Source organism: Streptomyces sp. NPDC052016, from assembly GCF_044548445.1.
Lineage (GTDB): Bacteria > Actinomycetota > Actinomycetes > Streptomycetales > Streptomycetaceae > Streptomyces.
The window spans coordinates 57,128-100,571 of sequence record NZ_JBIUBX010000036.1; the positions used below are offsets into that span (position 1 = coordinate 57,128).

Below are 43,444 nucleotides of genomic sequence, written 5' to 3' on the forward strand. Positions count from 1 at the left end.
GATACCGAGTGCAGAACGAACGAACAGTGGCCGACGGCCTCCGCCTGGCCGTGCGCGCGCTCGTGTACGCCGTCCTCGGCGGCACCGCGCTGATCGCCGTCGCGACCGTCGTGTCCGTCCTGGGCCCGACGCTCGCCCTCGACCTGTACACCCCGCCCGTGGCCGCCTGGTGGACGGTTTTCACCGCCATCGCGGTCCAGGGCGTGCCCTTCCTCCTCCTCGGGACGGTCGTCTCCACGGCGATCGGCGCCTTCGTGCCGGAACGGGCGCTCAGACGGCTGCTGCCGCGCAGGCCGGCGCTAGCCGTGCCGGTCGCGGGCGTGGCCGGGGCCGTGCTGCCGGGCTGCGAGTGCGCGTCCGTGCCGGTGGCCGGCAGCCTGATGCGGCGCGGGGTGGCCCCGGCGGCGGCCCTCGCCTTCCTCCTGTCGGCGCCCGCGATCAACCCCGTCGTGCTGGTCGCGACCTCGATCGCCTTCCCGGGCCGGCCGGAGATGGTCCTCGCCCGCCTCGTCGCCTCGCTCGGCACCGCCGTGGTCATGGGCTGGCTGTGGGCGAGGTTCGGCCGGGAGAAGTGGCTGCGCCTGCCGCGCCGGCCGGCCGCGCACGCCACCGGCGTCCGCGCCTTCCTCACCGGCCTCCAGCACGACTTCCTGCACGCCGGCGGTTTCCTCGTCCTGGGCGCGGCGGCCGCGGCGACCTTCAACATCGTAGTCCCGCGCTCCGTGCTCGAGGTGTTCACCGGCTCCGCCTGGGTGGCGGTGCCGCTGCTGGCCCTGCTGGCGGTCGTGCTGTGCGTGTGCAGCGAGGCCGACGCCTTCGTCGCCGCCTCCCTGAGCGCGTTCCCGGCGAGCGCGCGGCTGGCGTTCATGGTGGTCGGGCCGATGGTCGACCTCAAGCTGATCGCCCTGCAGGCCGGCACCTTCGGCCGCTCCTTCGCGGTGAGGTTCGCGTCCGTCACCTGGGTGGTGGCCGTGACGGCCAGTGTGCTCGTGGGGTGGTGGCTGCTGTGACGCAGCGGTACGGACCGGCGGTACTGCTCCTCCTGACCGGAGGGGCGGTCCTGCGCATCACCCTCTTCAGCGAGCTGTACCTGCGCTACGTGCAGGCGGGACTGCGGCCGTACCTGGTCGTCTCGGGGGCGGCGCTGGTCCTGCTGGGCCTGCTGACGGCGGCCCTGCGGAGCCGCACGCCGGACGCCCGCGAGGACGGGCACGCGGCCGACGGTGATCGGGAGCCGCATGGGCGCGCGGGCGACGGCGATCGGGAGCCGCACGAGCAGACGGGGGCCGACGGCGATCGGGAGCCGCACGAGCAGACGGGGGCCGACGGCGATCGGGAGCCGCACGGGCACGCCCACCATCCCGCCGGTTCCCGCCTCGCCTGGCTCCTCGCCCTCCCCGCCCTCGCCCTCCTCCTCTTCCCGCCCCCCGCCCTCGGCTCCTACAGCGCCGACCGGGAGGCCGCGCAACGGGCCGCGCAGGGCGTGGGGACCTTCCCGGCGCTCCCGGCCGAGGACCCCGTGGAACTCACCCTCGCGGAGTTCAGCTCACGGGCGGTCTACGACAGCGGCCGCTCCCTGAAGGGCCGCACCGTCCGCATGACCGGTTTCGTCACCCACGGCGACGACGGCACCTGGTACCTCACCCGCCTCGCCGTCACCTGCTGTGCGGCCGACGCCACCACCAGCAAGGTCCAGGTCCGTGGGGCGGACGCGCTGCCCGCCGACACCTGGATCACCGTCACCGGCGCCTGGCACCCGAAGGGCACGCTCGGTTCCGAGGAGGCCTGGCCGCCGGTCCTCGACGCGGCGAAGGTCACCCGCGTGAAGCAGCCCGCGGACCCCTACGAGAAGGCGTAGAGGCCCGGGTTTTCGCGGCGGGCGGGGGGTACCCGGCCGGACGACGGGAAGGTGTGCGGCAGGCGTACGCGGAGGTGGTCGGCGTGCGCGATCGGGACCGGGAACGGATCACCGACGTGATCGCCCAGGAAGTGCAGGACGCCGAGCCCGGCGAGGTGCCGGAGCGGCTGTGCGCGGCGGCCGTGCGGCTCCTGCCCGTGAGCGGTGCGAGCGTGTCGCTGCGCGGCGAGGGGATGCCCGTACCGCTGAGCGCGAGCAGTGAGCGGGCCGCGCACCTGATGGAGATGCAGGCCACCCTGGGTGACGGTCCCTGTCTGCGAGCCGCGGAGACGGGCGCCCCCGTCTTCGCCTGCGACCTGACGGCCGGCCGGGACGCCTCCCGCTGGCCCGTGTTCGCGCAGCAGGCCGCGGCCGCGGGAGTGCGCGCCGTGTACGCGCTGCCGCTGGGTGACCGCTCGGTGTGCGTCGGCACGCTCGACCTCTACCGCGACGTCCCCGGCGAGCTGGCCGACGACGAGGTCAGCACGGCGCGGTTCGTGGCCGACGTCCTGACGGTCGCCCTGATGGCGCTGCCCCGCGGCGAGGAGGCGGGCCGCCTCGGCGACGGTCTCTGGCTGAGCCCCCTGGCCACCGACCACGACGAGGTGTACCAGGCGGTCGGCATGGTCATGGCCCAGCGGGGCGTCCCCTCCGACGAGGCACTGGCCCTGCTCCGCGCCCACGCCTTCGCAGAGGGCCGCACGGTCCTGGACATGGCCCACGAGGTGGTGGCCCACGCCACCCGCTTCGACCCGGACTGACGAACCGGGCCGGGGGCGCGGGCGCACGAGTGCCCCCGGTGGCGGCGGCGGGTCGGGCCGCCGAAGGCGTGCCCGCTTGGGGGCGCGGGGAACTGCGCGGCCAGCCCCGGCGTGCCCGCACCCGTAAGCGCACGGGCATGCCCGTGTCGTGGGGGCGTCGGTCCGCCGGAGGCGAGGGGCGCGGGAACTGTGCGCTCAGCCGCCGCGTGCGCGCGCTGGCGGGTGCAGGGGTGCCCCGGTGCGGCGGAGCGTCGGGCTGCCGAAGGCGTGCCTGTTTGGGGGCGCGGGGAACTGCGCGGCCAGCCCTCGCGTGCCCGCACACGCAAGTGCACGGACACCCCCACCCCCCGAGTGCGCCGGCTCACCGCAGGTGACGGACGGGGCGCCGGCCCCTCCGTCAAACCTGCACCCGCCCCTGCTTACGGACTTCCGTCAGCCGCTGCACCCCCAGCTGCACCGCCGCCTGCGTGGCCTCGTTCGGCACGTCGTTCAGGCTGCCGTTGGTGAGGGCGAAGGTGTCCTGGCCGGCGCGGACGGCGGCCACGTCGATCGCGAGGGCGAGCGGGTCGCCGTCGGTGTTCCAGTCGGTCAGCGTCACCCGCAGACCCTGGCGGACGTCGCCGACCTCCGGCAGGGGCAGTTCGCCGACCGTCACGTCGAGCACGGTGTCGTCCGGCGCCTTCGCCGTGAACCGCGCACAGTTCTCGGGAAGCGTCTTCAGCCAGTCCAGGGCGCGGTCCGCCTGAGCCGGGCGGAGGCCGGTGAGCTGGTAGCGAAGCTGGGCCCCGCTGTCGGGGTCGTCGAGGGCGACGACCGCGCGGGCGGGGCCACCGAGCAGTTCGTCGGCGTACAGCCGGTCGAGGAGCTTCTGGCATTCCGCGGTAGGGGTGGTCGCCTTGAGCAGGCCGTCCCGCCAGGTGGCGGCGCCGCGTGTCGGGGTCCAGGGCGCGCCCAGATCGGTGTCGGTGATCAGCGCGGAACGCGCCTGGGAGTCGGTGAGGACGGCGGCGCCGGCCGCGCTGGAGGACTTGCCCGACGACTCCTGCACGGTCGGCAGCGGCGGCCGTGCGGTCGGAGGGTGCTCCAGGCCGAGGGTGGCGCAGGCGCTGGTGGTGAGGAGGAGCCCTGTGAGGCAGAGCGCGGAGGCGAGGACGGGACGGCGGGTCATCGGGTGCCTCCTGGATGGGCGGTGGCGTTGGGCGGTGGCCGGTGGACTGCGCGGGGTGCCTCCTCTCACGGCACCATCGCGTGGAGGGGCCGACCAGCGAGGGGGGCCGTCCGGGTTACCGGTGTTGGTGCGGCCGGGTGGCCGCGGCGGCTCGACTCGGGCGGGTGACGGGCCGTCTGGCTGTTCGCGCAGTTCCCCGTGTCCCTGTCGGCGTCGGCCGGGCCGGTGCTTCGGCCGTGGCCGGTCCGTGCCAGGGGGCGTCCTCGGTCGTGGGGCGTGTGGCGGGCCGTCGTGGCTGGTCGCGCAGTTCCCCGTGCCCCTGTCGGCGTCGGCCGGGCCGGCGCTGGATCGGCCGTGGCCGGTCCGTGCCAGGGGGCGTCCTCGGTCGTGGGGCGTGTGGCGGGCCGTCGTGGCTGTTCGCGCAGTTCCCCGCGCCCCTGGGGGCGTCGGCCGGGCCGGTGCTTCGGCCGTGGCCGGTCTGTGCCAGGGGGCGTCCTCGGTCGTGGGGCGTGTGGCGGGCCGTCGTGGCTGGTCGCGCAGTTCCCCGCGCCCCTGGGGGCGTCCCCTCGCCGGAAAACCGATCGCCTCCCTCCCACGCCCTTGCTACGGTCCCCCCATGAAGCGCGCCCCTCTGTCCGCCACGACGACGCCGGAGAGTGTCCCGGCGCGCTGACCACTGGATGTCCGAAGCCCCGGGGCGAGTGCCCCGGGGCTTCGTCGTGGGTGCTCGTTCCTCTCGCCCGGGGCCGTCCCGGAGGAGCAGAAATGCACGACCACCGCCGACTCGGCCGCGAACTGGACCTGTTCGACACCGACCCGCTGATGGGCGCGGGCCTGCCGTACTGGCTGCCCGACGGGGCCGTCGTCCGCCACACCCTGGAGGAGTACGTCCGGGAGGCGGAGCGGGCCGCCGGCTACCGGCACGTGTACTCGCCGGTCCTCGGCAAACGCGACCTGTACGAGACCTCGGGCCACTGGGACCACTACCGCGACGACATGTTCCCGCCCATGGAGCTGGGCGCGGAGCAGGTCGTCCTGCGCCCCAGCCTCTGCCCCCACCACGCCCTGATCTACCGTTCCCGCTCGCACAGTTACCGCGAGCTGCCGCTGCGCATGGCCGAGGTGGGCGGCATGCACCGTGCGGAGCTGTCCGGTGTCCTCGGCGGCCTGACCCGTGTCCGGGCCATCACCCTCAACGACGCGCACATCTTCTGCACCCTGGAGCAGGCGGTGGAGGAGGCCCGCGCGGCGCTCGGCCTGATCGCCCGTGCTTACGCCGACCTCGGCATCCGCGCCTCCCGCCACCGTCTCTCCCTCCCCGGCGAGGGCGGCAAGTACGTGGCCGATCCGCAGCTGTGGCGCCGGGCGACCGCGCTGCTGCGGGAGGTGCTGGACGGTGCGGGCGTGGACTACGAGGCGGCCGAGGGCGAGGCCGCCTTCTACGGCCCCAAGATCGACGTGCAGATCACCGACCCCGCGGGCCGTGAGGCCACCCTCTCCACCGTCCAGATCGACTTCCACCAGCCGGAACGCTTCGACCTGCACTACATCGGCGCCGACGGCGCCAAGCACCGGCCGGTGATGGTCCACCGCAGCATCATCGGCAGCGTGGAGCGGGCCGTGGCCCACCTGCTCGAGGTGCACGGCGGCGCCTTCCCGGTGTGGCTGGCGCCCGTGCAGCTGGCGGTGCTGCCGGTGAGCGAGGCGCAGGAGGAGCGGGCGCACGGGGTGGTCCGGCAGGCGATCGCGCGGGGGCTGCGGGCGGAGGTGCGCGGCCCGGCCGAGGGCACCCTGGGCGCCCGCATCAGGGCGGCGCGTCTCGTGCCGTACCAGGCGGTGATCGGGGAGCGGGAGGCCGACGGCGGGCTGGTGGCCGTACGGCTGCGGGACGGGCGGCGGCCGGGGGCTGTGCCGGTGGAGGAGGTGCTGCACCGGATCGCGGCCCGGGTCGCGGATCGCCGGGCCGAACTGTGGTCGGCTGCGTAGGGTCACTTCCGTACGAGGAGTGATCCGTACGAGGAGTTATCCGTACGAGGAGTGAGAGGAGCGCGCCGTGACCACGGACCCCATCCCGGTGATCATCGACTGCGACACGGGTGTCGACGACGCCCTGGCCCTGCTGTTCGCCGTACGGCATCCCCGTCTGGACGTCCGCGCGGTGACCTGCGTGGCCGGGAACACCGACGTGGACGGGGTCGTGCGCAACACCCTGACCGTGCTGGAGCAGGCGGGCGCCGGTGACATCCCGGTCGCCCGCGGCGCCGAGCGCCCGCTGATCGAGCCCCTCCGTACGGCCCCGGTGCACGGGCGGGACGGGATGGGTGACCTCGGGCTGCCCGCGCCGACCCGTGTCCCGGTCGACGTGGACGCGGTGACGCTGCTGCGCCGCGAGATCCTCGCCTCGCCGCGGCCGGTCACGCTGGTCCCCACCGCGCCGCTCACCAACATCGCCCTGCTCCTGCGGACGCACCCGGAGGTGGTGCGGAACATCGAGCGGATCGTGTTCATGGGCGGCGCGGTGGCGACCGGGAACGCCACACCGGTCGCGGAGTTCAACGTGTGGCACGACCCGGAGGCGGCCGCGATCCTGCTCACGGCCGGGGTGCCGATCACGATGTACGGCCTGGACGTGTTCAGGCGGGTCCTCGTCCCGGCTGCGGACGTGCAGCGGCTGCGCGCGAGCTCCGAGCCCCGCCTGAGGCTGGCCGGCGAACTCCTCGCCCACCGCGACCCAGCCGGGTCGACCCAGCCCTCCCGCGACCCCGCTCCCATGGGCGGACTCGGTGACGCGGGCGCGCTCTGCGCGGTCGCCGACCCGGCGGGCCTGACCACCGAACTCCTCCCGGTCGAGGTGTCCCTGGCCCCCGGCCCCACCCGCGGCCAGACCATCGTCGACCGCCGCCCCCGCCCCGGCGAGTCCGAGATCCACGGCGGCGCCCGCGAACAGCCACTGGTGGAGGTGGCACTCGACGTGGACGTGGAACGCTACGTGAGCCTGTGGCTGACAACAGTGGAAAAGCCGTAACAACCCGCCCGACGACAGCGCCCCGACAGAGCCGCGGGTAACTGCGCGACCAGCCACGACGCCCGACGGCCGACACCACCCCTCGGCACGAAGCGTCCGCTCCCGTTCGAGTAACGGCCCGGCCGACCCCGACAGGGGGCGCGGGGAACTGCGCGGCCAGCCCCCGACGGCCCGTCAGTCGCCCGAGGACCGACCCCGCCCCCCGGCACGAAGCGTCCGCACCCGTTCGGGCAACGGCGCGTCCGACGCCGACAGGGGCGCGGGGAACTGCGCGACCAGTCCCCGACGGCCCGTCAGCCGCCCGAGGACCGACCCCGCCCCCCGGCACGAAGCGTCCGCTCCCGATCGGGCAACGGCCCGGCCGACCCCGCCAGGGGCGCGGGGAACTGCGCGGCCAGTCCCCGACGGCCCGTCAGCCGCCCGAGGACCGACCCCGCCCCCCGGCACGAAGCGTCCGCACCCGTTCGGGCAACGGCGCGTCCGACGCCGGCAGGGGCGCGGGGAACTGCGCGGCCAGTCCCCGACGGCCCGTCAGCCGCCCGAGGACCGACCCCGCCCCCCGGCACGAAGCGTCCGCTCCCGATCGGGCAACGGCGCGTCCGACGCCGGCAGGGGCGCGGGGAACTGCGCGGCCAGCCCCCGACGGCCCGTCAGCCGCCCGAGGACCGACCCCGCCCCCCGGCACGAAGCGTCCGCACCCGTTCGGGCAACGGCGCGTCCGACGCCGACAGGGCGCGGGGAACTGCGCGACCAGCCCCGACCCCCCGTCACCCACCCCCACCACCCGCGGAGCGCCCCGCCCCGACGTTCCCCACCCCCGCAAAGTGGACAAGCTTCTGTTCGTGACCGATTTCGTGACCGCCTCCGCGCCCGACCACGAGACCGATGCCGTGACCGCGCCCCCGCCCGACCTCTCCTCCCGCAACCCCGACTGGTGGCGCCAGGCCGTCGTCTACCAGGTGTACCCGCGCAGCTTCGCCGACTCCGACGGCGACGGGCTCGGCGACCTCAACGGCGTCACCGAGCGGCTGCAGCACCTCGCCACGCTGGGCGTCGACGCGCTGTGGCTCAGCCCCTTCTACCCCTCCGAGCTGGCCGACGGCGGCTACGACGTCATCGACCACCGGGACGTCGACCCGCGCCTGGGCAACCTGGACGACTTCGACGCTCTGGTCGCCGAGGCCCACCGCCTCGGACTGAAGGTGATCGTCGACCTCGTCCCCAACCACACCTCGCACCGCCACGTCTGGTTCGAGGAGGCCCTCGCCGCCGGCCCCGGCTCCCCGGCACGCGCCCGCTACGTCTTCCGGGACGGGCGCGGCGACCACGGTGAGCACCCGCCCACCGACTGGCAGTCCGTCTTCGGCGGCAGCGCCTGGCAGCGTGTCCCGGACGGCCAGTGGTACCTGCACCTGTTCGCCCGCGAGCAGCCCGACCTGAACTGGGACCACGAGGAGGTCCGCGAGGACTTCCGCACCACCCTGCGCTTCTGGTCCGACCGGGGCGTCGACGGCTTCCGTGTCGACGTGGCCCACGCCCTCGCCAAGGATCTGAGCGAACCGCTGCGGGACCTCGGCGCCGCGGAACTGAGCGCCGAGGACGCGCTGGTGTGGATGGAGCCGGGCACCCACCCCTTCTACGACCGCGACGAGGTCCACGCGATCTACCGTGACTGGCGTCGCCTCCTCGACGGCTACACGCCACCCCGTACGGCGATCGCCGAGGCGTGGGTCCCGGGCGTCCGCCGCGCCCTGTACGCCCGCCCCGACGAGCTGAACCAGGCCTTCAACTTCGAGTACCTCCAAGCGCCGTGGGACGCGGACGCGATCCGTGAGGTCATCACCGCCTCACTGGCCACCGCCCGGGCCGTCGGCGCCTCCGCGACCTGGGTGCTCTCCAACCACGACGTCGTCCGCCACCCCTCACGCCTGATGCTCCCGCCCGGCACCGACGAGAACGCCTGGCTGATGTCCGGCGGTCACGCCCCGCCCGTCGACGAGGAGGCGGGCCTGCGCCGTGCCCGCGCGGCCGCCCTGCTGATGCTGGCGCTGCCGGGATCGTCGTACGTCTACCAGGGCGAGGAACTCGGGCTGCCCGAGGTCGCCGACCTGCCGTTCGAGGTCCTCCAGGATCCCCTGTGGGAGCAGACCGGCCGGGTCCGCAAGGGCCGTGACGGCTCCCGGGTGCCGCTGCCGTGGACGAGGACGGGCCCGTCGTTCGGCTTCGGCGCGGGGGGCGCCTGGCTGCCGCAGCCGCCGTCCTTCGCGCGGTACGCGGTCGAGGCACAGGACGGGGTGGACGGCTCCACCCTGGAGCTGTACCGGACGGCCCTGCGCCTGCGCCGCAAGTTGCTGGAGGGCGAGGAACTGGTCTGGGTGGACGGCACCCCGCCCGGCGTGCTGGCCTTCTCCCGCTCCGACGGCTGGCGGTGCGTCGCCAACCTGTCGGAACGGCCGGTGCCGTTGCCGCCCGGGGAGGTGCTGCTGACCAGCGTGCCCCTGGACGGCGACGGTCGGCTCGGGCCGGACACGACGGTCTGGCTGGCGTAGGAGGGGGAGCCGGGCGGAGGCCTACCCCACCGTGGGGGTGGGGGCCGGGGCGACCCCGCCCACCACGGACGCGGAGTCGATGTCCACCGGGGTGGACGTGGCGGTGGGCGGCGGTGTGAGGACGACCAGCGGCTGGCCGACCGGCGGTGGCGGCGGGGTCAGGTCCGATTTGGGCAGCTTCGGCGGGGTGGTCTGCTGGAAGAGCGTCTGGTCGAAGTCGACCATGCCGGTCTTCTCCATCACCGTGATGTGGTCGAGGACGGTGTCGTTGGCCTGGTCGGCCAGCGCCCGCACCAGGGTGTTCTTGGTGGTGGAGCGGACCTTCGCCACGGTGTTGAAGATGGAGCCGTGCGTCTGGCGCAGGATGTTGGCGAACTCGTAGTCGAATTCCTTGCCCGTCTTCGCGTTGATCTGGTTGACGAAGCCCACCTGCTGCGGGCTGGCCACGTTGGGCAGCGTGATGTTGAGCATGGGCGCGATCTTGCGGCAGGTGGTGTCCAGGGCCGCGTGCCCGTCGATCAGGTGCTCGCTGGCGGTCTTCACCGCCTGGCTCTGCCCCTTCTGGAGCCCGATCACGCCGAGCGGGTACTCCCACAGTCCGGCCGCGCGCACCTTGACCACGAAGTCCCGGTCGCCTTCCGTCAGCGGCCCCCACTGGGTGTTGGCGATGATCCGCTCGTTCGAGGTGGAGACCGTCTCCAGCCCCAGCATCGACGGATAGGCGAGGGCCACGAGGGTCAAGCCCAGAGCGCCGCCCACGAAGGCAGTTCCCATCGCGTTCCGCGAAAAGCGCACCTTTCCTCCTGCCCGGTAGGGGATCACCGCCTGTGCGCGGCGGGGTCTGACGCACAGGAGTACGGACGCGGAGCCCCGGATATTCACCGGTCACCGCAGAAAGTTGGTCGACGGCCTCGGGGAGGGCGGATAAGTTCCCGGTGAGTTCCCGAAGAGAACTGACGGCCTGTCGGGCCGGCTGAGGGAGGGGATCCGGTGTCGCAGCACACCTGGACGGCCGTGGACGCCTACTTCAACTGCCTGCTGGTCGAGGAGGACGAGGCCCTGAGGGCGGCGGTGGTGGACCTGAGGGTGGGCCGGGCCCTGGACACGCTGCCGGAGCTGGTGGACGACTCGGCCGGGCCCTTCGACTTCGTCTTCATCGACGCCGACAAGCCCTCCAACCCCGAGTACCTGGACTGGACGCTGCGTCTCACCCGCCCCGGCAGCGTCATCGTCGGAGACAACGTCGTCCGCGACGGCGCGGTGACGGACACGGACAGCGACGACCCCCGCGTGCAGGGCGTCCGCCGCTTCACCGAACTCGTCGCCCGGCACCCGAGACTGACGGCGACGGCGGTGCAGACGGTGGGGAGAAGGGCTACGACGGTTTCTTACTGGCGCTGGTGACGGACTGAGGGGGCGTTGCGCATGCCGGCGAGGGTCGCGGACATCACGTACTACCCGGTGAAGGGCTGTGCGGGGATCACGGTCACGGAAGCGGAGGTGACACCGGCCGGGCTGCGGGGCGACCGCACGTACGCGGTCGTCGACGAGGCGGGCGAGCTGCGCTGGCAGTGGGGGGACCCGGCCCTGGCCCTGATCACCCCGGAACTGAAGGACGGCGAGCTGTGGCTGAGCGCCCCGGACCGGGAGACGCTGCACGTGCCGCCCGACGGGACCGGTGCGGACGCCTGGCTGACCGACGTCCTGGGCGCACCGAGCCGACTGGTCCGCCCGCAGGACGGCAACGGCGGCCGCCTGCACGTCGTCTCGCGCGCCAGCCTGGACCTGCTGAACGGCAGGCTGGTGGAGCGGGGCGCCCCGCCCCTCCCCATGAACCGCTTCCGCCCCAACGTGGTGATCGACGGCTGGCCGGCCCCGCACACGGAGGACGACGCCGGCCGCCTCGCCATCGCCGGCACCGAACTGGCCTTCGCCGAGCGCACGATCCGCTGCGCCATCACGATGGTCGACCAGGAGACGGGCCGCCGATCCGGTCCGGAGCCCCTGCGCACCCTCGCCGAGTACCGGAAGGAGGCGGCGGGCATTGCCTTCGGGGCCTACTTCACGGTGGTGCGGCCGGGAAGAGTGTCGGTGGGGGACGTGGTGTCGGTCGGTGACGCGGTGTCGGTGGGCCACTGATCGCGGTCTTCCGGCGTGAGGAAGAAGAACCAGCCGGGCGTGACGTGGTGGGCCTCTCGAAGGCGGCACGATCCGCACCGCCGTCGTTCACCGCCGCGCGGTAGGCGATACCGCTGCCGACGTGGTCCAGGGCGTCCGCGCCCACCACGAGCGCGAGCGCCGCGACCAGGTGCAGCACGGGGCACCGGGGGGCCGACCCGGAATGATCGGCTGCGCCCCCGCCCACCCGCGTCGACGCGCCCGCCCACCCGCGTCGACCGGTCGAGCTCGTGATCGTGGGCGGGGCCCGGCCTCACGGCTCCGGCGCCGCGCGGGAGGGGTCAGTACCGCACCGCTCGTGCCACGTCCGCCCGCACCTCGCCGGACAACCTGTGCGTGCTGCGGGCCGTGGCCGTGCCCGACTTGCCCGCCGGGACGTCGGGGACGGTGACGACGACCGTGTCCTTCCAGTTCCCGGAGGCGTCCTTGAAGTCGACCTGGACGGCGAAGGACTTGGCGGAGTCCTCCCGGTTGGTGGCGGTGACCGGCACCGTGGTGCGGCCGTCGCCGTCGGTGGCCGGGCTGCCGACCTTGACGTCGTCCGTGGCGTCGACGCCGCCCTTGATGCCGTCCAGCCTGCGGCCGGCCTCGGCCGTCGCCGACGCGAAGGCGTCCGCGGCCCGGCTGCCGGCCGACTCCGCGGCGGAGGCGGCGCGGCTGGCCACGGACGACGGGTCGGTGTCGTCCGTGCAGCCGGACAGCAGAACGCTGCACGCGGCCGCCGCCGGCGCGGCTCCTCTCGTCCAGCGCGTGCGGTGAGCTGCCATGGCGCCTCCAACGTCCGGTTCGTCCGTCCTGCGGGTCCTTTCCAGTGAAGGGCCGACCCCGCTCACCCGCATGCCGGGGTCACCCGGACGGCCCATCCCTCGTGGTGGCGGCCTCCGCCCGGACGGATCGTCGGGGGTGGACAAGCCACCCGGAAGCGCACAGAAGCGGGGTACGGCCATGAGCGAGCAGCCGTCGCAGTCACGCAATCCCCAGGAGTCGCCCGTCTGGGACCCGTCCCACCAGGGCACCGGCCGCTCCGGCCCCGGCCCGGCCGGCCGCCCCGCCGGGGCGGCAGCCGGCACCGGCTGGGCCGCCGGGGGCGTCGTCTTCGCGGGTGTGCTGATGCTGGTGCACGGCGTCCTCGCCATCTTCCAGGGCATCGCCGCGATCGCCGAGGACGACGTGTACGCCCGGATCGGCGACTACGTCTACGAGATCAACCTGACGGGCTGGGGCTGGATCCTGCTGATCCTCGGCGTCGTCCTGGCCGTCACCGGGTGGGGCATCCTCAAGGGGGCCGACTGGGCGCGCGTCACCGGCATCCTGCTGGCCTCGCTCAGCCTGATCCTGCAGTTCCTGTTCCTGCCGTACGCCCCGGTCTGGTCGATCGTCCTGATCGCGATCGACGTGTTCGTGATCTGGTCGCTGGCCGTGCACCAGCCGACGAGGACGACGGCCCGGCCCGTCTGAGCCGAACCGACGCCCACCGCACCCTTCGGCACGTCGACTTCTCTGAAGTCCGCGTCGAGCCCTCCCCGCAGAGCGGCCGCGGCGGGCACGGTCGCCCGGCACCGTGGGAGGTTCGGCCGCCCGGCCCCATGGGCGGGGCCGATTCGGTTGCGCGGCATCGCGGCGGGTTCGGTTGCCCGGCCCTATAGCCGATTCGGTCGCCCGCACCGCGGCGGGCTCAGCCACCCGACCCCATGGCCGACTCGGTTACCGGCTCCGCGGCGGACTCGGTCGCCCGGCACCATGGGGGCCCGGTCACCCGGCCCCATGGCCGACTCGGTTGCCCGGCGCGCGGCGGGCTCGGTCACCCGGCCCGATGGCGGGTTCGGTTGCCCGGCCCTACGGCCGATCCGTTCGCCCGGCGCCACGGCCGTCACCGGCCCCACGGCGGGCTCAGTGGCCCCGCACCACCTCGACGCCCTTCCTCCGCAGCCACGGCAGCGGTGGCACCGAGGACCCCAGGTAGGGCGTGATCCGTACCTCGAAGTGGAGGTGAGGGCCGGTGACGTTGCCGGTGGCGCCGGCCCGGCCCAGGCGCCTGCCGGCCTCGACCCGCTGCCCCGTGCGGACGTCGATGCGGGAGAGGTGGGCGTACTGCGTGAAGTAGCCGTCGTCATGGCCGACCACGACCTGACGGCCGAAGCCGTCGCCGCAGGTCGTCGCGTGGACGACACCGGGGCCGACCGCGTACACGGGCCTGCCGCCGGGCACGGCGAAGTCCTGGCCGGTGTGGCGGTGGGCCCAGCGCGCGCCCCGGTCCGCGAAGCCGGCGGAGAGCCAGTAGCCGCGGGTCGGGGCGGTCCAGGCCGAGCCGTCCCGCTCGGGTGGGCGGCTGCGGTCGCGGGCGGCACACTTCCCGGCGCGTCCCGACCGGTCGACGGCGACCGGGTCGCCGGCTGCCCGGGCCTTCTCGTGCAGCAGGTCCCACAAGCGGTCGCGGAGGGCCTTGCGGCGGCGTTCGGCGGCATCGACCTTCGGGGCGTCGGCGTCCGCCTTGCGGAGCTGGTCGACCCGCGCACGGACCTTCTCGTGCGCCCGCACGACCCGGGCCGCCCGCTTGCGGTCGGCGTCGCTCCCGGGGCCGGCGGGCGCCGCGGCGGGCGCGAGCAGCAGGACGGCCAGGACGCCCGCCAGGAGGGCGGCGAGCCAGACCGCGCCACCGGGGCGGGTACGGGAGGGGCCCCTGCGGGGGCGCCTCGTGCGGAGGAGACGGGTGTGGGAGAGGCGGGTGCGGAAGAGGCCGGTGCGGGAGAGACCCGCGGGCAGTTCTCGTCGCATCCTGGGATCATGGGACCGGTCCCCGGCCAGGACCGGCCGACGCGCCGCGCGCTCAGCCGAACGGCCGCGCCGTCAGAGACCGGTACACGGCGGACGACCGTGGATTGTCCCGGCACTGCCACACCCCGTGCGGGCAGTAGTCGCTGATGGTCTGGTAGAGCGGCCGGTGCCGGGCGAACCAGTTGAGCATCCCGCGCACGTACTCCGGGTTGTCCCCGTTGCGGAACAGTCCCCACTCGGGATAAGCGATCGGCTTGCCGTGCTTCTTGGCGAACCGCACGTGAGCCGCGAGGCCGTACGGCTCGTGCACCTGTTCCTCGAAGGGCATGCCCTCGGGCTGGTCGTAGGCGTCCATGCCGATGACGTCGACGTAGGCGTCGCCCGGGTAGCAGTAGGTCCAGGGGATGGCGTCCCGCCCCCGGTTGGGCGTGAACTCGAACCGGAACCGCTGCCCCTTCACCGCCCGCATGGTCTGCACGATCCGCGTCCAGTACCGCTTCCACGTGGCAGGGTCCGGCCCGCAGCGGTGGGTGTAGGTGATGCCGTTCATCTCCCAGCCGAGGACGAGGACGGTGTCGGGCACCCCGAGCGCGACGAGCCGCCGCGCCAGTACCCGGAAGTGCTCGTCGTACTCGCCCCGCGCGCCCCTCGCCAGCTGCTGCCGCACGTAGGCGTCGGACAGATGCGCCTCGTTGCGCGCCAGCATCGGCACGTTGAGCACGAGCATCCGGTCCTTGCGCCCCTTGCGCCACTGCGCCCAGTGATCCAGGTGTCCGGGCTCTCCCTCGATCCTGCTCCACCGGTCCCCCGGCAGGAACGCCCGCCCGACCCGGGGCGTCGCCTTCCCCACCCACCCGTCCAGCTCGGAGATCCGCCGCACGGCGGTGGAGTCGTACCCGACGTACGCCCCGAAGGCGGGCGGACCGGCGGGCGGACCGGCGGGCGGCTTCTCCCCGTTGCCCCCGAGGGGGACACAGGCCGGGCCGGTGAGGAGGGCGGCGAGGGTCACGAGGGCCACGACGAGGACACGCAAGGGCTGGGGCACCGGCTCATGATGACGACCACCGGACCGCCGCCGCGGCGGACTCGCCCTCGAGCCACCCGGACGGGGTCGGCGCGTCAGGCGTTCGACCGGTGGAGGGGGGCGGCGCGGGCCTGGGCGTAGCCGCCGGACGGGAGGCCCCCGCCCTGTAAGGCGGCAACCCTGCCGGGGACTCGCGGCAACCAGGGGGCGTACGCGAACCCGCCCTCGCCTTCACCCATGGGCAGGCATCCGGTTGTTCACCGTGCTCGCGGCTCTGGCCGCGTTACTGCAGGCGACAGGGACGGCCGCCCCACGGGCCGCGGCCGCCGAGGAGTGGAACCCGCCCGCGCACCTCGTCCAGCCGCTGAACGAGGTCTGGAACCACGTCTCGACGACCTATCCCGACCCTGGCCGGCGATCACTCGGGAACGCCACCCGAAATCGAGCGTCTGGCCCGCCGCCTGGGCGAGGCCGGCCTCGCCACCGAAGCCGGACACCGGCCGCCGGGAACCTGACTCATCCGTACGGCCGCGCACGGTGTCGCACGCTGCGCGATGAGCGACGACGCGCGTGAGGCCTCCCGCGCCGGTCAGCCGCCGGACTGCGATTCCTGCCGATCACACCGAGGTTCGCCCCATTGAGCACTAACATCTCAGCTGTGCGCTGCGTGTGTCGCGCGTCACATCGGTGGGGGCCGTCAAGGGGGGGCTTCGTGTACGAAATGGTCAAAGGCGCCAACGTCGGTCTGACGGCGCTGAGCGAGAACGTCGACGCGGTGGTCGTGAGCCTCGGGTGGGCGAGTTCGACCGGTGAGGGGGATGCGGACGTCTCCGTCCTCCTCCTCGACGGGAACGGGAAGGTGCGCAGCGACGCCGACTTCTACTTCTACAACAACCCCGTCGCCGCGGACGGAAGCGTGCAGCTCCTGGGCAAGGCGCCGGCGGGAGAGGGCAGTGAGGACCGGATCGGGTTCGACCTGACGGCGATCCCGGCCGACGTGGAACGGATCGTCGTGGCTGCCAGCCGGTACGAGGGCGCGCGCTTCGGGGAACTGGAGGACCTCCGGGTCACGCTCGCGGACGGGGCGGGGGAGGAGCTTCTCCGGTTCGCGATCGACGACGCCGGGTCGGTGAGCGCCTTCATCTTCGGAGAGCTGTACCGGCGCGCCGACGAGTGGAAGTTCCGGGCGGTCGGGCAGGGCTACGACACCGGCCTGGCCGGCCTGGCCACGGATTTCGGCGTCGATATCGAGGACGACGCCTCCCGTGAGGACGTGGCCGTACCGGCTGGGGTCGAGGACGCCGAAGAAGCCGAGAACGCTCCCGCGGCCGCGCCGGTCGCCGTCGAGGCCGCACCGCAGGCCGCCCTGCCGGCCGTTCCCGCTCCCCGCCGGGCCGGTGACGACACGGAAGCGGGAAGGACCGTATCGCGGCCTCGCACCGCCAAGAAGAAGGTCACCCTGCCGAAGACGGTGAAGAAGTCCTTGGCGGAGAACGAGTCCTGGAAGCAGGCCCGGCTCTTCCCTGTCTCCGCGCTCAAGAGCGACCGTGACCGTGAGACGCGGGCGACGTCGGTGCTGCTGTCGGTGATGGCCCAGGTGCCGGAGTTCGGCAGGAGGCTCACGGCGGCCTTCGGTGCGCCGGCGGGGCGTATGGAGACGTTCACCGAGGTGTCGCTGCCGCACGGCGAGACTCCGCGCCGTCCGGACGGGGTGATCCGCGTCGAGCGGGCCGGCAAGCTGTGGACCGCGCTGTTGGAGACGAAGACCAACGGCAACGCCCTCAAGTCCGAACAGGTGCAGGCCTACATGGACATCGCGGCACGGCGCGGCTATGAGGCCGTGATCACGCTGTCCAACGACGTCGCGCTCGAGGGAAGCCCCTTGGTCGACGTCAAGATCGACGGGCGTCGCAAGCACAAGGTGGCGCTGCGCCACCTGTCCTGGGCGGAGGTGGCCCACCAGGCACAACTTCTCATCAGGCATGAGGGAGTGGGCAACAGCGCGCACGCATGGCTGCTCCAGGAGCTCCTCCACTACCTCCAGCACGAGAACTCCGGATGTCACGGCTTCCAGAACATGGGCGCTGCCTGGGTTCCCGTACGCAAGGGCATCGACGACGAGACGCTCTGCCAGGGAGACCCGCGCGCCCTGGAGGTCGTGGAGAGCTGGGAGCGGCTCATTCGCCAGGTCTGCCTGGGGCTCGGCGGTGACCTGGGCCAGAAGGTGCTCCCCGTCCAGAGGGCCGTGCGCGGGACCGATCCCGCGGCCCGACGGGCCCGCATGGCCGACCAGTTGTGCGCCGAGGGAAGGTTGCAGGCGGAGCTGCGCATCGATGGCGCGCCAGGTGTCCTCGCGGTGGGCGCCGACCTGCGGACCGGACGGCTGCGCACGTCCATCGAGATCCCGGCTCCCGCGCAGGGGTATCCGCTGACCTGGGCCAAGCGGCTCGTTCGGCGCCTGGCGGAGGCTCCGGCGGATCTCCATGTGGAAACCCTGGTCGACGACGAGACCGGCGGGCCGCGGGGCACCCTGGAACGACTCCGCCCGGAACCGGCGGACCTCCTGCCGAAGAACGGTGCGAAGATCACCGGCTTCCGGCTCACCCTCTTCAAAGGCATGGGCAATGGGCGCGGCAGCGCGGAGTCCGGCTTCATCCGCAGCGTCGACGAAGCGGTGCAGCGCTTCTACGGCACGGTGGTCGTCCACCTGGAACGCACGGCACCGCGCCGGTCGTCGCCCACGGAGGTGACGGCCACGGGGTGAGGGGCCGCGGAACGGCTCCGCAAGGGGGGTACAGCGCCTGCCGGGCGAGGTCGGGACGGTCGATGGGGTCACGGTCGGCCGCGGGGCCGGTCACGTCCTTCATGGTGAGACTCGTACGGTTCGGCCGGGGCCGAAACGTCGGCGGCCTAGCGTTCCGGCATGAGCACAGCAACGCCATCCCACACCGGTTCCGCAGCAGCAGGGCCCGCGGCAGCACGGTTTGCCGCAGCCGGTTCCCCGGCAGAAGCAAAGCCCGCTGCGGCACGGTCCGCGGTCGGTGGGCGGCATATTCGCCTCTCCCCCGCCATCCTGTACTTCGGGACGCCCGTGGCGCTGCTGGCCACCAAGAACGCCGACGGTACCCCCAACCTCGCCCCCGTCTCCTCCGCGTGGGCGCTCGGCCACACCGTCGTCCTCGGGATCGGGCGGGAGAGCCGGACCGCCGAGAATCTGGCCGCACGGCCCGAGCTGGTCGTCAACCTGCCCGGGCCCGGGCTGTGGCGGCAGGTCGAGGCGCTCGCCCCGCTCACCGGTGCGGACCCGGTGCCGGAGGCCAAGCGGGCCGTCTACCGCCACGAGGCGGACAAGTTCGCGGCCGCCGGGCTCACCCCGCAGCCCGCCGAGACGGTGCGTCCGCCCCGGGTCGCCGAGTGTCCGCTCCAGTTGGAGGCCACCGTGCGGGAGATGAGGCCGGGTGGTGCCGACGGGCACTTCCGGATCGTCGAGTGCGAGGTGCTGCGCGTCCACGCCGACCCGTCCGTCGTCGTCCCCGGCACCCAGCACGTCGACCCGTCGGCCTGGAGTCCCCTCATCTACAACTTCCGCCACTACCACGGCCTCGCGCCGCAACTCGGTCACGGCTTCCGGTCCGAGACCCCGCGAGCCGCCGGGGAAAGATGAATTCCTCTCTCAACAGGCAACCCGGTCAACGGTTTTACCTCTCTCACAGGGTGCTCACAGATGCGGCCGGGGCGCGTGGGGTGCGTCCGCACGAGAGGCCGTGTCCGTGGTCTGTCCAGTCCGATGCCACCGACCATGGCACTCGCAGACGAGGAACCGATGACCAGTCAGCTGACCAGTCAGCCACATCGCAAGGGGCTCCAGCGCGCGGCGTTCGCCGCTGCGGCGGCGCTCACCGTCGTAGCCGTCGCCGGGGCGGCGCCCGGCGCCGACGCGGCGCCGAAGCGCACGCCCGGCGTGCCGGAGCTCAAGCTGATCGCCGCGTCGAAGTCCGTGACGCTCGACCGGTGGGAGTGGGAGGGGGAGTCCGGCGTCGACGTCGACCTGGGCACCTACCTCACGGTCGACAACGCGCCGCTCGAGTTCAAGGTGACGCGCACGTCGTACAAGGATCCCGTCGTCGCCCAGCAGATCCTGCGCGACGGGACGAAGACGAAGACCAAGAAGCTGCCCGCCGGGCTGGTGAACGACTTCCGGGGCCTTCCGGGCTTCCTGGAGGTCTCCTTCACGGACGCCTCCGGCGCGGTGATCGCCACCAGCAAGGGCACCTTCTGCCCGAACAACGCCTCCGGCCGACTCCGCCCGGACGCGCCGGCGACCTCGCACTACCCGCAGAGCTGCCCCACCAACCCGTTCACGCTGGGCTCGGTGTGGGGTGTCGAGCAGGGCTGGGCGGCCAACACCAGCGCCGTCGACTACGACAAGCCGGTGGACCTGCCGGTGGGCGAGTACACGGCCAAGGTGTCGGTGGCGAAGAAGTACCGGGACCTGTTCGGCATCCCCGACGACCGGCCGACCATCAAGGTCACCGTCCGCGACGGCGACGACGGCGAGGAGGGCGGAGGCGCCGCCGGCCTGCGCTCGGCCGCCGCCGCGAACGGCACGCACGGCGCGCACGACATGCACGGCGCGCAGGGCTCCCACGCCGCCGGCCAGGCGGCCGGTCACGGCGCCGGTCACCACTACGGCCCGCGCGGCGCCGACGCGCCCGTCCCGCCCGCCCTCTCCCACGCCCTCGAGGACCGCGGCCTCGCCCACCACCTCGGCGACGGCAAGGGCCACACCGACGGCTCCCGCATCGCGCCCGCGCTGAAGGCCAACGCCAAGCGGCCCTCCGGACGGGCGAGCGTCCCGGCGAACGTGCCCAAGCCGGACCTCAGGTCCCTGCCGGCCTGGGACATCATGATCACCGACGGCGAGGACGGCGACGTCCCCGGCAAGGACTACCTCGCCTTCAGCGCCAACGTCTGGAACGCGGGCCCGGCCCCCCTCGTCGTGGACGGCTTCCGCAGCCCCGGCAAGGACCTGATGGACGCCTACCAGTACTTCTACGACGCGAACGGCAAGCAGGTCGGCTACACCCCCACCGGCACCATGGAATGGGACCCGCGCATCGGCCACGAGCACTGGCACTTCACCGACTTCGCCAGCTACCGCCTGCTGAGCGCGGACAAGACCAAGGAGGTGCGCAGCGGCAAGGAGGCCTTCTGCCTGGCCAACACCGACGCCGTCGACTACACGGTGAAGAACGCCAACTGGCACCCCTACAACACCGACCTGTCGACCGCCTGCGGCCAGCAGAACTCGATCTCCGTCCGCGAGGTCCTCGACGTCGGCTCCGGCGACACCTACACCCAGTACCGTCCGGGCCAGTCCTTCGACATCACCGACCTGCCCAACGGCACGTACTACATCGAGGTCCTCGCCAACCCGGCCAAGCGCCTGAAGGAGACGAGCCTCGACAACAACGTCTCCCTGCGCAAGGTCGTCCTCGGCGGCACGCCGGGTGCCCGTACGGTGTCGGTCCCGCCGTACGACCTGATCAACGCGCCGTGACCGGTCGCGCGACCGGTCGGTAATCGGCTGGGGTGTTGGCGGCGGACATGCCAGGATGAACGGGTTCTGGTCATGATCCGTCGACAGGGGGAGCAAGCGACGACATGAGCGCCGCCGCCGACGCCTACGACCGGCCGCCCTACCGCACGCCCCACGCCCCGGCCCGCGCGAGCGGACCGGGTGCGTGGGCGCTGGACGTGCTGCTGCCGTGGCGGCTGGCCCGGCGCGTCTACGGCCCCTTCCACACGGTCCGCTTCAGCGCGTCCGACGCCGTGGGCCCCGTCGGTCAACTGGCCGACCCGCTCATCGAACGGCTGCTGTTGCCCAGGGCGTTGCTGGGGCTGGGCGTCCTCTTCCTGATCGTCCGTCTGTTCACGGGCGGAGGCTTCGCCGAGCCCCTCGGCGAAGCCTTCAGCGACAGCGTTCTGATGCTGGCCACGGGCCCGGTGGCCCTCCTCCTGGCCTGCGCCCCGCTCGTCGCCCTGGCACGCCCCGGCACCCGCGGCACGGTCGCCCGCCTGTGTCTGCGCCCCCTGCTGACCGCCCTGCTCACGGCGGCCTTCTGCGGCCTGTTCGTGGCCTGGGCGCTGCACGGCTACGACTACGAACCCGACCAGGCCGCCTGGCTGGTCCTCGTGGTGCTGTTCGGGCCGTGGCTGACGGTCTTCTTCGGGTCCGTCCTCTATCTGATCCACCGCAACGCGTTCAGCACCGGCGGCCACCCCCTGGTCCGCCCCCTGGCCAGCGTGCCCCTGGTCTGGCTGACGGCGATCGCCCACGCGGTCCTGATCGACGCGGTCGAGGCCTACCCCGGCTCGCACCCCACGCCGTCCTACTACGTGGCTCTCTTCGCCGGCCCGGTCGCGGTGACCGGCACCGCCGTCGCCGAGATCGCCCTCCTCCGCCGCCGCCACGGGGTCGGCTTCCGGGGACCGCTGCCGGACTGGCTCCCCCCGCAGCCCCACCTGTCCGAGATCCCCGCCCCCCTCGTCGAACGGCTCCGCACCGACGTGGCCCGCGGCCTGTCCCACCACTGGCCCTGCTACGTCGACCGCACCGGGGTGGTCTGGGCCGCGACCCCGGCCGTGCACACCGGCCAACGCGTCATGTGGCCGTACGTCCCCGCCTTCACGGAGCGGACCCGGCCCGCCGTGTGGGCGGAGGTCGAGGCGGCGGCGGGACCGCTGCGACCGAGGTGAGGGAGACGGCCGTGCCGCTTCCGCAAGAACCCCCAGATCTCGTGAGGAACCGTCGATGGACGACTGCACCTTCTGCCGGCTGATCCACGAGGACACCGCCCGCTGGGTGGCGCGCGGTCCGGTCGCCTGTGCCTTCGCACCCCTCGACCCTCTCGCACCCGGCCACACCCTCGTCGTTCCGACGGCCCACCACAGGGATCTCTTCGACACCCCGCCGCAGACCCTGAGCGCCACGATGGCCCTGGTCCAGCGGCTCGCGGTCACGATGCGGACCGCGCTGGGCGCGGGCGGCGCGGACATCCTCAGCGCCAACGGACCAGGATCGGAACAGTCGGTGCCGCACCTGCACATCCACGTCGTCCCGCGGTGGCGGGACGACGGTTTCAGCACATGGCCCACGGACCGCTCCCGGCGCCGCACCGAAGGTGGCGAGGTCGCCCGGCTCGCCGCCGCCCTGGCCGGCACCACGGACGCCGGGAAGCCGCTGAGCCCCCCGGACCGGCGGAACGCCGGGGGCTGGTGAGACGTCTGAGTTTTCGGGACGTATTCCTACGTGCGTGTAGGGTTCCGTCGTTCGGCGGTGATCCACGCCGCACGATCCGAGCACGGTGTACGGGGTGGAACGGCCGAGGCGGAGGGGCGAGCGCCGGTGAGCGGAACAGGAAGGCGTCGGCGTACTCCGGCGGGCAGGGGCGAGAGGCCCGCGAGGACCAGACTGACGCGGCGGGGGCGGATACTGGCGTGGAGCGCCGGGGTGACCTCGGTGGTGATCCTCGCGGTCGGCGGGGTCGGCGCGTGGATCTACCAGGACCTCAACAACAACATCAACTCCGCCGACGTCGACGACAAGCTGGGCGGCGACCGGCCCGAGAACCTCAGTCCGGGCTCGAAGAACATACTGGTCGTCGGTTCCGACAGCCGTGAGGGCGCGAACGCCAAGTACGGCAACAAGAAGGACCTGACCACCATGCAGTCGGACACGCTGATGGTGCTGCACGTCCCCGCCGACCGGAAGTGGGCCGCGGTCGTGTCGTTCCCGCGTGACTCGTGGGTGAAGATACCGGCCTGCGACATGGGCAACGGCAAGACGTCCTCCCCGCACAAGGGCAAGATCAACGAGGCCTTCGCGATAGGCGGCACCAGCGGCGAGGTCGCCGGGGCGGCCGCGTGCAGCATCAAGACCGTCGAGGCCCACACGGGCCTGCGCATAGACCACTTCATGTCGGTCGACTTCTCCGGCTTCAAGGGCATGGTCGACGCCCTGGACGGCATCGAGGTCTGTCCCGAGCAGGCCATCAACTCGGACAAGGCCCGCCTGAGGATGAAGGCCGGCTGCCAGACCGTCGACGGCGAGACGGCCCTCGGCTACGTCCGGGTCCGCTACGGCGTCGGCGACGGCTCCGACATCGGCCGCATCGGCCGCCAGCAGGAGTTCATGAACGCCCTGGTCAAGAAGGCCAAGGAGAAGCTGACGAGCCCCAACGCCCTGTACGGCTTCCTCCAGTCGGCGACGAAGTCCCTGACGACCGACCCCGACCTGGCGGGCATCCAGCCGATCACCGCCCTCGCCAACGAGCTCAAGGGCATCCCCAGCGAACGGCTGGCCTTCCTCACCGTGCCCAACTACCCGCGCGAGGCCGACGTCCCGACGGACCTGGCGAACGTGGTGTGGCAATACCCGCAGGCCGCCAACCTGTTCACCTCCCTGGCCAAGGACAAGGAGATGACCAAGGCGCAGCTCCAGACGGCCGTGAAGGACCTCGTGTACGCATCCCAGGTGCGCGTCCAGGTCCTCAACGGCACCGGAGTCTCCGGCCGTGCCGCCGCCGTCGCCGAGAAGCTGCGCGCGGCGGGCTTCACCGTCGCCGGGACCGGCAACGCGCCGGAGACGGTGACCAAGACGGCCGTCAGCTTCCCGGCGGGCATGGAGAAACAGGCCGCGGTCCTCTCCTCGCGGCTGCCCGAGGCCAGGTCCGCCGCGTCCGCGGACGCCGCCGCGGGGGTGGTCACCCTGGTGGTCGGTCCCGACCTCAAGGTGGACCAACTCGGCTGACTGGGCCGTCCGGCTGACGGTGGTTCGCAACACCTCCGGAATGCGGTAAGCTTGATCACGAGCTGGTCGCCACAACAGCGGCGAATCGGTTCTGCGTTGGTGGTCCAAGGAAAGACGCCCCGCTTCCTGCGGGGAGATGCAGGTGCAAGGCCTGCCCGGCGCTCTCACTGCGAGGCCCATCCCGTGTCGACGGGGTGGGCCTCGTGCGTTGTCCCCGGCAGGGGAAGAGCCTCATGGCCCCGTAGGCGTGTCTCACTCCTCCGCGTAGAGCGGAAGCTGCGCGGTGGAGATCGTCCACTCCGCGATGGTGACGTCCTCGCCGTAGACGAAGTCCTTGCGGGTGGCGTAGCGGGGGCCGTCGGGGGTGGGGTGGATGTCGCTGAGGACGGCGCCGGTGCCCGTCCTGGGATCGAAGATCGCATAGACGGGGACACCGATCAGGGGGTAGTCGCGCATCTTGGTGCCCCAGTCGTTGTCGGGATGGGAACGGGAGACGACCTCTACGGCGGCGACGAGCGACCGGGGGTCGAAGGACCCCTCACCTTCCATCTCCGCCTCGGCGATCACCATCACATCGGGGCGGCGCATGATCCCTTGGGTCTCGTCCTCCACGTCGGGCTCACCCGTGTGGGCCACGAGCTCTTCCGGCATCACCTTTTCCAGGCGTTTCCGGACGCGCAGCACGGTCAGCTCGTGCGGCTTCATGGGCGCCATCAAGTCCAGGACGATGCCTTCCTTGGTGATCTCGAACTTGCCGGGGAGGTTGTCGTCCGCCGACTGCACGAAGTCCCGCATGGCCCGGTAGAGGAGGGAGGCGCCCTGTCGCGGGTTGTCCGGGGCGATGGTCATGGCGCTCGCTCCTCGTCGTCCGTGCCCAGGGTCAAGGATCGTCGCTTTCATGCTAGGCGGCCCCCGGGTGAAGCGGCCCGGCAGTCACGGCAGCGGCCGGGGACGGGCGAGCGGAAGGCGCGGTCGCAGGAGTCACAGGTCTGGAGGGGGTGCCGGACCGGTGGGGGCGAGGCGGCCGCGCGGAAGGGTGGTGGGGGCGGGAGCTGGGCCGCCAGGCGGTGGGCCAGCAGGGCGGCCGGGCGGCGGAGGGGGTCCAGGGGGAGGCCGGCGCTCAGGGCGTCGCGTACGGCCATGGGGGTGACGTCTCTCTCCAGCCAGGCGGCCACTCCGGGGGCGAGGTGGGCCGTGTCGCAGGCCGAGAGGAGGAGGCGGGGGTCGTGGCGGCGGAGGCCGGCGAGGAGGTCGGTCGCCGCCTGGAGGAGGGCGGGGGAGGGGTACGCGGGTTGTGGCACGGCGGGCAGCGCCTTGCGGGGAGCCGGGCGTTTCCTCGGCGGCGGTGCGGGGCTGTGGTCGTCGGCCTTGCGCCGCCGGCCGGGGTGGTTGCACGAGATCGTGCGGGTGATGATGCGGCCGCCGGGCACGCGGGTGCGTTCGCGGCGCAGGTAGCCGTGGGCCTCCAGTTCGCGCAGGGCGGCGGCGATCCGGGTGGCTCCCTCGGGGAAGCGGGCGGCCAGGGACTTGATGTCGACCCGCGCGCCCTTCGGCAGCGACTGGATGTGCACGCCGAGCCCGATGGCGAGGAGCGAGAGGTCGGCGTGCTGGGCGAGGTGGTTGCCGATCACCGTGAAGTGGGTGGTGTGACGGGCGTTCTCGTGCACCAGACCGCCGGAATTCCGCCGGTTCGGGTGGTCGTTGGCGGCAATGCGGGACTCGGCGTGCGTGCGCGCGCTAGGGTTTTTCTCATCCATCTGGGAAGTTCATGCCTTCCTCGGTGGTCAGGCCCTCGCACTGGGATGGCAGTCCCGGCGGGGGCCGTCGCATGTCTGCGGTCGGTGCGCTGAGCGTAAGGCAGGCAACCCGCCCGAAATCCAGCCGAGTTGGCATATTCACCCCCTCGGGTGAGTTTGCCGCGCGGGAGGGAGGGGTGGGGCTTGGTCGGGTTCTTTCACCGTCGTGGTTCTTGAAAAGAGACCGCCCCTCGCACCGAAGCACGGTGCCTCGTGTTCCGGTGCGAAGCGCACCTCCGCCCAGACCGTCTTGCGCGGCGCCGGCCCCTCGGACACCCCCCAGCGGTGCGCCAGCGCCTCGACGAGCAGCATGCCCCGGCCCGACTCCCCGTCCCCGGCCGCCTGTTCGACGTATGGCACACGGTCACTGCGCGTGTCCGTCACCTCGATGCGGAGGGTGTCGCCGATGACGTAGAGGAGGAGGCGGAAGTCGCGCCCGGGGATGCGGCCGTGCGTGACGGCGTTCGCCGCCAGCTCGCCGACGATCAGCTCGGCGGGGTCCAAGGGGAGTCCCCAGGAGCGGAGTTGTTCCGTCGCGAGAAGACGGGCGAGGCGGGCTCCGCGGGGTGTGGGGGACAGCTGCGCGTGGAAGTTCCGGATGCGCGGGTCGAGTCGAGGGGTTTCGTGGATCACGTCACCCAGAGTGGCCAGGCGCGCTTACCGTGAACAGTGACGACGTCGATACGTACGGTCACTGTCCACCGCTTGTCCGGTCGTGTCCGGGCTTGTCGGCGGGGAGCGCGACAGGAGGGGCACGGATGCTGGTCGAGGGTGCGGCGGTACGGCTCAAGGGGGAGGCGGACGAGCCGGGGTGGGAGGTGGATCCGGACGACGAGTGGGGTGTGGCCGTCGTCGCGACCGTCGGCCGCCAGTTGAAGCTGCGCCGGGAGGCGGTGGGGATGCGGGCGGCCGAGTTCGGGGCGGCGGTGGGATACGGGGAGGATCTTGTCTACAAGATCGAGAGCGGGAAGCGGATTCCGCGGCCGGAGTACCTGGACAAGGCGGACGAGGTGTTGGGGGCGGGCGGGTTGCTCTCGGCGATGAAGAAGGACGTGGAGAAGGTCCAGTACCCGAAGAAGGTGCGGCGGATCGCCGAGTTGGAGGCGAAGGCCGTCGAGCTGCAACTGTACGACCCGCTGAACATCCATGGCTTGTTGCAGACCCCGGAATACGGGCGCGGGCTTCTCCTGATGCGGCGGCCCGCCTACACCGAGGCCGAGGTCGAGCGCTTCATCGCCGCTCGCGTGGCACGCAAGGCGATCTTCGAGCGGGATCCCGCGCCCGAACTCAGCTTCGTCCTCGAGGAGTGGACGCTACGCCGTCCCCTCGGAGGGAAACAGGCGTTGCGTCGCCAACTCGAGCACCTCCTGGAAACAGGACAGGAGAGGAGCGTGGAGCTTCAGGTGATGCCGATGGACCGCGAAGAGCACGCTGGAGTGGCCGGTGGCATCGAGGTGTTGAAGTTCGAGGACGGTTCGGCTGTGGGGCGTTCTCCGGCCGTTGCCAACGGACGACCGGTCTCCGAGCCCAAGCACCTTCGTATCCTGGAACTGCGGTATGGCATCATCCGGGCTCAAGCGCTCACACCACGTGAGTCGTTGGCCTTCATCGATCGACTGCTGGGGGAGACATGACCCGCGACGACCTGGCGTGGTTCAAGAGCAGCTACAGCAGTAGCAGCGAGGGCGACTCCTGCGTCGAAGTGGCCACCACCCCCGCCGCCGTCCACATCCGCGACTCCAAGGTCACCGACGGTCCCCGCCTCGCGCTCGCCCCGCAGGCCTGGGCGGACTTCGTGTCGTACGCCGCCCAGGCCTAGAGGGTCAGCGCTCGCCCGCCTTGTCCACGACGACCGTGGCGAGTCGGGTCGCCGTGCCGATCACCGTGCCCTTGGCCACGAACGGGCCCGTGGAAGGCTTGCCGCCCACGTAGTAGTCCAGGGCGGCCACCGAGCGGACGCCCCGGTAGGCGTAGGTCTCCGGGTCGAGCAGCACCTGCATGCTGTTGCGTTCCCAGGCGTAGTCGCGGAAGTTGCCGTCGATGCCGATGGCGAGGACGGTGCGGCCCGCGCCGTCGGTGGTTTTCGCCGGCTTGGTCGCGCCCTCCAGGGAGGTGATGATGCGGTAGAGCGTGCGGGCCTTGTCGGCCGGGACGTGGGACGCCCCTGAGAGGACCTCCACGACCTCGTTGAAGTCACGCTGGGCCTGGGTGAGGCGGTGGGCGTGGGCCGCGCGGGTGGGGATGGACCGCTTGAGGATCAGTTTCAAGGCGGCCTCGGGGGTGTCGGGGAGTGCCGCCACCAGGGCGTCCGTTTCCCGGGGCGGCAGCATGGTGCCGGCCGGCACGCCGGGGCCTTTCCGCATCAGCACGTCATCCGGATCGTCCGCGCCGTGCTTCGGCAGGGCTTGATATCGGCCGTCGTAGCGGACCCACTGGTCGGTCGCGATCTGCTTGATCGGCTCAAGGGTGCACGAGCGTGGTCCCGGTGAGAGCTTCATTACGCCGGCCTCGCTGTAGAGTTCGGTGCTCCAGGCTGGGCCGCAGTTCAGGGCGTCCACCCGGACCTGCTGATACACCCACTGGTCCGCCCGTGGTGGCGGCGTCGGTTCCGCCGGCTCGGTGTGGTCCTGCCGCAGCACCAGCGTGGACAGCAGGGCCGCCGCCACCACCGCGGCGACCGAGCCCAGCGCCTTCAGCTTCCAGCCGACGACCGGTCCACGCCGGGGCGCGGCGATCTCGTCCAGCAGTCGCTGACGAGCCGGGGTGAGCCGTGCGTGGTCGGGCACGGGTGCGTCGGCGCGCAGGCGCCGGACCGCCGTCATCTCGTCCGTCACCGGTTCAGCCATGGCCGATCATCTCCGGAAGGTCGCTCACGAAGGTGGGGTCCGCGTCCCCGAGGGCACGACGGACCTTCTTGCGGGCCCGGTTGAGGCGCGAGCGGACCGTGCCCACCGGGATGGAAAGGGCCTCGGCGACCTCCTGGTATTCGAGGTCGGCCCAGGCGACGAGCAGCAGGACGTGTCGGTCGCCCGCGGAGAGACCGGCCAGCGCGCCGGCCAGCGGACCGTGGGCCGCCTGGGCGGTGACGCGGCTGTCGCTGCGGTCGGTCCAGGAGTCGGCCACGGGGTCGTGGCCGGTGCGGGCCAGCGTCTTGAGGGCCCGCACCTCGGTGCGGCGCTGCTTGCCGATGAGGTTGGCCGCGATCCCGTACAGCCACGGCCGGGCGTTCGGCCGCGTGCCGTCGTAGCGCATACGGGTGCGGAACGCGGCCAGGAAGGTCTCGGCGGTGATGTCCTCGGCTGCGTCCTCCCCCAGGCGGCGGGCCGCGTAGCGGTGGATGTCTGCCGCGTGCCGGTGGTAGAGCTCGCCGAACAGCTCGGGCCGGGCCAGCGAACCGGCGATCAGCGCGGCGTCGTCGTCGGCTTCGCCGGGTGGGCCGTTCACTCGGTCTCCATGTCTGGTGTCGGTCACGCCCCTTGTTACCCGCAGGACCGATCGGGGTTCACGGTCTGCGAAGGTGGCCCGATGCGAACCGTCTCCGCCGTTGTCCGCCGGACCGCCGTGCCCCTGCTGGTGAACCTGCTGATCGGCATACCGACGCTCGTCGCCATGGTGTGCGCGCGGTGGTACGTCGCCCACGGTCACTGCGGGTACGACGACCTCGGACTGCGCGACCTGGACCAGTGCACGTACGACCAGATCGAGAACAGCGGGTTCGTCCGGTTCGGTCTGATCCTGTTCGGCGGGCTGGTGTTGTTGCTGATCCTGCTCTTCGACGTCCTGAGGCCGCTGGCCAGGGAAGCATCCCTCAAGCCGCGGCTGTGGACCCTCCCGGCGATCTTCCTGCCGTACACGCTCCTCGTGTCGGCGGGATAATCGGACGATGATCTACCACGTCGTGCCGAAGGAGGACTGGGACGCCCGTCCCGGCCAGCCCTACGCGCCCTCCTCCCTCTCCGAGGACGGCTTCGTGCACTGCTCCCCGGACGAGGCGACCACGCTCGCCGTCGTCGACGCCTTCTACCGCGAGGCGCCCAGGCCCCTGCTCGTGCTCCTCGTCGACGAGGGCCGTCTCACCGCACGGTGCGCGTGGGAGGCGGCCGATCCCGCCCCACCGCCCGGCGTGCCCGGCGGCACCCTGTTCCCGCACGTCTACGGCCCTCTCGACCGTGAGGCGGTCACCCGTGTCCTCACCGTGCGGTGGGACGACGGGGGGCGGGCCGCGGGGCTGGTGGAGACGGCTGCCTGACGCGGATCGCCGGCGTCGTGACGCCGTCCGTCAGCACCACTCGCCGTCGTCGTGCTCCGCGGTGATCTCCACGTGGATCCGGCCGCCGTCCGGCTCCTCCACGCTCAGGTACGCGGTCGTGCCGCCGACCGGCTTGGTGAAGCAGCCGGGGACGGCGGCGGCCTGCCAGCCGTCCGCGGACGCCGCCCGCCGGTAGTGGCTCAGGACGCTCCCGGGAGCGGGAGCGGACGCGGCGACCGATTCGGCGGCCTTGTACCGCGCGCCCACGGTCACGAACAGATCGTCGTCGTCGCAGGACCGGTAGGACTCCTCCCGCTCGGCCCCCGGCGGCTGCGAGTCGAGGACCTTCTCGGCCGCCAGCGCGCCGGCCAGCCGGTCCTCCGCCTCGCCGCAGCCGTACACGGTCAGGAAGTACAGCGCGGGCGCCCCCACGACCACGGCTCCCCCCGCCAGCACGCCCAGCACCGACACGCCTGCCACGGCCCTCGCGGCTCCCACTCTTCGCATGGGCCCGGACGTTAGCGCACGTCCCCGCCGGGCAGCACCGGGTGCCGGCCGGTCGGCGCTCCTAGGGTTCGTCGCGCGGCACCAGCGTCACGCGGTGGAAGTTGCAGGAGGCGGGGGACGGGCCGGTGCCCGGTGCCGCCGCCAGGTGCGCCTTGAGGGCCATGCTGACCAGGCTCATCAGCAGGTCCACGTCCGCGTCGCAGTCGAGGTGGACGGTGACCCACCGGGAGCCCGGCACCAGCCGGACCGCCGTCGACCCCCGCAGGTCGGCATGGATGCGCTGGATGGCCGGGACGGTGAGGTGCAGGTCCACGTCCCGGTCGGAGTGGAAGTGGAGTATCTCGCTGTGCACGGAGCGCAGTGCCCGCCCCGCCCCACAACTCGCCCGCACCGCGCTGAGGTCGGGCCAGGCTTCCAGGCGCTCCAGGGCGCGCTCGGCGAGAGTCATATGCCCATGGTCGCCCGCTCATCGCACGGCTACCAGGGGTTGAGGGAAATGTAACCGCCGCGTGAGGTCGCGCAGTTGGCTGTGCGCCGGCTGTGACGTTTCCGCCGTGCCCTGCGCTGTGATCAACATGCGCCTCACATTCGAACGCACGCCCGATAATGCCCGCCGTCTCGCCCGCCGACTCTCGCTCCTCCTCGCCGTCGCCACCGTCCCCGTCCTCGCCGTCTCCCCGGCCGCCCACGCCGAGGACACCTCACCGGCCGGGCTCGTACTGCCCGCCCCGGCCACGTACGTGCCGGTGCAGGACACCCTGTACGCCGCCGGCGACACCGGCTACCTGCACCGCCGCGAGACGACCGACGGCTCCACGCCGGTGTACCAGTGGCGCGGTCATGACGGGACCGAGCGCACGGTCGAGAACTTCACCGGCAAGGTGCCGGGCCAGCAGGGCTACTACGGCGCCGGCACGGACATCCTGCCGGTGCCGATCGGCGCGAGCGGTGTCGTCGAGCTGCGCGACCCGGCGACCGGCGAGTCGACGCGACTGACCGTGCCGGAAGGGCAGTACACGGTCGGCTCGTTCGGGCGGACGGTGCTGACGATCTCGTACAACGAGGTCTGGCAGGTGGACAGGCTGCACATCCTCCGCGTCCAGGACGGCGTCACCGTCGACACCCCGGTCGACCCGGCGGACGGAGAGCGCTTCGACCGGTACCCGGTCGTGGCCGGCGACGGGCAGGTCGCCGTCGTGCGGTTCCTCCGCGGGCGCACGCTCGGCGTTCTCGACCTGGCCACCGGCGCCCTCACGCCCGTCTCCTCGAACGTCGTCGTCGACGAGTCCTGGAACATCCAGGCCGCCGTCTCGCCCACCCACATCGCCTGGTACCAGCAGGGCATGAGCACGGCCCGGGTGGTCCGCCGCGACGACCCGGCCGGGGCGCAGACCGCCGTCGCCGTACCGGCCGCCGGGGAAACCGGCGGGGACATCCCCGTCGTCGGGCTGGCGGGCGACTGGCTGCTGACCGGTTACCGGCCGGGCGCCCCGACCGAGCAGAACCCGCCGCTCCGCCGCGGCGGCCCCCTCAAGGCCACCCCGCTGGGCGGCGGTTCACCCGTCACGCTGCTGGCCGCCGCCCAGCCCGACCTGTTCCAGGTGCCCGGCGGCGGCGCGGTCGCCGTGGGCGGCGCGGACTCCGGTGACTGGGCCGTGCGCCGGGTCGAGGTCGCGGCGGACGGCGGCCTGACCCTGCGCACCCTGTCCGAGGTGCCGTCCAGACCGGCCGTGGTGCGCGGGATCGCGCTCTCCGGCGGTCACTTGGTCACCAAGGAGGAGGACAGCGCGCCGCGCCCCGCCTACCTGACGCGGAAGGTGACGCTTACGGGGACGCCGACGGCGGGCCCGCGCTCGGAGCTCACCACCGCGCCGCTCGGGGACACCTACGGTCAGCCGCTGGGCGCCGGCGACGGATCGGTCGTCCACGTCCGGCACGACGACACCACCCAGCGGGACGTCCTCGTCCGGGCCACCGCGTCCGGCACCCGCACCGAGGTCGTCCCCTTCGACCGGAGCACCCCCGCCACCTCCGGCCGCGGGCTGCGCGACGCCGCCGGCCGCTACGCGGTGTACGGCGGCGGCGACGAGCGGGTCGTCGTCGACTTCGAGGCGCCCGGCGGCGCGGCGGTCGTGCAGCGGCTCACCACGCCGGCGGCCGCGCTGTGGGGCTCCCAGCTGTGGACCACGGACGGCACGGGGGGACGGATCGAGGCCCGCGACCTGGTGACCGGCACGGTCACCGCCTACTCGGTCGGCGCCTCCTGCGTGATCCGCGACATCCAGACCGTCGGCCGCTGGGTGTACTGGGACTGCCTGGGCCAGGACATCATCGGCGGCGACCGGTCCACCCCGTTCGGGGTGTACGACCTGGCGACCGGCGCGTCCGTCAGCCTGCCCCAGCGCGGCGAACTCGGCGACGGCTTCGTCGTCAACCACGACACGAGCGCCGGCAGGCTCCAGCTCACCGACTTCCACACCGGCACCGCGACCGAGCCGCGCACCCTCACCGACCTGCCCGCCGTGTCCTACTGGAAGAACTACGACGTCGACAAGTTCGGCGGCGGCGTCGCCTGGCTGGACGGCACCGGGCAGGCGCACGTCGTACCGAGCGGCGTCCCCGCCCAGCCCCTCACCGTGACCGCGACCGACGCGCCGACGGCCTACGCCCGGACGGACGGCGCGACGTGGAACCCGAAGTGGCGGCTGTCGAAGCCCGCCACCGGCGCCCAGTTGGTGATCAAGCGCAAGACGAAGGTCGTGCGCACCCTCGACGCCACCGCCGTGGGCGCCGCCCTGACGGCCCGCTGGGACGGCACCCTCGCCGACGGCACCCGGGTCGCCGCGGGCACGTACACCTGGCAGCTCACGGCCACGCCCGAGGACGGCACCGGAACAGGCCTGAACCTGACGGGCACGCTCACCGTGACGGACTGAGCCCCGGGGGCAGCGGACCCCCACGACAGCGGACCCGGACCCGGCCGGTACGGCACACCGCCCGTCGGGTCGGGCTCCGCCCGGAGCCGTAGCATCCCGGCCATGGCGATGTTCGTGCACCTGACCTCCGCGGCCGACGCCCCCCGCATCCGCCGCTCCGGCATCCGCGCGGAGAGCCACGGCCAGGGCGGCGCACGCGGCGTCTACTGCTTCCCGGTGCTGCCCTCCCACACCCTCACCCACCAGTGGCTGCGCGAACTGGCCCGCACCGGCAGCCGGGGCGGCCTGGTGGCCGTCCACTTCCGTCTCGACGACCTCCAGGAGGTCCTCGTCGGGCACTACCGGGACCGGGCGCGGAACGGCCGGACGACGGTCACCGCCGCCGAGGCGGTGCGACGGGTCCTGACGCTGGAGGACCCGCGGGGCTGGGAGGTGTTCGTCCCCCGCGCGGTCCGCCCCCGCGAGGTGCACCGCATCCGCGCGGCACCCCAGGTCGCGGGCTGGCGCCACCTCCCCGACGCGCACGGCACCCGCCCCTGCACCTGCTTCGGCTGCCGGGTACGCGGCGGCTACGGCGCGCGCCGCCTGCGCCGGCGCCTGCCGCACCCGCTGGACGGCCCGCCGCCCCCGCCCCGGGTGCTCCTCGCCCGGCTCGCGGCGGCCGGTACGCCCGGGAACGCGGCCGTGCTGCGGGAGATCCTGCACTGGTTCGGCATGCGCCGCCGGGGTCCCCTCCCCCGGCTCACGCACCTCGCCGCCCACCCCGATCCGGGCGTCCGGGAGGACCTGGTGTGGGCGGTCGCCCGCTGGACCACCCCCGGTGTCCCGGACCTGCTGGACGCCCTGGCCGGGGATCCCGACCCGGACGTCCGCGAGGCGGTCGAGGCGGTGCGCGACCCGGGGTGAGACGGGGTCACCCCGGACGCCCGGCGTCAGTCCTGCTTGGGCGCCGCCTGCTGGACCACCTCGAAGGACCACAGCGTCGCGTCCGTCGCGGCCGGCCTGGGCCGCTCACCGCCACCCTCCCCGGCCCCGCCTCCGTGCGCCGCCTGGGCACGCCCGGACATCCAGTTCTGGAAGTCCTCCTCGGTGCGCCAGCGCGTGTACACGAGGTACTGGTCGGTGCCCTCCACCGGGCGCAGCAGCTCGAACCACTCGAAGCCGTCCGAGCCCTCCACCGCGCCCGCCCGGGCGGCGAACCGCTTCTCCAGCGTCTCGCGCTGCTCCGCCGGAACCGTGAGTACGTTGATCTTGACGATGCTCATGGCCCCATTGTCCAGCAGGCGTCCGGGCGGGACCTCGTTCGGGAGGCCGTCGGCGCGCACCGCGTCCACGTATCGCCTTCCACGTTCGCGCGGTGGTCGGGTCCGCCCCTCGCGGACGCTCGGTGCACCGCTTCGTCGTCCACTCATGTGAACAGGAATCAGGTACACGTCTCTTGACGTGTACAGGATGGGCCCTCAAGCTTCCGGGGGAAAGCGCTTTCTCCGATAGGCGACCCGCACCGTCCTGGAGAGGGAGACCCCCGATGCGTCTGAGATCCGTCATAGCGAGCGCCGGCCTGATGGCAGGCACGCTCGCCGCACTGAGCGGCCCCGCGGCGCAGGCCGCGACCGCCCGCTACGAGGCCGAGAGCTCCCCGGCGGTCTGCACCGGCACCATCGACTCCGACTGGACCGGCTACTCCGGCAGCGGATTCTGCAACGGCACCAACACGTCCGGCGCCTACGCCCAGTTCACCGTGAACGCGGCCACCGCCGGCACCGCGACGCTGAACGTCCGCTTCGCCAACGGGACCACCACGGCCCGGCCCGCCTCGCTCGTGGTCAACGGATCCACCGTGCAGACCCCGTCCTTCGAGGGCACGGGCGCCTGGTCCACCTGGGTCACCAAGACCCTGACGGTCACCCTGAACGCGGGCAGCAACACCGTCCGGCTCAGCCCGACCACCTCCGCCGGGCTGGCCAACATCGACTACGTGGAGGCGGTGACCACCGACGGCGGCACGCCCCCGGCGGGCGGCGCGCTGTACGTGGCCCCGAACGGCACCGACGGCGCGGCCGGGACGCAGTCCGCCCCGACCACCCTTCCCTCGGCGATCAGCCGTGTCGCCGCCGGCGGGACGATCTACCTGCGCGGCGGGACGTACGCCTACTCGTCGACCATCACCATCCCGCAGACCAGCAACGGCACCGCCGCCGCCCGCACCACCCTGGCCGCCTACCCGGGCGAGACCCCGGTGCTGAACTTCGCCGCCCAGAGCGAGAGTTCGTCGAACCGCGGGCTCCAGCTCTTCGGGTCGTACTGGCACGTCAAGGGGATCGTGGTCGAACGCGCCGGTGACAACGGCATCTACGTCGGCGGCAGCGACAACGTCATCGAGCGCACGGTGACCCGCTACAACCGCGACACGGGGCTCCAGCTCGGACGGATCGCCTCCAGCACCCCCGCCGGCCAGTGGCCGTCCGACAACCTGATCCTGAGCGCCGAGTCGCACGACAACGCCGACTCCGACGGTGAGGACGCCGACGGCTTCGCCGCGAAGCTCACCACCGGCACCGGGAACGTCTTCCGCTACGCCGTGGCCCACAACAACATCGACGACGGCTGGGACCTCTACACCAAGTCGGACACGGGAGCCATCGGCCCGGTGACCATCGAGGACTCCCTCGCCTACGACAACGGCACGCTGAGCGACGGCTCCCAGGCCGGCAACGGCGACCGCAACGGCTACAAGCTCGGCGGTGAGGACATCGCCGTCAACCACGTGGTCCGGCGCAGCATCGCCTACGACAACGGCAAGCACGGTTTCACGTGGAACAGCAACCCCGGCACCATGACGGTGTCCAACAACCTGAGCATCGACAACACCGAGCGCAACTTCTCCTTCGACGGCGGTACCTCGGTGTTCCGCAACAACACCTCCTGCCGCAGCGGCAGCGGGACGAACGACCGGATCATCGGCGACTCCGACAGCTCCAACCAGTTCTGGTCCGGCTCGAACGGGTCCCGGTGCTCCTCCTACAGCGGCGCCCTGGGCTGGTCGTTCGCCTCGGACGGGCGCCTGGTGGTGACCTTGGGCGGCAAGCAGGTCACGCTGTAGCGGGGACTTCCCTGGAGCGGGGGCGCCGTGTGAGCGGGGGCGCCCTGTGAGAGGGGGCGCCCTGTGAGAGGGGGCGCCCTGTGACCGGGTCGGCCCGCCGCCGTCAGGAGAGCACGTCAGTGACCGGCCGTCGGACTCCGGCGGCCGGTCGCGGCTTTTGCGCCACGGCCGTCCGGCCCGTAACGCCGCGGGCGATCACTTCAGAATGTCCCGCAGATGCGCGTCCAGGGGCCGGTCGATGTCGTCCTTGTCCCAGTACAGCGTCAGGACCAGGCCCAGGGGATCGGTCCCCTGTCCCTCCCGCGCCTTGGCCCGGCCCACGCTCGGGGTGTCGATGAAACCGGGCGCGCCCGAGCCGAACAGGTCCGGCAGGGGGCTGCGGCGCGGGGCGAACGGCCAGTAGTGCCAGACCAGGCCCTTCCTCCGGCACGCCGTCTCCCCGATGTACCAGACGGCCCCCTGGAGGAAGGGGTCCCTGCGCGAGGCGTCGATGTCCGTGTCACTCCGGTAGCGGGAACGCACCAGCTCCTCCAGCGCGTCCAGCGACTCGGGCGTGAAGTCCCAGCGATCGGGCAGCCCCGTCTCCTCGGCCCACGCGCCGAACGCGTCCGCGCGCTCCTCCAGCCACGCCCGCAGCTGCCGGCCGAACCTGTCCGGACCGTCGTCGGTCCGCGCACCTGACTGCTCGCTCATGGACCTCACCCTAGGCGCTGTCGTCACACTCCCGTCCGCCGGGCGGACGACGGGAGTGTGACGACAGGACCTGGAGCAGGGCGTCCCGGTGGCACGGCGGTTGCGATGGCCCGTAAAGGACCCAACTGTCCTTCACAAAGGTGAAGTTGGCGCACGTTTATGACGCGTAACCATTGCCTCCGCAGACACAGGAGCCTCTAAGGTTTGGTAGCCGGCGGTGGACCGTACGGGGGGCCCGCGCCGCCGTGGTACATGTCCCAAGTGCCCCTCCACATCAGGGACATCCATCGTGAGAACAGCTTTACGACGACATCTCGGACGGCGCACCGGCACAGCGCTCGCCGTCCTGGCCGGTGCGGGCATGATGCTGACAGGCCTGCCCGCCGTTCAGGGCGAGGCCCACGCGGCGCCCGCGCTGAAGGGCAAGCGCTGCGACGAGCTGTATCTCGGCCGCAAATACAACGCTCCTGTGGCCGGCTCGGGCATACCGGGCAAGAACCAGCAGTACAGCGTGAATCCCGAGTCCGACTGGGGCAACTACTTCGTCGACAACCCCTCGCACTCCTTCGACGGTCTGCAGGCACCGTCCGCCGCCCAGCAGAAGCTCGCCGGCAAGACGCCCGCCGACATCGCCAAGTGGAAGGCGAAGTTCAAGGAGACCGGGAACATCAAGTACCGGGTTCTGGAGATCTACGCCCGCTACGGCCAGAACCTCGCCCGCAACAACAGCGGCACCATCCGTGACTTCCGCCGCTACATGGACGTCCGGATCATCGGCAACGAGTTCAACCGGCTCAAGGGCGAGAGCTTCGAGGCGCGCCTCGTCAAGAAGTTCATGCTGGTCGGCCCCGACTGGCTGTGCCAGGTCGAGGTACCGGTCACCGACAGGAACGGCAAGCCGGTCCTCGACAAGAACGGCAAGCAGGTCGTCCGCATCTACGACGCCTACAACGCCAAGACCAAGGAACTCGGCGAGTTCAAGTCCAACGGCAAGCACATCGCCAAGCAGTTCGCCCTGGACAAGCGGGTCCTGCGCTCCCCGGACTTCCGGGACCACAGCCTGCGCCTGATCACCGGCGAGAAGACCAGCAACAACACCCTGAAGCAGTACCGGGAGCTGAACGCCGCCATCCAGCGTGAGACCGGCCGCTCCAACGGGGTGACCGTCCGGGAGCAGCGCTCCAACGCCGTACCGCGCTGGACGCCCAACCAGTACACGCGCTACAACCCCATCTTCAACCCGAGCCCCAGCCGGGTCGGCACCGGCGGCCCGCTCGACGACGCCGCCTACCGCTCGGGCCGCACCCCGCAGGAGGCCAGGAGCCTCCAGGGCATGTACCAGGGCGAGAACACCCGCGGCGGGTTCGGGCGTCCCGGCGGAGTCGACTTCTCCACCCTGGAGCTGAACTACGTCGGCAACCCGGTCAAGGGCAAGGGCATCGACTACTCGTTCAAGGCCGACTACGTGCCCGACGAGGACGCCAACCCGGGCTTCGGCGGGGAGACGGCCGTCCAGCTCGCCTCGGACGCGTTCTTCACCTGGCTGGCGCTGAGCCCGGACAGGATGTGGGTGAACCTGAACCCGGACCACCCCGAGCAGATCATGGACGACGGGTTCGCCCACACCGACGCCGGCCGCATCCTCCTCGAAGCGGACATGGAGATGAAGCGGGACTTCTCCCGCGCGTACGACTACAAGACGCCCGAGGGCAAGCAGCTCTGGGACAACGCGGCGAAGATCGACGGCATGCCGTGCATCCACACCACCCGCAACTGGATCACTCCGAAGCCGGCGAAGGTGCGTGAGCAGGACGGCGGCATCTACATCCTGGACGCCCCGCTGCGGGTGGAGTCCACCGCCGAGAAGTACACCACCCAGCCCGGCGGCGGCGACAACCCCTGCACCCGGCTCACCGACGAGCAGATCAAGCACAACCAGGAGCTGATCAACCGGTACATCGTCCCGGTGGTCGAGAAGCAGATCAACACCGACGCCAAGTACAAGGACCTGCGGACCGTGTACCGCTCCCGCGTCGCCGCGGAGTGGGTGCGTGCCCAGGACGCCCGGAAGGCCACCGACTTCCGCCCGATCATCAACAGCAACGACCTCGAGCGGTGGCCGCTGCGCGCTCCCCACCAGAACTGGGACAAGATGACCGTCTGGCAGCAGATGGTGAAGTCCTTCAAGGAGGGCGAGGTCGAGTTCGAGGTCCCCGCGAACGGGCAGGTCTACATCTACTCGATGGGTGGCGTCGACTTCTCCAAAGCCCCGAAGAACAACATCCCCCGGGCCACCTTCACCGCGGAGAAGCCCCGTCTGGACACCACGACCAGGACGTCCGTGAAGACGGAGACCGCCTACCGCAACACCGAGACCGCCTACCTCGGCGGCAACGGCACCCACACCGCGCCCGGCGGTGACAACGGCGGCGGAGGCAAGCCCACCCCGTCCCCGTCCGGCACCGGGACCGGCAAGCCGACCGGCCCGCCGCAGAGCCCGGACCCGTCGACCCCGGCGCCCCAGCCCTCGACGACCCCGGGCGGGAACAACACCCCCGCACCGCAGGGCGGCGACGGAAGCCTGGCCGGCACCGGATCCCAGGCCCTCACCGTCTCGGGCATCGCCGCGGCCCTGCTCGCGGGCGGCGCGGCCCTGGTGTGGTGGCGGCGCCGGCACGCGGCCGCGAACCGGTCCTGACACCCGGCCCCGAGCGGCCACCTGCATGAGCCGGCCCCGCACCCGACTCGGGTGCGGGGCCGGCGGCGTGGGGGGCGCGTCCCCCGCCCCCCGGCGCCCACCTGGCGCCCCCGGAGCGCCTGGCCGAACTGACCGGCCGGGAGCGGGAGGTGATGGCCCTGGCGGCGGAGGGGCGGTCCAACGCCGAGATCGCCGAGGTGCTCGTCCTCAGCCCGCTGACCGTACGGACCCACATCCACCGGGCCATGACCGAACTGGGCGTCCGCGACCGGGCCCAGCTCGTCGTCATCGCCGACCAGACGGGCCTCGTCCAGGCCGCTCCGCCCGCTCCCTGAGCCGGGGGCCTCGCGTCAGTCCTGCGGCTCGTTGATGTTCACCATCCACGGGACACCGAACCGGTCCGTGCACATGCCGAACACGTCGCCCCACATCTGCTTCTCCAGCGGCACGGACACCGAGCCGCCGGCGGACAGCTTCTCCCAGTAGCCCCGCAGCTCGTCCGCGTCGTCGCCGCTGAGGCTCACGGAGAAGTTCTCGCCGGCGCCGCGCTCCACGTCCGGCGGGTTGTCGGCGCCCATCAGGGCGAAGCCGCTCGGGGTCTCCAGCGTGGCGTGCATGACCTTGTCGGCCATCGGGGTGTCCGACTGGCCGAACTCGCCGTAGGTGTTCAGCCGGAGGTCGCCGCCGAAGACCTCCCGGTAGAACTCCATCGCCTCACGGGCGTCGCCGTCGAAGGTGAGGTACGGGTTGAGACGCGAAGCCATGAAAACTCCCTTATAGGGGCGAAACGGTCGTCTGGGCGGAGGTTAGCGCGGGGTGCCGGACTCCGCGAGCGTGTGGGCGACGAGGGCGTTCGCGTGGCCGTGCCCCAGGCCGTGCTCGGACTTCAGCCAGTTCACGAGCTCCATGTGCCTGGTCAGCGGCGAGGAGCGGATGAGGTCCTTCCACTCCGCTATCGGGCGGCCGTACTTCTTCTCGATGGAGGGGAAGTAGCTCGCGGGGCCCTTCACGGCGGCGGTCATGTCAGCGGTGTCCCCTCTGTCCTGTGACGCGTCGTCCTGTGGCGCGTCGGTAGGTGTCGCTGGTCATGACCGGCGGGGACGCCGGATGTCACCGGCGAGAAGAAGTGACCCCCGTCATACGCGTGGCGGAGGTGTGCGGCGGGCGGCTCCTGGCGCGGGTGCGGGGCGGGCGGCTTCTGACGCGGGTGTGGGGCGGGGGGCTCCTGGCGCCGGTGTGCGGCGGACGGCCGGAGATCAGGGAGACCCGTCCGGGCGCGGCGCGGCCGGTGCCTGACGGGTCGTCTGCCGCCGAGGCCCGGTGGGCGGGGTGGCGCCCCAGCCGGGCCCGCCGTCCGGGCGGCGCGTCGGGGGCGCGGGCGGTGGCGCGAGGGGCGCCGTCCGGGCGGCCGCCGCACCGCGCGGCGGGGCGAGGCGGGACACCTGCTCCGGGGACAGGCCGAGGAGGCGGCCGGCGTCGCCCTGGCTCACGCGCAGGTCGTCGACGAGCGTACGGACGGCGTCGGCGACCGCTCGCTGTTCTGCGGCTGCCGCCTCCGCCCGGCGTCGCCGCGCCTCCGCCACGGAGCCCAGCAGGGAGGCGAGTTCGGGTGCGACCAGGTCGAGGACGATCGCGTCCGGCGGGGCGCCGGTGGCCCGGGCGACGAGGTCACGCGCCAGGGCCTCCGCCTCGTCGAGCGTGCGGCCCTGGGTGTGCAGGCCGAGCACCGGTACGTCGGCGGCCCACCAGCGGCCGGTGCGACGCAGCGTCACCTCGTACGAGCGCGACATGGGACTCTCTCCGCCTTCTCGACGTCCGGGGCAGCCGTGCGCGGCGTACGCGGGACGCCGCGGTGTTCCGTCTCAGGCGAGGCCGGGCGGGCCGGTCAGCCGAGACACAGCACGAGCAGGCAGAGTTGCGACGGCGACGTCGCCGCCGGGTCCGGACTCGTCTGCGAGGTGCCGGACCCCGAGCCGTCGGTGCCCGTGGGCGCGGACGCGGCCGGCGGCTCCGCCGCCGTACCGCTGCCGTCGGTGTTCGTCCCGTCGCTGCCGCCCGGGGCCGTGGCGCCGGAGGCCGGAGCGACGGCCTGCTGCTGCGGGACCGGCGCCGTCACCGGCCGGGGCGCGGCCGCGGCGTCCGGGTGGACGGCCGGTGACGCGGTGCGCGGCGTGGTGGGCGAAGCGGCGGCGACGGACTGCCGGCCGGGAGCGTCGGCGGTCGCCTTCTCCTGCGAGGAGGGCGCCGTGGGCCCGGCCGCGCCGGTGTCGCGCGGTGTCGTGGAGGCCGGGTCGGTCACGTCGGCGGCCCGTTCCTCCGCGACGCCCATGCTCCGGTGGTCCGGCGCCGAGGTCGCCTGGGTCCGGTCGGCGGGCTGCCGGTCGAACGCGGCGACCGTGAGGCCGCCACCGACGAGCGCGACGGCGGTCGCGACGGCGGCCTTGCGCTTGTTCTTCTTCCAGCGGGCGAGCTGGCGGCGCCGTGCCGCCCGGCCCTGCGGTGCGGCCGGTACCGCCTCCAGGTCACCGGACGCGTCGGGGAGTTCCCTCTCGTCCCCGCCCGCCGGGACCACGGGGCCGTCGAACCCGTGCTCGTCATGACGGTGGTCCTCGTGCCACCCGTCGGACGCCGGGCCCACCCAGGCCGCGGTCGTCACCACGGCGGTCGCGCTCACGCGCGGGGCGCGGGTGACGGCGACGGGAGGGGCGATGTCCGGGGCGTAGGCGCCGCATCCGGGACACACCAGGGCACCGTTGAGATGCCGGCGACACGAAGAGCAGTAGTCCATCTGCGGTCTTCCTGTTTTGACTGCACCGTCGGCCCGTGTGGGGCCCCGGCCTGGTCGCGTTCGCACGCAGGATCGAGCGGCCAGTGACGCTAACAAGGCTTCGGAAGGGCTGTGTGCAGTCTGTGTGTCACTCTTGCGCAGATTCGCCCCGAGCGCGCGCGGGTACGCTCCGTGACGCCCGTCCCGAGCCGCGGACTCCTGCCGGGACGACAGGCACTGGGGCGTGTCCGCGAAGTCGCGTCGTCCGCCCGGAGGGCGGGGCATGCGGCGTCTGGTGCGTGCTCTCGACGTGCCGGGCGGGCGCCCGCGTACCGGTCGTCCTCGGGTGTTCGCCCGGTGCGGCGAGAGTGCGTGCCAGGCGTCGCGGGCCAGGCGAGACTTCGCGGACAGCCCCTAGATGATCTATTCCAAGGGGTCAGTGATCGTAGGCGGTCAGTGAGCGGGGGGTCGGTTGTCCGGTCTGGTCGTTGTGCCAGATGGCGGCG

40 protein-coding genes and 2 pseudogenes are annotated in these 43,444 nt (G+C 72.6%); 24 read left to right on the forward strand and 18 right to left on the reverse strand.

Annotation, left to right across the window (positions count from 1 at the left end; all coding sequences use genetic code 11):
- Nucleotides 1–8 precede the first annotated feature (8 nt).
- The 3 genes from ACIHAR_RS35430 to ACIHAR_RS35440 all read left to right on the forward strand — a co-directional run bounded on the left by ACIHAR_RS35430 (nucleotide 9) and on the right by ACIHAR_RS35440 (nucleotide 2,658).
- Nucleotides 9–1,010: a permease gene (locus ACIHAR_RS35430; protein WP_400023322.1), complete on the forward strand. Its 1,002-nt coding sequence runs from the start codon at nucleotides 9–11 to the stop codon at nucleotides 1,008–1,010.
- Nucleotides 1,007–1,858 (forward strand): TIGR03943 family putative permease subunit, encoded by an 852-nt coding sequence (locus ACIHAR_RS35435; RefSeq protein ID WP_400023323.1) that lies wholly within the window; start codon nucleotides 1,007–1,009, stop codon nucleotides 1,856–1,858. Before ACIHAR_RS35430 ends, ACIHAR_RS35435 begins: the two co-directional genes overlap by 4 nt.
- Before the next feature lie 74 nt (nucleotides 1,859–1,932).
- Nucleotides 1,933–2,658, forward strand: coding sequence for a GAF and ANTAR domain-containing protein (locus tag ACIHAR_RS35440; protein ID WP_400023355.1), 726 nt, complete (start codon nucleotides 1,933–1,935; stop codon nucleotides 2,656–2,658).
- Between the two features lie 397 nt (nucleotides 2,659–3,055).
- Here ACIHAR_RS35440 and ACIHAR_RS35445 read toward each other — a convergent pair whose 3' ends face one another.
- Entirely contained in the window at nucleotides 3,056–3,826 is a 771-nt protein-coding gene (locus ACIHAR_RS35445) for a hypothetical protein (RefSeq protein ID WP_365463434.1), read from the reverse strand.
- A 765-nt stretch (nucleotides 3,827–4,591) separates the two neighbouring features.
- On the opposite strand from ACIHAR_RS35445, the gene thrS reads away from it, so the two are divergent.
- From thrS to ACIHAR_RS35460, 3 genes are all read left to right on the forward strand, one after another.
- Nucleotides 4,592–5,812, forward strand: a complete 1,221-nt coding sequence (gene thrS, locus ACIHAR_RS35450; RefSeq protein WP_400023325.1) for a threonine--tRNA ligase — start codon at nucleotides 4,592–4,594, stop codon at nucleotides 5,810–5,812.
- A gap of 67 nt (nucleotides 5,813–5,879) precedes the next feature.
- Entirely contained in the window at nucleotides 5,880–6,851 is a 972-nt protein-coding gene (locus ACIHAR_RS35455; RefSeq protein ID WP_365463440.1) for a nucleoside hydrolase, read from the forward strand.
- An 890-nt stretch (nucleotides 6,852–7,741) separates the two neighbouring features.
- Nucleotides 7,742–9,400 (forward strand): glycoside hydrolase family 13 protein, encoded by a 1,659-nt coding sequence (locus ACIHAR_RS35460; protein ID WP_400023356.1) that lies wholly within the window; start codon nucleotides 7,742–7,744, stop codon nucleotides 9,398–9,400.
- Nucleotides 9,401–9,421: 21 nt separating this feature from the next.
- Here the strand turns inward: ACIHAR_RS35460 and ACIHAR_RS35465 are convergent, their stop codons facing one another.
- The gene (locus ACIHAR_RS35465) at nucleotides 9,422–10,174 is read right to left on the reverse strand and encodes a DUF4142 domain-containing protein (RefSeq protein ID WP_365463443.1); all 753 of its coding nucleotides are present in this window, start codon (nucleotides 10,172–10,174) and stop codon (nucleotides 9,422–9,424) included.
- A 300-nt stretch (nucleotides 10,175–10,474) separates the two neighbouring features.
- On the opposite strand from ACIHAR_RS35465, the pseudogene ACIHAR_RS35470 reads away from it, so the two are divergent.
- Together ACIHAR_RS35470 and ACIHAR_RS35475 are read left to right on the forward strand one after the other, a co-directional pair.
- A pseudogene (locus ACIHAR_RS35470) lies at nucleotides 10,475–10,812 on the forward strand (O-methyltransferase); the annotation flags it as partial.
- Nucleotides 10,813–10,825: 13 nt separating this feature from the next.
- Nucleotides 10,826–11,539, forward strand: a complete 714-nt coding sequence (locus ACIHAR_RS35475) for an MOSC domain-containing protein (protein WP_400023327.1) — start codon at nucleotides 10,826–10,828, stop codon at nucleotides 11,537–11,539.
- A gap of 320 nt (nucleotides 11,540–11,859) precedes the next feature.
- On the opposite strand, the gene ACIHAR_RS35480 is transcribed toward ACIHAR_RS35475, so the two are convergent.
- Complete coding sequence (locus ACIHAR_RS35480; RefSeq protein ID WP_400023329.1) at nucleotides 11,860–12,345, reverse strand: hypothetical protein; 486 nt, start codon at nucleotides 12,343–12,345, stop codon at nucleotides 11,860–11,862.
- A gap of 178 nt (nucleotides 12,346–12,523) precedes the next feature.
- On the opposite strand from ACIHAR_RS35480, the gene ACIHAR_RS35485 reads away from it, so the two are divergent.
- A complete protein-coding gene (locus tag ACIHAR_RS35485) occupies nucleotides 12,524–13,036 on the forward strand; it encodes a hypothetical protein (protein WP_365463455.1) in 513 nt (170 codons plus the stop codon).
- Between the two features lie 432 nt (nucleotides 13,037–13,468).
- On the opposite strand, the gene ACIHAR_RS35490 is transcribed toward ACIHAR_RS35485, so the two are convergent.
- Nucleotides 13,469–14,353, reverse strand: coding sequence for a M23 family metallopeptidase (locus ACIHAR_RS35490; RefSeq protein WP_400023330.1), 885 nt, complete (start codon nucleotides 14,351–14,353; stop codon nucleotides 13,469–13,471).
- Between the two features lie 52 nt (nucleotides 14,354–14,405).
- Nucleotides 14,406–15,398, reverse strand: a complete 993-nt coding sequence (locus ACIHAR_RS35495) for a glycoside hydrolase family 26 protein (protein WP_400023332.1) — start codon at nucleotides 15,396–15,398, stop codon at nucleotides 14,406–14,408.
- A 700-nt stretch (nucleotides 15,399–16,098) separates the two neighbouring features.
- Between ACIHAR_RS35495 and ACIHAR_RS35500 the strand changes: the two genes are divergently transcribed.
- From ACIHAR_RS35500 to ACIHAR_RS35525, 6 genes are all read left to right on the forward strand, one after another.
- Nucleotides 16,099–18,141 carry a TerD family protein gene (locus ACIHAR_RS35500; protein WP_400023358.1) on the forward strand — a complete coding sequence of 681 codons (2,043 nt, stop codon included), beginning with the start codon at nucleotides 16,099–16,101 and terminating at the stop codon, nucleotides 18,139–18,141.
- Between the two features lie 288 nt (nucleotides 18,142–18,429).
- On the forward strand, nucleotides 18,430–19,041 hold the full coding sequence (locus ACIHAR_RS35505; protein ID WP_400023359.1) for a flavin reductase family protein: 612 nt from the start codon (nucleotides 18,430–18,432) through the stop codon (nucleotides 19,039–19,041).
- Nucleotides 19,042–19,176: 135 nt separating this feature from the next.
- Entirely contained in the window at nucleotides 19,177–20,937 is a 1,761-nt protein-coding gene (locus ACIHAR_RS35510; protein ID WP_365463470.1) for a lysyl oxidase family protein, read from the forward strand.
- Between the two features lie 104 nt (nucleotides 20,938–21,041).
- The gene (locus ACIHAR_RS35515) at nucleotides 21,042–22,136 is read left to right on the forward strand and encodes a hypothetical protein (RefSeq protein ID WP_365463473.1); all 1,095 of its coding nucleotides are present in this window, start codon (nucleotides 21,042–21,044) and stop codon (nucleotides 22,134–22,136) included.
- Between the two features lie 55 nt (nucleotides 22,137–22,191).
- Nucleotides 22,192–22,659, forward strand: coding sequence for an HIT family protein (locus ACIHAR_RS35520; RefSeq protein ID WP_400023333.1), 468 nt, complete (start codon nucleotides 22,192–22,194; stop codon nucleotides 22,657–22,659).
- Nucleotides 22,660–22,890: 231 nt separating this feature from the next.
- The gene (locus ACIHAR_RS35525) at nucleotides 22,891–24,189 is read left to right on the forward strand and encodes an LCP family protein (protein WP_365463479.1); all 1,299 of its coding nucleotides are present in this window, start codon (nucleotides 22,891–22,893) and stop codon (nucleotides 24,187–24,189) included.
- Between the two features lie 252 nt (nucleotides 24,190–24,441).
- Here the strand turns inward: ACIHAR_RS35525 and ACIHAR_RS35530 are convergent, their stop codons facing one another.
- The 3 genes from ACIHAR_RS35530 to ACIHAR_RS35540 form a co-directional block, all read right to left on the reverse strand.
- Nucleotides 24,442–25,038 (reverse strand): Uma2 family endonuclease, encoded by a 597-nt coding sequence (locus ACIHAR_RS35530; RefSeq protein ID WP_365463482.1) that lies wholly within the window; start codon nucleotides 25,036–25,038, stop codon nucleotides 24,442–24,444.
- Between the two features lie 47 nt (nucleotides 25,039–25,085).
- The gene (locus ACIHAR_RS35535) at nucleotides 25,086–25,946 is read right to left on the reverse strand and encodes a helix-turn-helix domain-containing protein (protein ID WP_400023334.1); all 861 of its coding nucleotides are present in this window, start codon (nucleotides 25,944–25,946) and stop codon (nucleotides 25,086–25,088) included.
- A gap of 138 nt (nucleotides 25,947–26,084) precedes the next feature.
- On the reverse strand, nucleotides 26,085–26,618 hold the full coding sequence (locus tag ACIHAR_RS35540; protein WP_400023336.1) for an ATP-binding protein: 534 nt from the start codon (nucleotides 26,616–26,618) through the stop codon (nucleotides 26,085–26,087).
- Between the two features lie 125 nt (nucleotides 26,619–26,743).
- On the opposite strand from ACIHAR_RS35540, the gene ACIHAR_RS35545 reads away from it, so the two are divergent.
- Nucleotides 26,744–27,619 (forward strand): helix-turn-helix transcriptional regulator, encoded by an 876-nt coding sequence (locus ACIHAR_RS35545; RefSeq protein WP_365463491.1) that lies wholly within the window; start codon nucleotides 26,744–26,746, stop codon nucleotides 27,617–27,619.
- On the forward strand, nucleotides 27,616–27,804 hold the full coding sequence (locus ACIHAR_RS35550) for a DUF397 domain-containing protein (RefSeq protein WP_400023338.1): 189 nt from the start codon (nucleotides 27,616–27,618) through the stop codon (nucleotides 27,802–27,804). Before ACIHAR_RS35545 ends, ACIHAR_RS35550 begins: the two co-directional genes overlap by 4 nt.
- Before the next feature lie 4 nt (nucleotides 27,805–27,808).
- Here the strand turns inward: ACIHAR_RS35550 and ACIHAR_RS35555 are convergent, their stop codons facing one another.
- Both ACIHAR_RS35555 and ACIHAR_RS35560 read right to left on the reverse strand, forming a co-directional pair.
- The gene (locus ACIHAR_RS35555; RefSeq protein WP_400023339.1) at nucleotides 27,809–28,831 is read right to left on the reverse strand and encodes a hypothetical protein; all 1,023 of its coding nucleotides are present in this window, start codon (nucleotides 28,829–28,831) and stop codon (nucleotides 27,809–27,811) included.
- Entirely contained in the window at nucleotides 28,824–29,429 is a 606-nt protein-coding gene (locus ACIHAR_RS35560; RefSeq protein WP_365463500.1) for an RNA polymerase sigma factor, read from the reverse strand. The genes ACIHAR_RS35555 and ACIHAR_RS35560 overlap by 8 nt, the downstream gene beginning before the upstream one ends.
- Before the next feature lie 81 nt (nucleotides 29,430–29,510).
- Between ACIHAR_RS35560 and ACIHAR_RS35565 the strand changes: the two genes are divergently transcribed.
- Both ACIHAR_RS35565 and ACIHAR_RS35570 read left to right on the forward strand, forming a co-directional pair.
- On the forward strand, nucleotides 29,511–29,861 hold the full coding sequence (locus ACIHAR_RS35565) for a hypothetical protein (RefSeq protein ID WP_365463503.1): 351 nt from the start codon (nucleotides 29,511–29,513) through the stop codon (nucleotides 29,859–29,861).
- Nucleotides 29,862–29,868: 7 nt separating this feature from the next.
- On the forward strand, nucleotides 29,869–30,234 hold the full coding sequence (locus tag ACIHAR_RS35570; RefSeq protein ID WP_400023340.1) for a DUF952 domain-containing protein: 366 nt from the start codon (nucleotides 29,869–29,871) through the stop codon (nucleotides 30,232–30,234).
- A 30-nt stretch (nucleotides 30,235–30,264) separates the two neighbouring features.
- On the opposite strand, the gene ACIHAR_RS35575 is transcribed toward ACIHAR_RS35570, so the two are convergent.
- Both ACIHAR_RS35575 and ACIHAR_RS35580 read right to left on the reverse strand, forming a co-directional pair.
- A complete protein-coding gene (locus ACIHAR_RS35575) occupies nucleotides 30,265–30,741 on the reverse strand; it encodes a hypothetical protein (protein WP_400023342.1) in 477 nt (158 codons plus the stop codon).
- A 61-nt stretch (nucleotides 30,742–30,802) separates the two neighbouring features.
- Nucleotides 30,803–31,189, reverse strand: a complete 387-nt coding sequence (locus tag ACIHAR_RS35580; RefSeq protein ID WP_365463512.1) for a luciferase family protein — start codon at nucleotides 31,187–31,189, stop codon at nucleotides 30,803–30,805.
- Nucleotides 31,190–31,316: 127 nt separating this feature from the next.
- Here ACIHAR_RS35580 and ACIHAR_RS35585 point away from each other — a divergent pair, with 127 nt between their 5' ends.
- Together ACIHAR_RS35585 and ACIHAR_RS35590 are read left to right on the forward strand one after the other, a co-directional pair.
- Entirely contained in the window at nucleotides 31,317–33,677 is a 2,361-nt protein-coding gene (locus ACIHAR_RS35585; RefSeq protein ID WP_400023344.1) for a FlgD immunoglobulin-like domain containing protein, read from the forward strand.
- A gap of 102 nt (nucleotides 33,678–33,779) precedes the next feature.
- Entirely contained in the window at nucleotides 33,780–34,583 is an 804-nt protein-coding gene (locus ACIHAR_RS35590; RefSeq protein WP_400023346.1) for a HEAT repeat domain-containing protein, read from the forward strand.
- A 26-nt stretch (nucleotides 34,584–34,609) separates the two neighbouring features.
- Here the strand turns inward: ACIHAR_RS35590 and ACIHAR_RS35595 are convergent, their stop codons facing one another.
- Nucleotides 34,610–34,942: an antibiotic biosynthesis monooxygenase gene (locus ACIHAR_RS35595; protein ID WP_365463521.1), complete on the reverse strand. Its 333-nt coding sequence runs from the start codon at nucleotides 34,940–34,942 to the stop codon at nucleotides 34,610–34,612.
- A 263-nt stretch (nucleotides 34,943–35,205) separates the two neighbouring features.
- Here ACIHAR_RS35595 and ACIHAR_RS35600 point away from each other — a divergent pair, with 263 nt between their 5' ends.
- Nucleotides 35,206–36,780, forward strand: coding sequence for a carbohydrate-binding protein (locus ACIHAR_RS35600; protein ID WP_400023348.1), 1,575 nt, complete (start codon nucleotides 35,206–35,208; stop codon nucleotides 36,778–36,780).
- A 195-nt stretch (nucleotides 36,781–36,975) separates the two neighbouring features.
- On the opposite strand, the gene ACIHAR_RS35605 is transcribed toward ACIHAR_RS35600, so the two are convergent.
- Nucleotides 36,976–37,473 (reverse strand): hypothetical protein, encoded by a 498-nt coding sequence (locus ACIHAR_RS35605; protein ID WP_365463527.1) that lies wholly within the window; start codon nucleotides 37,471–37,473, stop codon nucleotides 36,976–36,978.
- A gap of 289 nt (nucleotides 37,474–37,762) precedes the next feature.
- Here ACIHAR_RS35605 and ACIHAR_RS35610 point away from each other — a divergent pair, with 289 nt between their 5' ends.
- Nucleotides 37,763–40,171 carry a hypothetical protein gene (locus ACIHAR_RS35610; protein WP_400023350.1) on the forward strand — a complete coding sequence of 803 codons (2,409 nt, stop codon included), beginning with the start codon at nucleotides 37,763–37,765 and terminating at the stop codon, nucleotides 40,169–40,171.
- Between the two features lie 83 nt (nucleotides 40,172–40,254).
- Nucleotides 40,255–40,506 (forward strand): annotated as a pseudogene (locus ACIHAR_RS35615) (helix-turn-helix transcriptional regulator); the annotation flags it as partial.
- A gap of 15 nt (nucleotides 40,507–40,521) precedes the next feature.
- Here the strand turns inward: ACIHAR_RS35615 and ACIHAR_RS35620 are convergent.
- The 4 genes from ACIHAR_RS35620 to ACIHAR_RS35635 form a co-directional block, all read right to left on the reverse strand.
- Nucleotides 40,522–40,935, reverse strand: coding sequence for a VOC family protein (locus ACIHAR_RS35620; RefSeq protein ID WP_365463533.1), 414 nt, complete (start codon nucleotides 40,933–40,935; stop codon nucleotides 40,522–40,524).
- A 42-nt stretch (nucleotides 40,936–40,977) separates the two neighbouring features.
- The gene (locus ACIHAR_RS35625; RefSeq protein WP_388751606.1) at nucleotides 40,978–41,193 is read right to left on the reverse strand and encodes a DUF4287 domain-containing protein; all 216 of its coding nucleotides are present in this window, start codon (nucleotides 41,191–41,193) and stop codon (nucleotides 40,978–40,980) included.
- A 234-nt stretch (nucleotides 41,194–41,427) separates the two neighbouring features.
- On the reverse strand, nucleotides 41,428–41,961 hold the full coding sequence (locus tag ACIHAR_RS35630; RefSeq protein WP_365463538.1) for a hypothetical protein: 534 nt from the start codon (nucleotides 41,959–41,961) through the stop codon (nucleotides 41,428–41,430).
- 95 nt (nucleotides 41,962–42,056) lie between these two features.
- The gene (locus ACIHAR_RS35635) at nucleotides 42,057–42,914 is read right to left on the reverse strand and encodes a hypothetical protein (protein WP_400023353.1); all 858 of its coding nucleotides are present in this window, start codon (nucleotides 42,912–42,914) and stop codon (nucleotides 42,057–42,059) included.
- Nucleotides 42,915–43,444 lie beyond the last annotated feature (530 nt).

What these genes read in the sequence shown, in the direction of transcription:
- ACIHAR_RS35445 (WP_365463434.1), bottom strand. Translation starts at nt 3,826, where the DNA reads ATGACCCGCCGTCCCGTCCTCGCCTCCGCGCTCTGCCTCACAGGGCTC.
- thrS (WP_400023325.1), top strand. Translation starts at nt 4,592, where the DNA reads ATGCACGACCACCGCCGACTCGGCCGCGAACTGGACCTGTTCGACACC.
- ACIHAR_RS35465 (WP_365463443.1), bottom strand. Translation starts at nt 10,174, where the DNA reads ATGGGAACTGCCTTCGTGGGCGGCGCTCTGGGCTTGACCCTCGTGGCC.
- ACIHAR_RS35475 (WP_400023327.1), top strand. Translation starts at nt 10,826, where the DNA reads ATGCCGGCGAGGGTCGCGGACATCACGTACTACCCGGTGAAGGGCTGT.
- ACIHAR_RS35480 (WP_400023329.1), bottom strand. Translation starts at nt 12,345, where the DNA reads ATGGCAGCTCACCGCACGCGCTGGACGAGAGGAGCCGCGCCGGCGGCG.
- ACIHAR_RS35485 (WP_365463455.1), top strand. Translation starts at nt 12,524, where the DNA reads ATGAGCGAGCAGCCGTCGCAGTCACGCAATCCCCAGGAGTCGCCCGTC.
- ACIHAR_RS35490 (WP_400023330.1), bottom strand. Translation starts at nt 14,353, where the DNA reads ATGCGACGAGAACTGCCCGCGGGTCTCTCCCGCACCGGCCTCTTCCGC.
- ACIHAR_RS35500 (WP_400023358.1), top strand. Translation starts at nt 16,099, where the DNA reads ATGGTCAAAGGCGCCAACGTCGGTCTGACGGCGCTGAGCGAGAACGTC.
- ACIHAR_RS35510 (WP_365463470.1), top strand. Translation starts at nt 19,177, where the DNA reads ATGGCACTCGCAGACGAGGAACCGATGACCAGTCAGCTGACCAGTCAG.
- ACIHAR_RS35515 (WP_365463473.1), top strand. Translation starts at nt 21,042, where the DNA reads ATGAGCGCCGCCGCCGACGCCTACGACCGGCCGCCCTACCGCACGCCC.
- ACIHAR_RS35520 (WP_400023333.1), top strand. Translation starts at nt 22,192, where the DNA reads ATGGACGACTGCACCTTCTGCCGGCTGATCCACGAGGACACCGCCCGC.
- ACIHAR_RS35530 (WP_365463482.1), bottom strand. Translation starts at nt 25,038, where the DNA reads ATGACCATCGCCCCGGACAACCCGCGACAGGGCGCCTCCCTCCTCTAC.
- ACIHAR_RS35535 (WP_400023334.1), bottom strand. Translation starts at nt 25,946, where the DNA reads ATGGATGAGAAAAACCCTAGCGCGCGCACGCACGCCGAGTCCCGCATT.
- ACIHAR_RS35545 (WP_365463491.1), top strand. Translation starts at nt 26,744, where the DNA reads ATGCTGGTCGAGGGTGCGGCGGTACGGCTCAAGGGGGAGGCGGACGAG.
- ACIHAR_RS35550 (WP_400023338.1), top strand. Translation starts at nt 27,616, where the DNA reads ATGACCCGCGACGACCTGGCGTGGTTCAAGAGCAGCTACAGCAGTAGC.
- ACIHAR_RS35555 (WP_400023339.1), bottom strand. Translation starts at nt 28,831, where the DNA reads ATGGCTGAACCGGTGACGGACGAGATGACGGCGGTCCGGCGCCTGCGC.
- ACIHAR_RS35565 (WP_365463503.1), top strand. Translation starts at nt 29,511, where the DNA reads ATGCGAACCGTCTCCGCCGTTGTCCGCCGGACCGCCGTGCCCCTGCTG.
- ACIHAR_RS35570 (WP_400023340.1), top strand. Translation starts at nt 29,869, where the DNA reads ATGATCTACCACGTCGTGCCGAAGGAGGACTGGGACGCCCGTCCCGGC.
- ACIHAR_RS35575 (WP_400023342.1), bottom strand. Translation starts at nt 30,741, where the DNA reads ATGCGAAGAGTGGGAGCCGCGAGGGCCGTGGCAGGCGTGTCGGTGCTG.
- ACIHAR_RS35580 (WP_365463512.1), bottom strand. Translation starts at nt 31,189, where the DNA reads ATGACTCTCGCCGAGCGCGCCCTGGAGCGCCTGGAAGCCTGGCCCGAC.
- ACIHAR_RS35585 (WP_400023344.1), top strand. Translation starts at nt 31,317, where the DNA reads ATGCGCCTCACATTCGAACGCACGCCCGATAATGCCCGCCGTCTCGCC.
- ACIHAR_RS35590 (WP_400023346.1), top strand. Translation starts at nt 33,780, where the DNA reads ATGGCGATGTTCGTGCACCTGACCTCCGCGGCCGACGCCCCCCGCATC.
- ACIHAR_RS35595 (WP_365463521.1), bottom strand. Translation starts at nt 34,942, where the DNA reads ATGAGCATCGTCAAGATCAACGTACTCACGGTTCCGGCGGAGCAGCGC.
- ACIHAR_RS35600 (WP_400023348.1), top strand. Translation starts at nt 35,206, where the DNA reads ATGCGTCTGAGATCCGTCATAGCGAGCGCCGGCCTGATGGCAGGCACG.
- ACIHAR_RS35605 (WP_365463527.1), bottom strand. Translation starts at nt 37,473, where the DNA reads ATGAGCGAGCAGTCAGGTGCGCGGACCGACGACGGTCCGGACAGGTTC.
- ACIHAR_RS35620 (WP_365463533.1), bottom strand. Translation starts at nt 40,935, where the DNA reads ATGGCTTCGCGTCTCAACCCGTACCTCACCTTCGACGGCGACGCCCGT.
- ACIHAR_RS35625 (WP_388751606.1), bottom strand. Translation starts at nt 41,193, where the DNA reads ATGACCGCCGCCGTGAAGGGCCCCGCGAGCTACTTCCCCTCCATCGAG.
- ACIHAR_RS35630 (WP_365463538.1), bottom strand. Translation starts at nt 41,961, where the DNA reads ATGTCGCGCTCGTACGAGGTGACGCTGCGTCGCACCGGCCGCTGGTGG.